Origin of the sequence: Aeribacillus sp. FSL M8-0235 (genome assembly GCF_038000355.1) — a bacterium.
Taxonomy (GTDB): Bacteria; Bacillota; Bacilli; order Bacillales; family Aeribacillaceae; genus Aeribacillus; species Aeribacillus composti.
This window is the reverse complement of record NZ_JBBOBW010000001.1, coordinates 3,556,426-3,614,096: the sequence shown is the minus strand read 5'-3', so window position 1 is coordinate 3,614,096 and position 57,671 is coordinate 3,556,426. Positions and strand designations below refer to the sequence as shown.

Sequence of the window (57,671 nt, the reverse complement as noted above, 5' to 3'; positions counted from 1 at the left end):
AATGCGGACGGTGTACAAATATGTGTCCGGCGACTGGTACTGGAAAAATGCTTTCGCCGATGGATTTAATCATAAAGCTTCGGGATCATTTAACAAATAAAGGGGCTGCCATCACTTCCAAGTCCCCTTGGGTGCCTGCCTTTGCATTTCAAAATACGATGGGAAATCAGCTGGCCCTTCAGTCGCTGCAAAAGGGAACAGGTGAAGCGGCGGCGGCTCTTGACTACAATCCAAGCCTCATCGGAGAGGTCATTTCAGAGGAAGAAATATGGGCATGTACGACGTGCCGGAATTGTGAAGACCAATGTCCAGTAATGAACGAACATGTCGATAAAATCATTGACCTGCGCCGCTACCTTGTATTAACAGAAGGAAAAATGAATCCGGATGCGCAGCGGGCGATGCAAAACATTGAGCGGCAAGGAAATCCGTGGGGCCTAAACCGCAAAGATAAGGAAAATTGGCGCAAATCACGAGAAGATGTCTACGTGCCAACGGTGAAGGAATTGAAAAAGCAAGGCGAGGAGTTTGAATATTTATTCTGGGTCGGTTCCATGGGATCATTTGATAATCGCAGCCAAAAAATCGCTTTATCGTTTGCTAAACTTTTGAACGAAGCAGGTGTGAAATTTGCTATATTAGGAAATAAAGAGAAAAATTCAGGTGACACACCGAGGCGCCTCGGCAATGAGTTTTTATTTCAAGAGCTTGCTGCAAGCAACATAGCCGAATTTGAAAAATATAATGTGAAGAAAATTGTTACAATCGACCCGCATGCTTACAACATATTTAAAAATGAATATCCGGATTTCGGTTTTGAAGCCGAAGTATACCATCATACAGAACTTTTAGCAAAACTGTTGAAAGAAAAGAAGCTCGTTCCGAAATATGAAGTGAATGAAACGATTACTTTCCACGATTCTTGTTATCTTGGAAGATACAACGAAATTTATGATCCACCCCGTGAAATTTTGGCATCCATTCCAGGTGTAAAAGTTGTTGAAATGGAACGGAATCGGGAAACGGGCATGTGCTGTGGAGCCGGCGGCGGTCTTATGTGGATGGAGGAAGACACGGGAGTGCGCATCAATGTTGCGCGCACCGAACAAGCATTAGCTGTCAATCCAAGCGTGATCAGCTCCGGATGTCCATATTGTCTAACAATGCTGACAGATGGAACGAAAGCAAAAGAGGTTGAAAATAAAGTGAAAACGTACGATGTAGCGGAGCTGCTGGAAAAAGCTGTTTTTGGCGAATCGAAGGAGCAAGAGCTCATTTCATAAAGATATGATTAGATAGAAAGCAATTTTAAAAGGCGCCACAAGGGCGCCTTAAGATTTTAAAAAATAGAAAGATAGACAATGGAATTTGACGAAAAAATTTAAAATCAAGACACAATACGGTAGCATAAAGTTGTAAAATTTGTTTATAATGAATGGTATGCAAACGTATCATATGGTACATCACTGAAAGGGCGGCATTCATCATTCGGAATTATATCATGCTTTATTCTATTTTCGTTGCCCTTTCATTTAATAAAGATAGATGAAAGACGAGAAAGGGAGTGCCTGACCTTGAGCTTAACGCAATACTCGCAGGAGCAGCTGAAAGAAATGTCGATGGTGGATATCGCTTACCTTATTCTTTCCGAAAAAAGGCAAGCTATACCGTTTGAGGAATTAATGAAAGAAGTTAGCAGTTTATTAGGGCTTTCGGAGGAAGAAGCGACCGAACGCATTGCACAGTTTTATACGGATTTAAATATAGATGGAAAATTTATTTGCATTGGGGAAAATAGCTGGGGCATTAAGAGCTGGTATCCGCTCGATCAAATTGAAGAAGAAACCCAGCCGACGGTTAAAACGAAGAAGAAAAAAGCGAAGATTGCATACGATGAAGAAGATCTTGACGATTATGAAGACTTGGTTGAAGACGATCTTGACTATGACGATCTTGACGATTATGTGGATGAAGAAGAGCTTGATCTTGATGAAGAAGACGATGATTTTGAGGACGAAGAAGATGATGAAAGCTTTGATGATGAACTAATTGACGATGATTACGATGTAGAAGATGACGAGTTGGATGCTGATTTCGATCTCGATGAGGAAGAATTGGACGAACAATAATGTCCTAAATTTAAGGGTTGACTTTCATAGTTTTCCTCGCTAATATTTTAATTGGGCTTTAAAAGTACGGAAAACAAATTACAATATGAAAGCTCCCTTTCCGAAAAGGAAGGGAGCTTTCATATTTTTTTGTTGATGCCTTCTGACGATTTATTTTGTGCAAATTAACAAAAGGATAGATTGCAACTGGAGGGAATTTTTGCATGACCAAGTATATTTTTGTAACCGGTGGCGTTGTTTCATCTTTAGGGAAAGGAATTACTGCCGCATCTCTTGGCAGACTTCTAAAAAACCGCGGGTTGAATGTGACGATTCAAAAATTCGATCCATATATCAATGTTGATCCGGGAACAATGAGTCCGTATCAGCACGGCGAAGTGTTCGTGACGGATGACGGCGCTGAGACTGACCTCGATTTAGGCCATTACGAGCGCTTTATTGATATTAATTTAAATAAGTACAGCAATGTCACAACAGGAAAAATTTATTCGGCCGTCATTAAAAAAGAACGGAGAGGCGATTATTTAGGCGGAACCGTTCAAGTCATCCCCCATATTACGAATGAAATTAAAGACCGCGTTTTTCGCGCTGGCAGAGAAACAAATGCTGATGTCGTTATTACCGAAATCGGCGGTACGGTCGGAGATATTGAATCATTGCCGTTTTTGGAAGCAATCCGCCAAATGAAAAATGAAGCAGGCCGCAAAAACGTCATGTACATTCATTGTACTCTTGTGCCATATATTAAAGCAGCAGGAGAAATGAAAACAAAGCCGACACAGCATAGTGTGAAAGAATTGCGCTCATTGGGAATACAGCCAAATGTGATTGTAGTGCGCACAGAAATGCCGATTTCCCAAGAGATGAAAGATAAAATTGCTTTGTTCTGCGACATTGAACCGAAAGCTGTCATTGAATGCCGTGATGCCGATATTCTTTACAGCGTCCCTTTAGCATTGCAAGAACAAAACCTTGATCAAATTGTTTGCGATTATTTGGATCTTCAATGCGGACAAGCTGATATGACGGAATGGATCGAGCTTGTCAATAAAGTCCGCAATTTATCAAAAACAGTTAAAATCGCCTTAGTCGGCAAATATGTCGAGCTTCAGGACGCCTATATTTCCGTTGTGGAAGCTTTGAAGCATGCCGGATATTATTATGATGCCGATGTGGAAATTGATTGGATCAATGCGGAGCATGTTACGAAAGAGAATGTAGCAGACTTGCTTCAGGGAGCTGAAGGTATATTAGTTCCTGGCGGATTTGGAGACAGGGGAGTGGAAGGGAAAATAATCGCGACTCAATACGCCCGCGAACAAAAAATTCCTTTCCTTGGCATCTGTCTTGGCATGCAGGTAGCTTCGATCGAGTTTGCCCGCAACGTTCTAGGATTAAAAGGTGCGAATTCATCTGAAATTGATCCAAACACTCCATATCCGATTATTGACTTGCTTCCGGAGCAAAAAGAAGTAGAGGATTTAGGAGGAACGCTCCGTCTTGGTTTATATCCTTGCAAATTGAAAGAAGGAACAAAGGCTTATGAAGCCTACAACGATGAAGTAATTTATGAACGTCATCGCCATCGGTACGAATTTAACAATGAGTTCCGTCAGCAAATGGAAGAGGCCGGATTTGTATTCTCCGGAACAAGTCCAGATGGACGGTTAGTAGAAATCATTGAATTACAAGACCACCCTTGGTTTGTTGCGTCCCAATTCCATCCGGAGTTTACATCACGGCCAACTAGACCGCAGCCCCTTTTCCGGGAGTTCATTCACGCTTCTCTAAACAAGAAAAATCAATAAGAAATGAAAGAAAAGGTTGTCTGAACGATTGGTTAGACAGCCTTTTTTTTGCTCGTAATACAAATTTTTTTATTACGACAATAGCAAAAAATCGCCTCTTTCACTGTTTTCCAAAAGCAGCGGCTTTGTTTTTCATTTTGAAGAAAGAATCGATCGGGAAATCGACGCTGTTCTAAATTTAAAAAACATCCCTATAAACGGCGTCGCATTTTACATAAAATTTTATTAGAGTATCGAAAAAAAACTTATACGCGATTTTTCATAAAAACGCATTGTAAATCATGAAACAGGTCATCAGCCTCTCTGCACTACAAAATGTATTGATAAAGGTCTAAAGTCTGTACAAGAGAGGACTAAATTTGAAATCAATAGGTTTCTATGCTAATTCATATAAAAAGAAATTGGCGATTTGCCAATTTCTTCGCATTTCTTGCATGTAAAGTTTATTCTTCATGTTCCTCCAATATTTCTTTCACAGTCAAAAATAAGCAGTAGTAAACATATAATGAAGTCATGAGCACAGGGAAGCCGATTCGTTCATTATGTTCAGTGGGAATAATGGGTTTTGTTAATTTGGAATCTACATGTATATCGACAAATTGCTGTAAGCTTTTTTCGCCGTTAACAGCTGCGGAAACCCCAACGGTTGGAATCCCTTTTTCGGCCAATTGCTGCGCAGTATCAATCGCATCAAGATCAGTCGAAAACGGAGTGAAAAGGAGAACGCGGTCTGCTGCGGTTACGTTATCCACATCAGGCAAAGGCTTGCATGCCGGAAAGGATTCTCCTTTTTCAACTTGGGCATAAATTCCTTCAAGAATTCCCCATCCTTTTACATAAATGGCGCCTTCTCCGATTGCAGCTTGCGCCAGAAGACGTGCGGCATCTTCTATTTGGCTGTTTTCTTTCTCTTGAATTCTTTGGAAAAACCCTGTTAATTGTGTCGTAAAAATTTTTAACATTCAATCATCAGCCACCTTTATACAAAGTTCTCTGCTTATATAATAAGAAAAAGCGGCGAAGAATCAAAATATGAATAATTTGTGAACCGGTTGGCAGGAAATTGTAATTTAATCGAGAATACATAACTAAATAAAATTTTAAAAAGTATTGCATTTGTTTAAGTTAAGAGGTGTAAAAATGGATGGAAAAATTTTAATTGTCGACGATCAATACGGAATTCGGATTTTGCTGAATGAAGTGTTCAATAAAGAGGGTTATCAAACTTTTCAAGCTGCTAACGGTTTTCAGGCATTAGAAATAGCCGAAAACCATTCCCCTGATCTCGTTTTATTAGACATGAAAATTCCTGGGATGGACGGGATTGAAATTTTAAAAAGGCTAAAAAAGGTTAACCCTGATATACGAGTCATTATCATGACCGCGTATGGAGAATTGGATATGATTCAGGAAGCGAAAGATTTAGGGGCATTAACACACTTCGCCAAGCCGTTTGACATTGACGAGCTGCGGGATACAGTGAGAAAATATTTGCCTTCCCGAGCGAAATAAAGTGTATAATCCATGAATTTATCGGGATAAAGTTGCCGAAATCCTCATAAGTTGGTATTCTATTTAGTAAGAAAAGATGATTGGCATCATACATACATTTTTCTTGCTCAGGTCATGCTAGATTTGAGCTTTTCGCTAATCGCAACATAGGCTACTTAATTTAAGGAGGATTTTTCGATGCCCTTAGTTTCAATGACTGAAATGTTAAATCGTGCAAAAGAAAACGGCTATGCTGTAGGACAGTTTAATTTAAACAATCTCGAGTTCACACAAGCAATTCTGCAAGCAGCAGAAGAAGAAAAATCACCGGTTATTTTAGGCGTTTCTGAAGGCGCTGGTCGCTATATGGGCGGTTTTAAAACGGTTGTGAACATGGTAAAAGGTTTGATGGAAGATTATAAAATTACCGTTCCAGTTGCCATCCATTTAGATCACGGCTCAAGCTTTGAATCATGTGCAAAAGCTATTCATGCCGGCTTTACTTCTGTTATGATCGATGCCTCTCATCATCCTTTTGAAGAGAATGTCGCTTTAACTTCCAAAGTAGTGGAGCTTGCTCATCTACATGGTGTTTCTGTTGAAGCGGAATTAGGTGTTGTCGGCGGACAGGAAGATGACGTAGTAGGAGAAGGAATTATTTACGCTGATCCAAATGAATGTGAAGAGCTTGTAAAACGGACAGGTATTGATTGCCTAGCTCCTGCATTGGGATCTGTTCACGGTCCGTATAAAGGAGAGCCGAACCTAGGCTTTAAAGAAATGGAGGAAATCAGCAACCGGACTGGCGTTCCATTGGTACTGCACGGGGGAACAGGAATTCCGACAAAGGATATTCAAAGAGCAATTTCTTTAGGAACTGCGAAAATTAACGTTAATACAGAAAACCAAATAGCATCTGCTAAACGCGTACGCGAAGTTTTGGCAGAAAATCCGGATATGTATGATCCGCGCAAATATTTAGGTCCTGCCCGGGAAGCCATTAAAGAAACAGTTAAAGGCAAAATGCGCGAATTCGGTTCATCCGGAAAAGCAGAATAAATAGATAAGGTTTCATATTTCTTTATGCAATTAACGGCCGCCTTTCTTTTATGAAGTATGGCGGTTTCGTTTCTTGTTTTTGCGAAAGCGATCACATAAGGGAGGTACTAGGCATGTTATTTTTTATTGATACAGCAAATATCGAAGAAATTAAGGAAGCTCAATCACTAGGCGTTTTGTCAGGAGTAACAACTAACCCTAGCTTGGTTGCAAAAGAAAAAGGCGTAACGTTTGAAGAAAGATTGAAAGAAATTACATCCATTGTTTCCGGATCTGTCAGCGCGGAAGTCATCTCAACTAAAGCGGAAGAAATGATTAAGGAAGGTCAAGAATTAGCTAAAATTGCACCAAATATTACGATAAAAGTTCCTATGACCCCTGATGGTCTAAAAGCAGTCAAAAAATTCTCAGAATTAGGAATTCATACAAACGTGACGCTTATTTTTAACGCCAATCAAGCGCTACTAGCTGCAAGAGCAGGTGCTACATATGTTTCTCCTTTTTTAGGTCGGTTAGATGACATCGGTCATAATGGATTGAATCTCATTTCGGAAATCTCCCAAATATTTGATATTCATGGCATTGATACGAAAATTATTGCTGCTTCCATCCGTCATCCGCAGCATGTAACTGAGGCAGCATTGCGCGGAGCTCATATTGCCACGATTCCTTATAAAGTGTTGATGCAGCTGTTCAAACATCCGCTGACTGATCAAGGTATTGAGAAATTTTTAGCAGACTGGAACAATCGATAAATGATAAAACGGGGGATTTCCCCCGTTTGAAAAATCTTTTGCCGCAGAATCCGGTCGTTTGAACTTGCTGTAACGCCTGAAGGAGTAGAATCTGCTCGTTTTTCTGATGAACGTTTTGTCATGCCCTATCTATTTGTGTACAATAAAATTGCCGCCTTTTCGTATGTATTTTTCAACAAATGGTAATCAATGTGTAAAGAGGGCTTTTCATCATGACAGTTTGTTAAAGAAAATCTGGATCCCGTTTTCTTTAGCAAACTGTTAGGTCACAAGAAGGGAGACTGCTATGGAAAAGTTAAAAGTTGCAGGCGGGCAGAAGTTGAAAGGTACGGTGAAGGTAAGCGGCGCCAAAAATAGCGCAGTAGCATTGATTCCAGCAACAATTTTAGCAAGCTCATCCGTTACGATTGAAGGGCTTCCAGATATATCTGATGTACATATTTTGGGCGATTTATTGGAGGAAATAGGGGGCAAAGTTTCGTTTCACCAAAACGATATTACAGTCGATCCGACAAGCATGCTTTCAATGCCGCTTCCAAACGGAAAAGTGAAAAAGCTGAGAGCCTCTTATTATTTAATGGGAGCGATGCTTGGCCGGTTTAAAAAAGCGGTGATCGGGCTTCCCGGCGGCTGTCATTTAGGTCCGAGACCAATCGACCAGCACATAAAAGGGTTTGAAGCTTTAGGTGCTTCTGTAACAAATGAGCATGGTGCCATTTATTTGCGTGCGGATGAGCTTAGAGGAGCTCGGATTTTTCTTGATGTTGTAAGCGTGGGTGCCACCATAAACATCATGCTTGCAGCGGTCTTGGCAAAAGGGCGGACAATTATTGAAAATGCTGCAAAAGAACCCGAAATTATTGATGTTGCAACTTTATTATCCAGTATGGGTGCAAAAATAAAAGGGGCCGGAACGGACGTCATCCGGATCGATGGGGTTGAAAAGCTGCATGGCTGCCGCCATTCGATTATTCCGGATCGAATTGAAGCAGGAACGTATATGATTATCGGTGCTGGCATTGCAGAAGAGCTCATCGTTGACAATGTCATACCTCTTCATCTCGAATCCCTTATTGCGAAGCTTCGGGAAATGGGGGTCCATGTAGAAACGAGCGATGATCAAGTTTATATCGCCCGTCGAAATAAAGAATTAAATCCTGTCGATATAAAAACTCTCGTGTACCCGGGATTTCCAACCGATTTGCAGCAGCCTATGACAACGCTTTTGACACAGGCGAACGGAACAAGCATGGTGACAGATACCATTTACTCTTCAAGATTCAAGCATATTGATGAATTAAGAAGGATGGGTGCTCAAATCAAAGTGGAGGGTCGGTCTGCGATCATAACAGGTCCGTCAACTCTTCAAGGTGCAAAAGTAAAAGCGAGCGATCTTCGGGCAGGGGCATCGCTTGTAGCAGCGGGTTTAATGGCCGATGGAATAACAGAGGTAACCGGCATCGACCATATTGATCGCGGATACAGCCATTTAGAAGAAAAACTTGCCGGGATTGGCGCCAAAATATGGAGGGAGAAATTAACTGACCAAGAAATTCAGCAATTGCAAAATTCATAAGAATCACCAATTTTGCATGAAATGACATCAAAGGGGGAGGAACACAAAATGGAAAGAAGTTTATCAATGGAACTTGTACGTGTGACAGAAGCAGCTGCCCTTGCGTCTGCACGTTGGATGGGCCGCGGCAAAAAAGATGAGGCGGATGATGCCGCGACCTCAGCAATGCGAACCGTTCTAGATACGATCCCGATGAAAGGAACAGTCGTGATTGGAGAAGGAGAAATGGACGAGGCTCCGATGCTGTATATTGGGGAGAAGCTTGGCAACGGCTACGGTCCGCGTGTTGATGTCGCCGTAGATCCATTGGAAGGAACCAATATTGTGGCGTCAGGCGGCTGGAACGCACTTGCAGTTATAGCGGTAGCCGACCATGGGAACATGCTCCATGCGCCAGATATGTATATGGACAAAATTGCAGTAGGGCCTGAAGCTGTCGGGTGCATAGATATTGATGCTCCGATCATCGACAATTTAAAAGCTGTTGCAAGGGCGAAAAATAAAGATATCGAAGATGTTGTAGCAACTGTTTTAAATCGAAAAAGACATGAGCATATTATTCAAACCCTTCGAGAAGCGGGTGTTCGCATTAAACTGATCAATGACGGCGATGTCGCTGCGGCAATTAATACCGCCTTTGACCATACGGGCGTTGATATTTTGTTCGGATCTGGAGGGGCTCCTGAAGGAGTGTTGGCAGCAGTTGCTTTAAAATGTTTAGGAGGAGAAATACAAGGAAAGCTGCTGCCGCAAAATGACCAAGAGCTGGAACGATGTAAAAAAATGGGGATTGATGTCAACAAAACTCTTCGAATGGAAGACTTAGTAAAAGGCGATGATGCGATTTTTGCTGCAACAGGTGTAACGGATGGCGAGCTGTTAAAAGGTGTGCAATTCAAAAGCTCTATTGCAACGACTCATTCTGTTGTGATGCGTGCGAAATCCGGAACAGTTCGCTTTATCGATGGCCGCCATTCTTTGAATAAAAAACCGAATTTAGTTATTCGATCTTAGTGAGAGGAGACGAATAGATCTCCTCTGCTTTTTAAAAATATACCCTTCAAAATACTTTCCGCTGTTTTTTAGCTTGAAATGTATTGCGAAAAGTAAAAAAATAAGGTAAAAATAAAGAGGTTGTTATAAAAAGATTTCTGCTTTTAAGCTTCCTACCTTCCTGCCTCCTTCTCAATCCATTTGCCCTTACGTTTTCAAACAACAAATTTTAATGGATGGAAGAACGAAACGTGAAACATTTTGAATATGGTAAGAAAAGCGTGGTGTAAGTATGAGCGAGATTTCCATTTCAACTCTTGAAAATATGAAATTAAAAGAGTTGTATGAACTAGCACGGCAATTTAAAATTTCATATTACAGCAAATTAACAAAAAAGGAATTAATTTTTGCAATATTAAAAGCAAATGCGGAGAAAGAAGATTTGCTATTTATGGAAGGCGTCTTAGAAATCATTCCTTCTGAAGGATTTGGTTTTCTTCGTCCAATTAACTATTCTCCCAGCGCAGAGGATATTTATATTTCAGCCTCGCAAATCCGCCGTTTTGATTTAAGAAACGGCGATAAAGTATCTGGAAAAGTCCGCCCGCCAAAAGAAAATGAACGATATTACGGATTGCTGCACGTTGAAGCGGTAAATGGCGACGACCCCGAATCTGCGAAAGAACGCGTCCATTTCCCGGGCCTTACTCCTCTTTATCCAAATAGACAAATGAAATTGGAAACCGAACCTAAAAATTTATCAACAAGAATTATGGATTTAATTACACCAGTCGGCTTTGGGCAGCGCGGTTTAATTGTGGCACCCCCTAAGGCAGGAAAAACAATGCTTTTAAAAGAAATTGCCAATGCCATTACGACGAACCATCCTGAGGCTGAACTTATTGTGCTGCTTATTGATGAACGTCCTGAAGAGGTAACCGATATTGAACGTTCTGTAAAAGGGGATGTCGTAAGCTCAACTTTCGATGAGGTGCCGGAGAATCATATTAAAGTCGCTGAACTCGTTCTTGAACGAGCGATGCGTCTTGTGGAGCATAAACGGGATGTCATTATTTTAATGGACAGCATAACCCGGCTGGCCCGCGCATATAACTTAGTAATTCCGCCAAGCGGCCGGACGCTGTCAGGAGGGATTGACCCTGCCGCATTTCACCGTCCGAAGCGGTTTTTTGGGGCGGCGCGGAACATTGAGGAAGGCGGCAGCTTGACGATATTGGCAACTGCGCTTGTAGATACGGGATCGCGAATGGATGATGTCATTTACGAAGAATTTAAAGGAACGGGAAATATGGAGCTTCATCTTGATCGTTCATTAGCGGAAAGGAGAATATTCCCTGCCATTGATATTCGCCGTTCCGGTACACGAAAAGAAGAATTGTTAATTCCGAAAGAGCATTTAGAAATGTTATGGGCGATTCGAAAATCTATGTCGGATCAGATGGATTTTGCTGAACGCTTCTTAAAGAAAATGCGCCAAACGAAATCAAATGAGGAATTTTTTGAAATGCTAAAAGAAGAATGGAAAACAACTGGCATAAAAAGTTTCTAACTATGTTGCATTTCTTGTAAACCCTTGTTATAATTTTTTCATGTGTGTTTAAGAATGTTGAAGCGTGAAATAATTGCACGTTTCCGAATAGATAAACTCTGTTTCGAAATGATTCAGGGCGTAAAGGAGTTGAAAACTATGAAACCGGGAATTCATCCAAATTATAAAAGAGTACTCGTAAAATGTGCATGCGGAAACGAATTTGAAAGCGGTTCTGTTAAAGATGAGGTGCGCGTTGAAATTTGTTCTGAATGCCATCCGTTCTATACAGGCCGTCAAAAATTTGCAACTGCAGCCGGACGTGTAGACAAATTTAACAAAAAATACGGTCTTAAATAATTATGTAAAACAGGCAGTCTTTTCATTCTGCCTGTTTTTTCACTTATTTGACATGTTTTTATAAAACGGGGAGAGATTTTTAAATATGGCGCAATTGTTTTTTAAATACGGGGCGATGAACAGCGGCAAATCCATCGAAATTTTAAAGGTTGCTCATAACTATCAGGAACAAAACAAATCGGTGCTGATTTTCACGTCTGCCATTGATACTCGTGATGAAGTTGGATATGTATCAAGCAGAATTGGCTTCAGACGAAAAGCGATACCGATCTACGATGATACGAATATTTTCCAAATTGTGAAGGAGTATCAGCCTAAGCCGTACTGTGTGCTAGTGGATGAGGCACAATTTTTAAAGAAAAAGCATGTACTTGAGCTTGCGGATATTGTTGACAAATTGAATATTCCCGCAATGGCGTTTGGATTGAAAAACGATTTTCAAAATGAGCTTTTCGAAGGAAGCAAATATTTGCTGCTTTTTGCGGATAAAATTGAGGAAATGAAAACGATTTGCTGGTTCTGCGAAAGGAAAGCAACAATGAATTTACGGATTGACGACAACGGCAAACCAGTATATTCGGGCGAGCAAATCCAAATCGGAGGAAATGACAAGTACTATCCTGTCTGCCGAAAGTGCCACGCGAATCCGCCGTTATGAATCATTGCTTATTTGCATTAGATGGGAAGAAACGTTGTCGGCAAGGTGTGATGAAGAGAATCTTACGATAAGGAAATATTTTCATTTAAAAGAGCTGATCCTTTTGGGCACCTTAAGAACAGGAGGTGCTTTTTATGCGAATATTGATACCATTCATTTTGGCGGCAATATATTTACTGTCAGGGTGTGGAACGGCGGATAAAATATCAGATAATCGCTCATTAAATCTCGATCATAATGGATCCAACCTGATGACGAGGGACGTTAAGCCTGAAAATACAGGAGATGTGGTCGACCAGCAAACACAAAATCCAAACATAAATATTGCGAACAGCCCCTTGACGATCAGGGAGGCAAAAGAACAAATCGTCCGTACACTGGAAACTGAAAAAGGTTTAGAGCTCGATTCTTTTTGGACAAATGGGGACGATGCTTGGGCGGTTATTTATACATCACAAAAATTGACGGAACAACAACGCGAAAACCGGCAAAAGGAGCTGTATGACAAGTTGCAGCGCGCACTGCCCCGATACAACTTGCATGTTCAGTTAATCAATAAAAAATAAAACTCGTTCACCGATTGAGCGAGTTTTATAAAGAACTTATAAATCGAAAATTGATTTCGTGTATCGAGTGTGTGTCATGAAGATGGGCTTATAAACCGAAAATGGAGCTGAGCAGCGTTTTATATACTGCCTTCTTTTTTCGGGGTTTATCAATCGAAGACATTTGAAGTTCAGGCATACTTTTTTTGCTTTCAAGCTCTTTTATTTTTCTTTCGAGCGTCTCGATCCTTCCTGTCAGCTCTTCAATTTCCTTTCTTTGCACTAAAAGCTGATATGACACGACATCGTCAGCTTTTGAATAGATCATTTGCTCCAGATCCGCTATTTTTTTCAACAATTCGTTCGAAACCGTTCCACCAGCATTTTTAGCCGATTCTTTTCTTTTCGCTTTTACTATTACTTGTTGCATTGGAACTCCTTGTTTTATTTGATTGTGAACTTCTTTGAGCAAGGTGATATCCTCGTCAGAAAACATATAATGTCCAAGTTCGTTCCGTTCCATTGGAAGATTAAGCTGTTTGATCCAGCGCTGAACTGTTTTCGGAGAAACACCGATTTTTTTGGCAGCATCGGTTGTATTCATCGAACCTCCCCTTTCAAACGATCATAATATACATATTCAGCTTTTTATAGGAGAACCCTTCCTGTTTGACAAAACAAGCGGTCATCCGGCAAAAGTTCTAGAATATCGACAGAGGAGCCGGCAATTATCCGAACGTTTGAAACTGCGAGAGCTTCAAAAAATATATTCTGTTCCATTCGGCCGCTGATTCTATTTCATGGCAGAATCATTCGTCCGCATACATCTGGTTTTGTCTGTCAGCCGACTTGATTTTGTCCTGCACTCTAGATCAAAAACGAAAAATTTTAAAAGGTTGCTAGTTTGGTACAAATGATGGCAGCATATTGGATTGATTAATCGCTTTTTAACAAAACCTTGATGTGATTATAAAAGCCGTCCGAACCTGTAAAATCGACTTTGCAGCATCGCATATCGAAAAAAGCTTTTTTGCTTCCCAATTGTTAAAAACGGTTGTTTTTGACTGGTACAGTTTCCTATACTATAATTTAGAAAGTTACAAACGGTGCACCACATAGGAGTTTCCCTATGAGTGGGCTATGATTAAAAATAGAGGTGAAATTCCGTGTTAGAACGTTTGCAAGCGGTTGAAGACCGATATGAAAAATTGAATGAGCTTTTAATGGATCCGGAGGTTGTCAACGATCCGAAAAAGCTGCGCGAATATTCGAAAGAACAATCTGATCTTCAAGAAACGGTTGAAGTTTACCGTGAATATAAAAAGGTAAGAGAGCAGCTAGAAGATGCAAAAAGCATGCTTGAAGAAAAGCTTGATCCAGAAATGCGGGCAATGGTAAAAGAGGAACTGGCAGAGCTTGAAGCGCGGGAAAGCGAGCTGATTGAGCAATTAAAAATTTTATTGCTTCCAAAAGATCCAAACGATGAAAAGAACGTTATCATGGAGATCCGCGGTGCAGCAGGCGGAGAGGAAGCAGCGCTTTTTGCTGCAGACCTTTACCGCATGTATACTAGGTATGCGGAAGATAAAGGCTGGAAAATAGAAGTGATGGAAGCAAACACGACCGGGACTGGCGGCTATAAAGAGATCATTTTTATGATTACAGGAAAAGGAGCCTATTCCAAATTAAAATTTGAAAACGGTGCCCATCGCGTGCAGCGGGTACCGGAGACGGAATCTGGAGGCAGAATTCATACGTCAACTGCAACAGTCGCCTGTTTGCCGGAAGCGGAAGAGGTAGAAGTAGAAATTAACGAGAAAGATATCCGTGTTGATACATTCGCATCAAGCGGTCCTGGAGGACAAAGCGTTAACACTACGATGTCAGCTGTACGTTTAACACACATTCCAACCGGAATTGTCGTATCCTGCCAGGATGAAAAATCGCAAATAAAAAATAAAGAGAAAGCCATGAAGGTTTTGCGTGCCCGCATTTTAGATAAATACCGCCAAGAAGCGCAAGCGGAATACGATCAAAACCGAAAGCTTGCTGTTGGAACCGGTGATCGATCGGAACGCATTCGTACGTACAACTTCCCGCAAAACAGAGTTACAGACCATCGTATCGGTCTCACATTACAAAAGCTTGATCTCATCCTAGAAGGAAAATTGGATGAAATTATCGATGCCCTCATTTTAGAAGATCAAGCGAAAAAACTGCAATCCCAAGGGGAGTAAACCATGCCGAAAGTTTTCGAAGCCCTCAAATGGGCTTCTTCTTTTTTAAAACAAGCGGGAAGAGATGAGAATGCGGGAGAATTGCTGCTTTTGCATCATATGAAGAAAAGTCGGGCGAGCTTGCTTGCCGATTTAAGAATGGATATTGACAAACAAGTATGGGAAATCTTTCAGCAGGACGTGCAAAAACATGCTCAAGGGATGCCTGTGCAATATATTATCGGCTGCGAACAATTTTACGGCCGCCCTTTTAAGGTGAACGAGCATGTATTGATTCCGAGACCGGAAACGGAAGAGCTAGTTCAAGGCGTGCTGCTCCACTCTGAACGTTTATTTTCTGAAAGGGAGCAAATCGATGTTGTAGATATTGGCACGGGGAGCGGTGCTATTGCCGTCACATTGGCTCTTGAAGATAAAAAAATGCGCGTGTCTGCCACCGATATTTCCGAAAAAGCGCTTGCAGTGGCAAAAGAAAATAGCGAAAAGCTTTGTGCTAATGTGCATTTTTATCAAGGCGATTTGCTGAACCCTATTATAAATGCAAAGCAAAAAGCGGATGTTGTTGTGTCCAATCCGCCGTATATTCCGGATGAAGAAATCATGGAGCTGTCAACGGTTGTAAAGGACTGGGAGCCGACATTAGCGCTTTCAGGAGGAGCGGACGGCCTTTTGTATTATCGAAAAATTGTGGAGCAGCTTCCAGATGTGATCCGCTACCCTGGATTAATCGCATTTGAAATCGGGCACGGACAAGGAAAAGATGTGAAAAGCATGCTAGAGAATAGGTTTCCAAAAGCAGAGGTACAAATTGAATACGATATGAATGGAAAAGAACGGAAAGTATTTGCTGTCCTTTCGTTATAATAAGCTTTTCGAGCCATTCCCTCCTTTTCTAGCAAACTTTAAATCTGAACCAATTTTATGTTTAAGATCTCTCTCTTCTGTCGATAATGACGTACTGAAGGGAGAGGAAAAACGATGAAAAAGAAATTATCTGTTATATATATTTTTTTAATGCTGTTTGGCAGCCTATTAACAGCTTATGAAATGCCGACAGACGCAAAACAAAATGAGACGGTGATCATTCCTGACGAAGCCATTCGTCTGCGAATTTTAGCAAATAGCGATTCTCCGGAAGATCAAGCTTTAAAACGGAATGTTCGGAATGCGGTCAATGAAGCAATTAATCAATGGGTTCAGGATCTAACTTCGATTGAAGAGGCGCGTAAAATCATTCGAGCAAAAATACCAGAAATTAAGGATATCGTCCAAAGCGTTTTAAAACAGGAAAACAGCAGCCAATCCTTTACAGTGGAGTTTAAAAAAATTCAATTTCCGACAAAGCTTTATGGAAATTTCCTTTATCCGGCTGGAAACTATGAAGCCATATTGATCACTCTTGGAGAAGGAAAAGGAGCCAACTGGTGGTGTGTGTTGTTTCCGCCGCTTTGCTTTGTCGACTTTTCAAGCGGTGAAGCTATTCAACAGGATGAAGAAAAGGATAAAGTAAAAGAAGAAAAGAAATTAGAGAAAACAAAAAACTTATTCGCTCCTGAAGAACATGATGAGGAAGTAGAAGTGAAATTTTTCTTAGTAGAATGGTTTACAAATCTGTTTTCATAGGTCTAATTCAGCTTTTGCCTCATACATTGATTACTAGATTTGTCCGAATAAAAGGGGTGAAAGCGTGTATTATTCATTGCGGTTTGCGGAAAGGGAAGACTTAAAAACCATTCAACAATTTGCAGATCAAGCGGGCGTTTCCACGGAAGGCTTCGACAACAGCCATTTTATTATTATGGAGACTGGTCATGGTGAAATAGCGGGATGTCTAGGAATGGAAGTCATCAATCAGGATGGCCTCCTCCGCTCTTGCGTTGTGTCCAGCAATTTGAATCAAGGACATATCATTTCCCTATTAAAATCAGCAGACTTATTAATGGAAAAGTTTCGTTTGAAAAATATATATTTTGCAGTCAACAAAAATTCTGCAGCAGAGTTATTAGAAATATTCGGTTTCAGGAGGATTCAAGCGGATGAATTGCCTTCCCACATGCTTGCGTCAAATCTGATGAATCAGTTGGTATCCGTTCCAAATGTAGAGTTTATGGTAAAATAACGCTATGGATACGTATAAATTATACACAATATCCACAAAATTTATCCACTGCAATCAACAGCTTTATCCACAGTTTGTGGATAAAGCTTGTTCTTGAAAAATAATTGAACAGTTTCACTATTGCTTAGAAAGATTCATAACACTCGTTCATGTATTAGCAAAGGAGTAAACGAAATGAAAACGAAGCATTGGATTGTGGATAATTTAGAGCATGTTACAAAAAATTCTCCACAAATTGTTCAGGCAGCCGAACTATTGAAAAAAAATGAATTGGTTGCCTTTCCAACAGAAACAGTCTATGGACTAGGAGCAAACGCGAAAAGCGATGAAGCAGTAGCAAAAATTTATAGCGCGAAAGGAAGACCGAGCGATAATCCGTTAATTATCCACATTGCTAAAAAAGAACAGTTAACAGAGATTGTGGATAGCTATCCCGATTGGATTGATCCATTAATTGACCGTTTTTGGCCAGGCCCTCTCACCCTTGTTTTGCCAAAAAAAGAAGGTCTGTCGAATCTTGCCACAGCAGGATTATCAACAGTAGCAGTGCGCATGCCGGATCACCCTGCAGCATTAGCATTAATCGAAGCAGCAAATCTGCCGATTGCAGCTCCGAGCGCCAATCTTTCCGGAAAGCCAAGTCCAACTTCTGCTAAACATGTCATGGATGATCTCGAAGGGCGAATCCCGGGAATTGTCGATGCAGGCCCTACTGGACTTGGCGTAGAATCAACAGTACTTGACTGCACCGAGGATATTCCAGTGATCCTGCGTCCAGGTAGTGTTACAAAGCAGCAATTAGAAGAAGTCATCGGTACGGTGCGCATAGATGCTGCGCTGCTGAATCAGGAGGAATTGCCGAAAGCGCCGGGCATGAAATATACACATTATGCACCTGATGCTCCTTTAACGATTGTTGATGGAAGCAAAGAATTTATTGAACAATTAATACAAAAAGAGAAAGAAAAAGAAAAAAAAGTCGGGATGTTGACAACAGAAGAAAATAGTCGTTTTTACAGCGCGGATAAAATTGTTGTCTGCGGAAAAAGAAGCGATTTGCGAACAGTTGCCAGCGCACTGTATGATTCGCTCAGAAAGTTTAATGAAGAACAGCTGGATGTATTATTCAGCGAAGCGTTTCCTGCGGAAGGAGTTGGACAAGCTATTATGAATCGCTTGTTAAAAGCTGCATCCCACCGGATCATAAAAGAACGGTAAACTTTTAATGCCTTGAACAAAAATCGGCGCTCAGGCCGGTTTTTTTGAGTCCAGACTTTCTGATCCTTTGTTTAACAGGCGGAATTGACAGATCAAAAGCAAATATAAAAATGGTAAAGGCTCATCTGCCATCGCACGCATAGGCAGAAACAGATCGCGCAGTTAAATAAACAGAGATCAATGAACCGGGCGCCATTCTTTGTCATAATGTCCCTCTGACGTGCATATCGTTCAATATGCGTGTCCGGGGGAGGTTATCTATATGGCTGCAGAAATAGTAACTTTATTTTTAATGGCATTTGCATTAGGGATGGATGCCTTTTCAGTTAGCCTTGGGATGGGCTTAGTTCGTTTGCGATGGAAGCAAATTTTTGACATCGGTATATATATTGGGATTTTTCATATGATCATGCCGCTTATCGGAATTGTCTTGGGGAAAGTACTATCGGAAAAGTTTGGTTTAGTTGCCATGTATATTGGAGGATGTCTGCTCACTCTTTTAGGAATTCAAATGATTTATTCGTCTTTTAAACGCGATGAATCGCCTTTCATTGCACCGGTCGGCATCGGCCTGTTCCTTTTTGCGCTGAGCGTCAGTTTAGACAGTTTTTCGGTAGGATTAAGTCTAGGTATCTACGGAGCGGAGGTTTTGTTAACCGTCGTAATGTTTGGTTTTATGAGCATGGTGCTCACTTGGAGCGGGTTATTGATCGGCAAACGGGTTCAAGATTGGTTCGGCACATATAGTGAAGCTTTTGGCGGCAGCATTTTGCTTGTATTTGGCTTGAAATTATTATTTTCAATGTAGAAAGCTGTATTGTCTAAACCAATCATTTGAGCACAGTCATTGGACCTGCTTTTTTTGTTAATTTTTTGGTTAAATATGCCTATTATGCAAAAAAATTGTGACTTTTTGTCGATACCTGAATCCGTGACAAAACATCTTTACAATGGTCGCAAACCGTTGATACGATAAGGGAAAACGACGTTGACGATTCTTCATCAAGTAGGTGATGTGATGAAAGATTTCCCGATTCGGTTTGTATTGACAGATGAAGCGATTACCCCAAGTGCTGGGCTTGCTCTCGTTGGCTACTTACTCCATCGAACGAAACTGGATAAACGGGTAAACGCACTTCGGCTTCCAACGGTTCGTCGAGAAGTGCACATTTCCCATAGCGATGTCATTCGCTCGATGATTGGCTTGCTTGCCACAGGAAAAACGGATTTCGATCATATCGAAGCGTATCGTCAGGACGATATCTTTTCGGCATCGATGGGGATTCAGCACGTGCCTTCCTCTCCAACCTTGCGACAACGACTCGATCAGCTCGCTTGTCTTCCGATGACCGAAACGATTCTTTGGGAGGAGTCCATACGTCTGTTGATTCAACGACATGCCACTTTGTCCCCTTGTTGGACCAAAGGAAAGACGACATGGCTTCCCCTTGATATAGATGGTTCCCCATTTGACAACTCCGATACGAAAAAAGAAGGAGTCAGTCGAACGTATAAAGGATTTGACGGTTTTACACCGTTGTTTGCGTATGCAGGGAAGGAAGGGTATCTCGTTCATGCCGAGTTGCGTCCAGGGAAACAACATGTGCAAGACAACATGCCCTCGTTTTTAGTCACCGCTATCCGTCGAGCTCGTCAACTGACTTCATCTCGTCTGCTTGTTCGCATGGATGCAGGAAACGATGCAGAAGCGAATGTGCACGTATGCCTAAAGGAAGACGTGGACTTTGTCATCAAGCGAAACTTACGCCGAGAATCGAAAGCGCTTTGGTTCCAGATCGCTTCGCAAAAGGGCAAACGTGTCGATGATGGACAAAGCGAAGGAGTACAAACCTATGAGCTATGCCTTCCACAGAAGGCAGCGATCGATGGAAACACGTATACGTACGTTCAAGTCACCCAAGTGACGGAACGGACGATGGAACGCAATGGACAGCTGATGCTCGTTCCTGATTATGAAGTGGAAAGCTATTGGGTGCGGCTCAAAGGATACGAGCATGTTCGAATGAGCGATGTGCTCGCGTTGTATCATGACCATGCGACATGCGAACAGTTTCATAGCGAACTGAAGAGCGACTTAGATTTAGAGCGGCTTCCATCTGGGAAGATGAAAACGAATGCGCTCGTGTTGGTCATGGGAGCCTTCGTTTACAATCTTCTTCGTCTGATTGGACAAGATCTATTAAGCGATCCGAGACATCCGTTGCACCACAAAGTGAAACGCCGCCGCATCAAGACGATTATTCAGACGGTGATCACGATGGCAGGGCGACTCGTCCGTCGATCACGACAGATCTGGATGAAACTGACGCGAAGGAGTGGCTATAGCGAGCCCCTACTGAACGTCTATCAGAAATGGAGAGAGGTAAGATAACGAACGAATGTTCGGGAACTGATGTCCAACGTCACTCCCTGGGCTTTTTTGTCTATTTTTTTGGTTCGTATACCTAAAAAAGAGATTTGTTCCATTTTCGGAAATAGAGATGACATAGGTCATAAGCATAAAAGGGGTTTTATGGATTATCAATCCATCAAAATTACAACAAAATCAAAGTCGATTTCAATTCATCACGGATTCAGGTCGATAATAAAAATAAAAAAAAATTCCTCATGGTTTCCATTCTTTCGAACTTTTTGATTATAATGAAGGTAACATCAAAAGGGAGAGATAGAAGGGAGAAAACCTTGTGACAAATATTTTATTCGTTTGCACCGGAAATACATGTCGAAGCCCGATGGCGGAGGCTATTTTTAAGCATTTGCAAAAAAACGGCGGATTTAACGTTCGTTCAGCAGGCGTGTTTGCATTGGATGGGCAGAAAATTTCAGAAAATGCAAAAAAAGTGCTGGAGGAAAAGGGAATACATGTTGAGCACAGTGCTTCAAAACTTACGGAAGAACATATCGATTGGGCAACATATGTATTTACGATGACTAAAGATCATAAAAACATATTATGCCAATTTTTTCCTAAAGCAGCCGAAAAAACATTTACGGTAAGCGAGTTCGTTGTTGGAAAAGATGGGGAGATACGTGATATTACCGATCCGTTTGGCAGTTCCGTGGAAAAGTACAGAAAAACAAGGGAAGAGCTGGAGCAATTGCTTCAAAAGCTTATTTCAAAATTAGAAACAAATTAGCAGGCAGGTGGACTCTGTGAAAAACAAGAATCGATACAAATTCAGCATCCGTTTAAAAATCGTCATCTTTATTACGATTGTTGCTCTTATTACATATTCAACAAGCGGATTTTTCATTTATGTTGTATACGAGTATGTGAAACAATATATTGACCGAACATCTTTTACCATTTTGACGCTGACTCTTGGAATCATATGGTCAGGGATTTTAACAGCTATTGCAGCTGGATTTCTTATTTCTCCGCTAAAGCGGCTTGAAAAGGCTGCTCTTATAGCGGCCGATGGCGATATTTCCGTAAATGTTCCTGACATCAAATCAGATGATGAAATTCGGTCCTTAAGCAGAGCCTTTAATGAAATGCTTTCCAATTTAAGACATATGGTGAAAAACATTGAAATAAATTTTGAGCAAACAAATGAGCAGGTGAAACAAATACATGCTGCAACAGAACAGGCAACAAGACAAGCTGAAAGCATTTCATATACGATTAAGGAAATTTCAACAGGAGCCGACCAATCGGCGGCTGCTATTCAGGAAACAGCAGAAGCGGTGGAAGATACGGTAGAGCTTGCTAGTCAGGTAAAAGAAAAAGCAAAAGTATCCGAAAAAATGGCTAATGAAATGGTTCAATCACTTGACCAAAGCAAAAAGATATTTCAATCTTTAATTAAAGGGATTCAATCGTTGGCCGAAAAAAACGAGCAATCTATTTTGGCGGTACAGCGTCTTGAAGAAAATGCCAAAAAGGTGGAGACTATTGTATCCCTTGTCGGCGATATTGCCGATCAAACAAACCTGCTGGCGCTGAACGCGTCAATTGAAGCGGCAAGAGCAGGTGAACACGGCAGAGGGTTTGCTGTCGTTGCGGAAGAAGTTCGAAAGCTTGCTGACCAAAGCGCCAAAGCTGTTCAAGGAATTTCCGAGCTGATCTCTAACATTCAAAAAGAAGTAAGCAATGTTGTTGAACAGATTGGAGATCAAGTGAAAACAGCTCGACAAGAAGCGCAAAGAGGGAAAGAAACAGAGAAAATTCTTGTCGAGATGTCGAAATCGATTTTGCATGTTGCCGAAGCGGTTAAGGTGATCAGCGAGCTGATGGACGAACAGCAAAAAAGCATTCAACAAACAGGAGCGCAATCCGAAGAAGTGGCAGCGATTGCCGAAGAGACATCTGCTGGTGCACAGGAAGTGGCCTCATCTGTACAAGAACAAGCTGATAATATTTCTAACATTAATCAATTAACGAGAGAGCTTGAAGCAAGCGCTCAGCAGCTAAAGAAAGTAATCGATCGATTTACTTATGAAAAATAAAAAGGAGGAGCATCTAGTGAAAGTCATAATTGCCTCAGATCACGGAGGGGTCAACATACGTGAAGAAATCAAAAAATTGCTTGACGAGATGAATATCGAATACGAAGATATTGGCTGCGACTGTGGGACATCAGTTGATTATCCTGATTACGCATTGCCGGCAGCTGAACGAGTCGCGAAAGGCGAATTTGACCGCGGTATTTTAATTTGCGGAACAGGGATCGGAATGTCAATAGCGGCCAATAAAGTAAAAGGTATTCGCTGCGCCCTTGTACATGATGTGTTTAGCGCAAAAGCAACCCGGGAGCATAACGACAGCAACATGCTTGCAATGGGTGAACGTGTCATCGGGCCGGGACTTGCCCGCGAAATTGTGAAAACGTGGCTAACAACTGAATATGTGGGAGGCAGGCATGCGAATAGAATAGAAAAAATTTCAAAATATGAAGAAACCCATTTATAAGGTGATGATCGAATGCCGGAATTGCAAGAATACCGGGAACAGCTTTTAACAGTGCTGGCCGATTTTAAAGAAAAAGCACCAATTCAAAAAGGGCAGCTGATTGTCATAGGGTGCTCAACGAGCGAAGTAATCGGAGAAAAAATCGGCACTGCCGGAAATACGGATGTTGCCGAAATGATATTTTCTGCATTATCGGAATTTCAAAAAGAAACAGGTGTAGAGCTCGCTTTTCAATGCTGCGAGCATTTGAATCGCGCTCTTGTCGTTGAACGGGAAACAGCAGAAAAGCGCAATTACGAAATCGTTTCTGTCATCCCAATCCCGAAAGCAGGCGGTTCCATGGCAGCGTTTGCTTATGAGCATATGAGGGATCCGGTTGTTGTTGAATTTATTAAGGCAGATGCAGGCATTGACATCGGAGATACACTTATTGGCATGCATTTAAAGCATGTTGCTGTCCCTGTTAGAAGTTCGGTCAAGCAAGTCGGACAAGCCCATGTAAACTTAGCTTTTAGCCGGCCGAAGCTTATCGGCGGTGCGCGGGCAGTTTATACAAAATAAACATTCGAATATTAGCAGTGCGAACTTACGTCATGGTTTGTGCTGCTATTTTTTATAAAAGAAGTGGAGCGGAACGAAAAAAAACATGCACATCATTTCTTTGAAGTATCGGGGCCCCTCCATCTTTAGAAATTGTAAGCAAAAGTCGTATCAAACTTTGATGCGATTTTGTTTAGTGAAAATACAGGTTGCCGATCATTTCCTGCTTGACGACTCTGTGCATTGAGCTAGGTATAGAAGCTCCGTTGGTCGAGTTGTACAAGACATGATTCATTTTACAAACTGATAGTTTAAGTATACAGGCAGAATCGAGGTTTTAAGAAATTCCGAATTAAAAACTATTCATGCCAAAAAAAAGTTTGGGAAGAATACGCTTACATAAAAGAAAAGGGTTGCCAAAGGATGATCAATACGGTTATTCTGATTAATAAGTAGATCGGCATGACGATTTTGTCGCTCGCCTGTGCCGTTCAATCGATGAAAGACTAGAGGGGGAACATTTCATGAAATATATTCAACAACAGGATCCTGAAGTATATGAAGCGATACAGAACGAATTAAAGCGCCAGCGTACGAAAATCGAATTGATTGCGTCAGAAAATTTTGTCAGTGAAGCGGTAATGGAGGCCCAAGGTTCTGTATTAACAAATAAATATGCAGAAGGTTATCCGGGACGTCGCTACTATGGAGGATGCGAATATGTTGACGTTGCGGAAGATTTAGCTCGCGAACGGGCGAAAAAAATTTTTGGAGCTGAGCATGCAAACGTTCAGCCGCATTCCGGTTCTCAAGCCAATATGGCTGTTTACTATGCTGTCTTAAATCATGGGGACACTGTTCTCGGAATGAATTTGTCTCACGGCGGCCATTTAACGCATGGAAGTCCGGTAAACTTCAGCGGAATGCAATTTAATTTTGTTGAATACGGTGTTGATCCTAACACTCATCTTATCGATTATGATGATGTTCGAGCTAAAGCTCTTGAGCATAAACCGAAAATCATTGTTGCTGGTGCCAGCGCTTATCCTCGTGAAATTGATTTTAAAAAGTTTCGGGAAATCGCTGATGAAGTGGGAGCTTACTTAATGGTTGACATGGCTCATATTGCCGGCCTTGTTGCTGCAGGTCTTCATCAAAATCCTGTGCCGTACTCCCATTTTGTAACAACTACGACGCATAAAACACTTCGCGGTCCAAGAGGCGGAATGATTTTATGCAAAGAAGAATTTGCAAAACAAATTGATAAAATCATTTTCCCAGGCATTCAAGGCGGTCCGTTAATGCATGTTATTGCAGCAAAAGCGGTAGCATTGGGAGAAGTTTTACAAGAAGAATTTAAAACATATGCGCAAAACATTATCAACAATGCGAAGCGGCTGGCAGAAAAATTAAAAGAAGAAGGACTGACTTTAGTATCTGGAGGAACAGATAACCATTTGATTTTAGTTGATGTCCGCAACCTGCAATTAACAGGAAAAGTTGCTGAACATGTTTTGGACGAAATCGGCATTACTGTGAATAAAAACGCGATTCCATTCGATCCTGAATCACCTTTTGTTACAAGCGGAATCCGTATTGGAACGGCAGCTGTCACAAGCCGCGGTTTTGGTTTGGAAGAAATGGATGAAATCGGATCGATTATTGCATTTGCATTGAAATTCCATCAAGACGAAGTTAAATTGGAAGAAGCGAGAAAACGGGTGCAAGCTTTAACAGAAAAATTCCCGCTCTACCCAAATTATTGAGGAAATATTGAGTGTTCGAAGCCACATGCTTCGGACGCTCTTTTTTTTATTTTAATTTTCTGCCTCTTAAAACTATTTAAAATGGATTTCATCGTTTGGAATGTTGTCGAAAAAGGTTGGTGAAAATGTTGAAACTCAAAAATTTTTTCTGTAAAATCTATTGAGGCAAAAGAAAAGGAGATGTGAAACTTGGGCAAAGTGTTTGTATTTGATCACCCGTTAATTCAGCATAAGCTATCCTATATTCGCGATAAAAAAACCGGAACAAAAGAATTTCGAGAGCTTGTGGATGAGATTGCTACATTAATGGCGTTTGAGATAACACGAGATCTTCCGCTGGAGGAAGTGGAAGTAGAAACCCCGGTAGGAGTAGCGAAAACAAAAATCTTGTCAGGAAAAAAACTTGGGGTTATTCCCATTTTGCGTGCGGGGCTAGGAATGGTTGACGGCATTTTGAAACTGATTCCTGCCGCAAAAGTCGGCCATATCGGGTTATATCGGGATCCGAAAACATTAAAGCCTGTAGAATACTATGTAAAACTTCCTTCTGATGTGGAAGAGCGGGATTTCATCGTTGTTGACCCAATGCTGGCTACCGGCGGTTCAGCAGTTGAAGCAATAGAGTGTCTAAAAAAACGCGGTGCAAAAAATATCCGTTTCATGTGTCTAGTAGCTGCTCCTGAAGGGGTAAAAGCAATGGAAGAAGCTCATCCAGATGTCGATATTTACATTGCCGCACTTGATGAGAAATTAAACGACCATGGCTATATCGTACCAGGTTTAGGAGATGCAGGAGACCGTTTATTTGGTACAAAATAACAGGAGAGGGCGAAGTGAAGTGCCCTCTCTTTCTTTTTTGTATAGTATGAAAAATTCATTAATATAAGGAGCTGTCCAGAAAGTCAAATCCCCATTTGAAAACACAAAATCATAAACATCGATATATCAACGTTTCTGAAACATTAATAGGCGTCAATAAGCCGTAAAAACGACTTATTAAACAGCTCCATCAATTTCTCACTTTTCCCTTAAAACGACTTTTTTCATGCAATAAACTGATGTTCATAGCGAACAATAAGTGCTGAGGTGATAGAAATGGGAAACCCTTCAGTGCGAATTTGTTTGCTTTTTGTCTTCATTTTCCACGTTTTTGATATAACTGCTTTTGCAAAGACCTTCCCCGAACATCCACAAATCCCTGAAGAGAATGCTGATGAACAAGTCACAATGATCATTGTTTTGTCAGATCAGAACCTTTCAAAAATAAAAGAGTTGATTCAAAAAAAATATCCGGAAATAAACATTTGCTGGGAATATAAAAAAACGTTTACCGGATTTTCCGTAAAAGGGAAAAAAAGAGACCTAGATCAGCTAGTAAAAGAGCCTTACATTGAACATGCAGAGCCTGTAACGACTTTTCAAGCAACGGTTGAAGAAAGTGTTCCTTTTATAGGCGGCATCGATGCACGCGGCTATTTTGACGCGAAGGATGAAAGATTGACGGGAAAAGGAGTGAAAGTAGCTGTTATAGATACGGGGATCGACTACAACCACCGAGATTTACAAAAAAATTATCAAGGCGGATTTGATTTTGTAGATCAAGACAAAGACCCAATGGAAACAGTCGCGAAAGACAATTCGAGGACAATTCACGGCACTCACGTAGCAGGAATTATAGCCGCAAATGGAAAATTGAAAGGGGTTGCTCCGGATGCCTCCATCATTGCCTATAGAGCGCTTGGCCCTCATGGATACGGGACGACAGACCAAGTTATTGCAGCGATTGAAAAATCGATTGAGGATCAGGTAGATATCGTAAATCTTTCCCTTGGCAATGATGTGAACGGCCCGGATTATCCGACAAGCCTGGCGTTAAACCGAGCCGTTGAAGAGGGGATAACTGCAGTTGTATCAAGCGGAAACTCTGGACCTAACATTTGGACCGTCGGTTCGCCTGGCACTGCAAGCAAAGCAATTTCCGTCGGCGCATCGACACCGCCGCTTGACGTAAAGTATTTAACCCTTTCAGGATTTCAAAAGAAAATACCAGCTGAATCTTTGTTCAATTCTGCCCCTTGGACAACAATTAGAGGACGGATAGAATATGCAGGCTTAGGGGAGAAAAAAGACTTTAAACCTTCTGTTAAAGGAAAAATAGCCTTGGTGAAGCGCGGGGAGATCACGTTTGCCGAAAAAGCGAAAAATGCAAAATCAGCCGGAGCCCAAGCGTTGATTATTTGCAACAACATGAAAGGGAGATTTACCGGCAATTTAGAAGAAAAATTGGACTTTCCTGTTGTCTCCATCTCAAAGGAAGATGGCGAATGGCTGCTGAAACAATTGAATGAAAAATCGTTCATCAAAACAACCATTCAGATAGAAAAAGATCGCCTCGCACCCTTTTCATCAAAAGGACCGGTAACAGTCACATGGGAAGTGAAGCCCGATCTTGTCGCGCCTGGTGTAGCAATTGACAGCACAATACCTAAAGGGTATATGGCTCTTCAAGGAACAAGCATGGCTGCTCCGCATATAGCAGGCGCAGCGGCACTGATCAAACAAAAGCATCCAGATTGGTTACCGGAACAAATAAAAGCAGCTATGATGAATACTGCTAAACCGCTTTATAATCAAAATGGAAGGCTGTACAAGGTGTTTGAGCAGGGGGCGGGAAGAATCGATATTTTATCAGCTGTTCAGACAAGAGCTCTCATTTATCCGGCATCTCTATCATTCGGTCAATTTCACAAAAATATCGGCAGGAAAAAGAAAGAGATCACGTTAACTCTTGAAAATCTCTCCGATCAAGAAAAAACGTTTGTTTTTTCGAAACCGCATTATCAAAAAGGGGTTCAATGGCAGCTCCCTCTTTCCGTAAAGGTTCCTGCTAACGGGAAAAGAGAAGTATCCGTCTCGATTGATGTTGCACCGAAATCATTGAGGGAAGGATTGTATGACGGGACTCTTCTTGTGACGGGCGGCAGCCAGACAATCCGCCTTCCATATTTATTCGTTGTTGGCGAACAGAGTTATCCAAAAATCATGGGATTTGAATTTGGTCTTGCCGATCAAGGGAATATGTACCATTATGAACTTTATTTGCCGCAAGGGGCGGATGAATTCGGGATTGCCTTGTATGATCCGGATACTTTAACATTCAAAGGGTTTTTAGACTGGCAAAGAAATATCCCGGGAGGTTTGTTGAAAAGAGATATTTCCGGGCAATTTAAGGACATTCCAAACGGCGTTTACAAAGCGCTCATTTTTGCAAAAAAAGACGGGGAAGAAAGCAGCTATGAAACGACAATCATTTTAGATAAAAAAATATTAAAAAGTCAATAGAAACAGCAAAAATATTTGTGAACAAATTGTGATATTATTAACAAATAGCTCAACTTTTGAAGTGAAACAGATTGACATTGAATGGTGCCTATTGTATGCTAAACGGGGTGGGATGATAAGGTTTTCAACAGCCTTTTGATATAATAAAAAATAAGGTAATTTTATATTGTGAGGACATACCCAATGCGGCAAAAAGAGCACCATCCGCTCCGAGCATACGCTTTAATGACCGCCATTCTTTCCTATTTGGCAGGATCAGTGCTCGTTGGCATTTTTGCAGGAAGATGGCTTGATCGACAGTTGCATACAGAACCCGTTTTTTTGATCATTGGTCTTCTAATTGGACTGGCTGCGGGAATAGTTGCGATGCTGAGATTAGTCCAACATTTTTTTCAGGAGAATGAACGGTAACTATGGATCGTATTGAAAAATTGTTTGTGCGCAGCAAAAAATATTTGCTGTTTTTGCTTGCCATCTATGTGTTAGCATGGGGGTTTACTCCTTATCAAGATATTTTCCTCGGTCTTGCCCTTGGTACAAGCTTTAGCCTCTATAATTTATGGATACTAGTGCGTAAATCAAAGCAAATACAGCAAGCAATTGAAGAAGGCCGTACAGCACGTTCGCTTGGAACGGTTTCAAGGATGGCAGCCGCAGGATTGGCGGTATTAATCGCACTCAAATTCCCTGAACATTTCCATTTAATTAGCGTGGTTATTGGTTTAATGACAATATATATTGTCATTATGATAGATTCTATTCTATACATTTGCGGACAAGCTTGGGAAGAGAGGTGAATTTTGTTGGGTCACGAAGCGCCGATAGTAAAATTATTAGGGCTTGAATTTAATTTGTCCAATATTTTGATGATACTTGTTTCTAGCGCAATTGTATTTATCATCGCCGTATTGTCGACCCGCTCTTTGGCAATGAAGCCAACGGGCATGCAAAACTTTTTGGAATGGGTCATGGATTTTGTGAAAAACATTATTAACAGCACGATGGACTGGCAGACAGGCGGCCGATTCCTTACATTAGGAATGACGCTCATCATGTACATTTTTGTTTCCAATATGCTTGGTCTACCATTCGCTATCGTTGTTGACCATGAACTTTGGTGGAAATCGCCTACGGCTGATCCTACTATAACGCTGACACTGGCCATTTTAGTCGTCGGTTTATCGCATTATTACGGGATTAAATTAAAGGGCTTTTCCGCCTATGGAAGCGACTTTTTCAAGCCACTGCCGTTTTTGTTCCCGCTTAAAATTATTGAAGAGTTTGCAAACACGTTGACGCTTGGTCTTCGTCTTTACGGTAACATCTATGCTGGGGAAATTTTGCTAGGTCTGCTTGTCAGCTTGGCTACTAGCGGAGCATTTGGCTTCCTCGGGGCAATTATTCCGATGATGGCGTGGCAGGCATTCAGTATTTTTGTAGGTGCAATCCAAGCTTTTATCTTTACAATGTTGACAATGGTTTATATGGCGCATAAAGTTAGCCATGACCATTAAAAATAAATGACTTCATCATTATGTTTGTGTAAAAAATTATCTTTAAACAAATAAAGGAGGACTTTATTCATGAATTTATTAGCAGCTGCAATTGCAATTGGTTTAGCGGCACTTGGTGCTGGTATTGGTAACGGACTTATCGTATCTCGTACAGTAGAAGGTATTGCACGTCAACCTGAGGCGCGCGGTATGCTTCAAACAACTATGTTTATCGGGGTTGCGTTGGTTGAGGCGATTCCGATTATCGCGGTTGTTATTGCATTTATGGCTTTTGGTGCATAATTCAAAAATTTCAAAAGAGCCTTGCCCAGATTGGTGTTGGAAAAAGGCTTTTTAGAAGTGCATGCAATCAATTTGCGTGAAGTCCGAATCGAAAGGACAGCAAGTGAAAAAGAGGAAATGGCGAAGTTTTTTAAGCATCTTCGCCATTCCTTTATGTTGTGAATGGTAAAAGAGTCCCAATATAGCCGGTAGTTGGAGAATGGAAGTTTTGAAGGGAGTGAAACGAAGCCGTGTTAACAGTTGAATTTGCCCTCGGAGCTGGAGGCTTCGCAGCAGGAGATATGCTCGTTCAGCTCGTTGTATTTTTAGTTTTGTTAGCATTGCTCAAAAAATATGCTTTTGGTCCGCTTATGGGCATTATGAAACAGAGGGAAGAATTTATTGCAAATGAAATAAACGCTGCGGAAGAAAAGCATGCGGAAGCCAAAAAGCTTGCCGAAGAGCAGCGTGAGCTATTAAAGCAAGCCCGCATCGAAGCACAGGAGCTTGTTGAAAATGCGAAAAAACTCGGCGAACAGCAAAAAGAAGATATCATCCAAGCGGCTCGTGCGGAGGCAGAAAGACTGAAAGAAGCAGCCAAGAAAGAAATCGAACACGAAAAAGAGCAAGCCGTTGCTGAATTGCGTAATCAAGTGGCATCATTATCCGTTCTTATTGCTTCTAAAGTGATTGAAAAAGAATTGAATGAGGCTGAGCAAGAGAAGCTGATCAATGATTATATTAAAGAGGTAGGAGAACAGTTATGATTGGCGGAGTGGCAAAGCGCTATGCGTCAGCTCTTTTTCAAATTGCAAAGGAAAAAAATCAAGTGAAGCAGTTTGAAGAAGAATTGCGGATTGTAAAGCAGGTGTTTATTGAAAATCAAAAATTGCTGCAAATTTTAGAGCATCCGAAGGTGTTGCTCGAAAATAAAAAATCATTGGTCAATGAAGCGTTTTCTTCATTGAGTGCTGAAATTATCAATACTCTTCTTCTGCTTATCGATCGCCATCGCATCCGCTTAGTTCCTGAACTTGTAGATAACTTTGTGGAGCTTGCAAATGAAGAACAGCAAACAGCAGAAGCAACGGTTTACTCCGTCCGTCCGTTGAAGGATGAAGAAAAGCAGGCTCTTTCAGAAGTATTTGCGCAAAAGGTCGGAAAAAAATCGCTTAAGATCACAAACATCATTGATCAGAACTTAATTGGCGGACTGAAACTTCAAATCGGCAATCGTATTTTTGACGGTAGCATCAAGAGTAAGCTCGAACGCATCGGGCGGAATTTAGCGAAAAGTTCGTAGATAGGGGTGAAACTCATGAGCATCAAAGCTGAAGAAATTAGTGCACTGATAAAAAAGCAAATTGAAAACTATCAGTCTGAAATAGAAGTTAGCGATGTCGGCACAGTTATTCAAGTAGGTGACGGGATCGCACGTGCTCATGGCCTCGACAATGTCATGGCCGGTGAGCTTGTCGAATTTTCAAACGGCGTTATGGGATTAGCCCAAAACCTTGAAGAAAATAACGTCGGTATTGTTATTTTAGGCCCTTTTAAAGACATTCGTGAAGGCGATGAAGTGAGAAGAACAGGACGGATTATGGAAGTTCCTGTTGGAGAAGAGCTGATCGGCCGCGTTGTAAATCCGCTTGGACAACCAGTGGACGGGTTAGGCCCGATTGAAACAACAAAAACACGTCCGATTGAAAGCCCTGCCCCAGGCGTCATGGACCGGAAATCTGTTCATGAACCGCTGCAAACGGGTATTAAAGCGATCGACGCTCTTATCCCAATTGGCCGCGGACAACGCGAGCTCATCATCGGTGACCGTCAAACAGGTAAAACACAAATTGCGATCGACACAATCATTAACCAAAAAGAAGAAAACATGATTTGTATTTATGTTGCGATCGGACAAAAAGAATCAACAGTTCGAAATGTTGTTGAAACACTCCGTAAACACGGTGCATTAGATTATACGATCGTTGTAACGGCATCTGCGTCTCAGCCGGCTCCATTGCTGTATTTGGCTCCATACGCTGGTGTATCTATGGGCGAATATTTTATGTACCAAGGAAAACACGTCCTTATCGTATATGATGATCTTTCAAAGCAAGCTGCCGCTTACCGTGAGCTTTCTCTATTACTACGCCGTCCACCTGGACGTGAAGCGTTCCCTGGGGATGTCTTTTACTTGCACTCCCGTCTATTGGAACGTGCAGCAAAACTTAGCGATGCAAAAGGCGGCGGATCTTTGACGGCATTACCATTTGTTGAAACGCAGGCTGGCGACATCTCAGCTTACATTCCTACGAACGTAATTTCCATTACAGACGGACAAATTTTCTTGCAATCTGACCTATTCTTCTCAGGTGTGCGCCCTGCGGTAAACGCCGGATTGTCCGTTTCCCGCGTCGGCGGTGCAGCGCAAATCAAAGCGATGAAAAAAGTTTCGGGTACGCTTCGGTTAGACCTTGCGGCATACAGAGAGCTTGAAGCATTCGCTCAATTCGGTTCAGATCTAGATAAAGCAACTCAGGCGAAGTTAAACCGCGGTATGCGTACAGTTGAAGTATTGAAGCAAGGCATCAACAAGCCGATCCCAGTTGAAAAACAAGTCATGATCCTTTACACCTTAACAAAAGGATTTTTAGATGATATTCCTGTTGAGGATATTCGCCGCTTTGAAGAAGAATTTTATGCTTATTTAGATCAAAATGAAAAAGAGCTTCTTGAAGAAATCCGTTCGACAGGAAATCTGCCTGAAGACGAGAAAATGGAAAAAGCCATCAAAGGATTCAAAAAAACTTTTGCAGTTTCTGAATAAAGAACGATAAGGCTGTGAAAATACGGGGATTCTTTTCACAGCCGTTTTCAAAACATGATCGGCTATTTTTCAAAAAGGTGGTGAGAACCTTTGGCATCGTTGCGCGATATTAAAACACGCATCAATTCGACGAAGAAGACAAGCCAAATTACAAAGGCGATGGAGATGGTTTCAGCTTCGAAGCTGAATCGGGCGGAAACCAGCGCCAAGTCATTTGTGCCTTACATGGAGAAAATTCAAGAAGTTGTGGCAAACATCGCCCTTGGGAGTACGGACGTAAGCCACCCGATGCTTGAAAAGCGTCCGGTCAAAAAGACAGGATACGTTGTCATTACATCAGATCGCGGGCTTGCCGGTGCGTTTAACAGCAACGTGCTGCGCGCCGTTTATCAAACGATTCAAGAACGGCATCGTTCGACGGATGAATACGCCGTGATTGCCATCGGAAAGGTCGGCCGCGATTTTTTCAAAAAACGCGGTATGCCTGTCGTTGAAGAAATTGTCGGATTAGGCGATGATATAAGCTTTTCGGATATTAAAGAAATTGCTTCCAATACAGTCAAGCTGTTCGAGGATGGAAAAGTAGATGAAATTTATATGTTCTACAACCATTATGTCAGCGCCATCCAGCAGGAAGTAACGGAGAAAAAGCTGCTGCCGCTTTCGGACATCGCTGCGAATAAAAAAATGACGTCTTATGAATTCGAACCGTCTCAGGAAGACATTTTGGCAGTGCTTTTGCCGCAATATGCTGAAAGTTTAATTTACGGCGCCTTGCTTGACAGCAAAGCAAGCGAACATGCTGCGAGAATGACGGCAATGAAGAATGCAACAGACAACGCAAAAGAACTGATCAATACGCTGACTCTTTCCTACAACAGAGCTCGTCAGGCAGCGATTACGCAAGAAATTACAGAAATTGTTGGCGGGGCATCAGCGCTTGAATAGATCACTGAAACAGTACGTTAGGAGGGAAACAGGAACATGAAAGGACGCGTAGTTCAAGTAATGGGTCCGGTAGTGGACGTAAAGTTTGAAAGCGGACATTTGCCGGAAATTTATAACGCCCTAAAAATTTCACATAAAGCGCGCAATGAAAACGAGGTAGACATTGATTTAACGTTGGAAGTAGCGCTTCATTTAGGGGATGACACCGTTCGGACAATCGCTATGGCTTCAACGGACGGCGTAACGCGCGGAATGGAAGTCGAAGACTTAGGCGCTCCAATCTCCGTGCCAGTTGGAGATGTCACATTAGGACGGGTATTCAATGTGTTAGGGGAACATATTGACCTTGGAGACCCGATTCCAGCGGAAGCGCGCCGGGATCCAATTCATAAGCCTGCTCCGAAATTTGAACAGCTGTCAACACAAGTTGAAATTTTGGAAACAGGAATCAAAGTTGTTGACTTGCTTGCTCCATATATTAAAGGTGGAAAAATCGGCTTGTTCGGCGGTGCAGGAGTTGGAAAAACGGTTTTAATCCAAGAGCTGATCAATAACATTGCACAAGAGCACGGCGGTATTTCCGTATTTGCTGGAGTTGGGGAGCGTACTCGTGAAGGAAACGACCTATACTTTGAAATGAAAGACTCCGGCGTTATCAGCAAAACAGCAATGGTGTTCGGACAAATGAACGAGCCGCCTGGAGCGCGTATGCGCGTTGCATTAACAGGTTTGACAATGGCTGAATATTTCCGTGATGAACAAGGGCAAGACGTTCTCTTCTTCATCGACAACATCTTCCGCTTTACACAAGCTGGTTCCGAAGTATCTGCGTTGCTTGGACGTATGCCTTCTGCTGTTGGATACCAACCGACGCTTGCGACAGAAATGGGACAATTGCAGGAGCGGATTACATCAACAAACGTAGGTTCTGTTACATCGATTCAGGCGATTTACGTGCCTGCTGACGACTATACAGACCCTGCTCCGGCTACAACATTCGCACACTTAGATGCGACAACAAACCTTGACCGTAAGCTGTCAGAGATGGGTATTTATCCAGCGGTGGATCCACTTGCTTCAACGTCACGTGCATTGGCTCCGGAAATCGTCGGTGAAGAGCATTACAACGTTGCCCGCCAAGTTCAGGCAACATTGCAAAGATATAGAGAGTTGCAAGATATTATTGCAATCCTTGGTATGGACGAGCTTTCAGATGAAGATAAGCTTGTTGTACATCGTGCTAGAAGAATCCAATTCTTCTTATCACAAAACTTCCACGTTGCTGAGCAGTTTACAGGGCAGCCTGGTTCATATGTGCCTGTAAAAGAGACTGTACGTGGATTTAAAGAAATTCTTGAAGGTAAGTACGACCACATTCCTGAAGATGCGTTCCGCTTAGTGGGCACAATTGAAGATGTCCTTGAAAGAGCGAAGCAAATGGGCGTTGAAGTATAATATTTTGGGACCCTAGGAGGAACTGAATATGAAGACCGTACAAGTCAGTGTCGTCACTCCCGATGGCCCAGTTTATGATGCGGATATAGAATTGGTCAGCGCCAAAGCTCAAAGCGGCGAGCTTGGAATTTTGCCTGGTCATATTCCAATGGTTGCGCCGCTTGCAATTGGCGCAGTTCGGCTGAAAAAAGGAAATAATACAGAACTCGTGGCTGTCAGCGGAGGTTTTTTGGAAGTTCGCCCTGATAAAGTCACGATCTTGGCACAAGCAGCTGAAAGAGCTGAAGATATCGATGTTGCCCGCGCGGAAGCTGCAAAGAAACGTGCTGAGGAACGCTTGCAGCGCAAAGGCCAAGGGCAGGAAGACATAGATTTTAAACGCGCTGAACTGGCGCTGCAACGTGCTATCAATCGTATTAACGTGGCGAAAAAGAAATTTTAATTTCTCATTTAAGACGTCCCGGCATTTCCGTTCGGGCCGTCTTTTTTGAAAAAACTAGGAAGATCATGATGATGGCTATTTTGCAATGTTGGCACTAGCCTGGGTGGAAAAGATCGGCATCTTACTTTTATTGACAGCAAAAAATGGACAACATGTAATCGCATCATTCAACTCTAAAACTGCAAATCCAAAATAACGAATTAACCTCCTATCTACATTCCACATCAATGAATGCTTCATTTACAAGAAATAACAACATGAAAAAAACTGCCTAACCATTGTTTTTCACAAAATCAAATAAAAAGTGTGCATGAACAGGAAAGATTTTTATATAATAAAGTGGGTTTGTGAAACAGGAAAGGAAGATTTCGGAAGGAGGAGTAATGTGACGGGGCTAGGCCAGCAGGCGCTTATTAGCATCATAGTAAATTTAGTGTTTATTTTTCTTACTTGGCGGGCTTTACAAGCTCTTCAAATTGAAAAAATCATTCGCAAAGGAAGAGTTGTCGAGACAAGGCTTTTGCTCATTTTATTGACCATCGCCATTGCGTCATCAGTGAGCAATTTTTTCTTGAACTATTTTTTTTGGTCGCAGCAGCTGCAATATCTTTTTTAAACATGTCGAGGGACAATGAATACATAAAGGCTGTTGTCTAATCTTGACGACTTTTTCCACGTATGCCAAAACCCTTTCCGGCAACACTTTTAATAAGGAAAGGGTGATGGCGGTGAAAAATTTATATTTTGTCTTTATTTTCATATTTTTATTCGGTTTTCTTTTGTCAGTTTGGCACACAGAACGAACGAATGCTGAAAGACACGATATTCATGTAGAGGAAATCGTGGAGCAATTTCATCAACAAAACATAGATGTGGCAGAATGGTCAATTTTTGCAAAATTTTCTTTTTCTCAAAAAAGCAAAAAAGTGAAACGAATCTACACACAGTTTCGTCAATTTAATTGGTCTTACTTGGAAAGCGGTAATTTTGAAAAGTGGACCGGCACTTATTACAACAGCGATAAGCAGATCACTGAAACATTGCAAATTATTAAACCTCATGCAAAAGCAAGCCCGAAAATTCAAGTTATATATGAAGCAACAGGGAAACGTTGGAATGGCCGTGCATGGATGAAGCTGGAGCGCTATTTTAACCGTCACATTTTCGACAAAATTCCAGGAAATCCTACATTTTTCACTTGTGTCAAAGGCTATACAGATGATAAGATGAAAGGTGTTTTGTTTTTTGAGGCAAATAACCTTTTAAAAAGGTTTCATGCAAAACCGGTGGAAAGCTTAAACGAGCAACGCTTCGTTTCCATATCCGGTTTTACAAACGATTGGGATCATTCTATTAAAACGAAAAATGGAAAGATGAACATTCAAATTTCGCTCAGAAGTGCAGGAATGGGCGAAAGAACTACTGTAACAGTAGGAACACCTATTATTACAACTGAATATTAATATAGAGAAAATGGGACGCGGAGGGGAATACCTTGGAAAAAATCATCGTCCGCGGCGGTCGAAAGTTAAACGGTACAGTAAAGATCGAAGGAGCCAAAAATGCCGTTTTACCTGTCATCGCTGCATCTTTATTAGCTAGTGAAGGAAAGAGTGAAATTTGTGATGTTCCTAAGCTCTCCGATGTTTACACGATAAACGAAGTTCTCCGCTATCTCGGAGCAGAGGTTCGTTTTGATGGTAATCAAGTAGTTGTCGATGCATGCGGAGAGCTTTTAACGGAAGCGTCATTTGAATATGTTAGAAAAATGCGTGCATCTGTGCTTGTTATGGGACCTCTTCTTGCCCGCAAAGGCCGTGCACGTGTTGCTTTGCCGGGAGGATGTGCCATCGGATCCCGTCCGATTGATCAGCACTTGAAAGGCTTCGAAGCGATGGGTGCAACGATAAAAGTCGGCAACGGCTTTATTGATGCAGAAGTGAATGGCAGACTTCGCGGAGCCAAAATTTATTTGGATTTCCCAAGTGTCGGCGCAACAGAAAACATTATGATGGCAGCCGCACTTGCAGAAGGAACAACTGTAATCGAAAACTGTGCAAAGGAGCCTGAAATTGTCGACCTTGCGAATTTTATAAACAAAATGGGCGGAAATGTCCGTGGCGCAGGCACTGGTACTATCAGAATTGAAGGTGTAGATTCCTTGCACGGTGCAAAGCATTTAATTATTCCAGATCGTATTGAAGCAGGAACATTTATGGTTGCTGCTGCCATTACGAAAGGGAATGTCCTTGTAAAAGGAGCAGTTCCGGAGCATTTGACATCATTAATTGCGAAAATGGAAGAAATGGGCGTAACCATTATCGAGGAAGAAGAAGGCATTCGTGTCATTGGTCCGGAAACATTGAAGGCAGTGGATATTAAAACAATGCCTCATCCAGGTTTTCCTACTGACATGCAGTCTCAGATGATGGCCCTGCTGCTTCAGGCAAACGGAACTAGCGTAATTACCGAAACGGTATTTGAAAATCGCTTTATGCACGTAGAAGAATTTCGTCGTATGAACGGAGATATTAAAATCGAAGGCCGCTCTTGTATCATCAACGGTCCTGTAAAGCTTCAAGGTGCAGAAGTAACGGCAACCGATTTAAGAGCGGCAGCTGCATTAATTTTAGCTGGGCTTGCTGCAGAAGGGTATACACGGGTTACGGAGCTGAAGCATTTAGATCGCGGCTACGTCCGTTTTCATGAGAAGTTAAAAGAACTTGGCGCAGATATTGAACGCGTCAATGATGAAGCTGACATCCCGGCAATTGCACAACAAGCCGTTGCAACGAATTTAAATGCATAATTTCACAAAAGAAGCTAGCCTCTTTTAGGAGATGCTAGCTTCTTTTTCGTATTACCCGCTTATTTTTTTCATATTTTTTCGTTTTATACTTAAAACTCCCCCTGCAAACAGCATCTCCCATTTCAGTCATAAAAGGTTGTCCTTCCCCATAAACTTTACTGAAGTCAGCGATAAAAGAAATGGGGGCTGTAATATGAAACGAGTGAAACCGTTCTTTCTTTTTTTTGCAGCAATATTTTTCATTATTTTGATGGTGCCAAGTTTGCTGGTAGCCCCGTTTGCCGAAAAGACGAAAGCTACGCTTGGCGAGGAACTAGCCGAGAAGAAAACAACGGATGTGCTACAAAAGGAATCAAAAGTTTCTGTACCAATTTATCGTTCTCAAGAAAAAAAAATTGATGAAGTTCCGCTTGAAGAATATGTGGTTGGTGTTGTCGCCGCCGAGATGCCCGCAGAATTTGAAAAAGAAGCGTTAAAGGCTCAAGCTTTAGCTGCTAGAACGTACATCGTGAAAGAGCTGTTTACGGGCCAAAATGTCGGCTCTCCCGAAGGAGCTGTAGTCACGGATACTGAGCTCCATCAAGTTTATAAAAATGAAGAAGAATTAAGGAGAATTTGGAAAAAAGATTTTGATTGGAAAATAAAAAAGATTAAAGAAGCTGTTGCCGAAACAAGAGGCCAAATTTTAACGTATGACGACAAGCCGATTGATGCTTCTTTTTTTTCAACGAGCAATGGATATACGGAAAATTCGGAGGCCATTTGGCCGAACGCCCTTCCTTATTTAAAAAGCGTGGAAAGCCCTTGGGATGAGAAATCGGAAAAATTTCTCGCCAGGGAGGTATTCACCGTTCAAGAGTTTGAACAAAAATTAGGGATTAAAATAGGGAAAGGCAATTCAATTGGAAAAATTATCGAAAGGACGCCAGGACACAGGGTCGCTCTAGTCGAAATTAACGGGAAAAAGTTTACTGGAAGAGAAATAAGAGAAAAGCTAGGTCTAAGGTCAACGGATTTTTCGTGGACATTGAAAGGCGACCAAATTATTGTTACGACAAAAGGATACGGACACGGAGTCGGCATGAGTCAGTACGGTGCAAATTTTATGGCGCAGGAAGGGAAAAATTATAAAGAGATTGTCTCACATTACTACCAGGGAATTGAAATTTCGCAAGCCAACCCGTTTTTATCAAAATATATGGCGAAAAAATAAAAAAGATCGGTGCGTTTTGTGAGAAAATCGTTAATCTCCCTATTAGCCGGTTTTCTCACACTCATTTTGTTTTTCTTTAGGAAAACCGCTGATAGTGCCATTAAGCTGCCAACTTCATTTCGAACTAAATGAAATATTGATCGACTCGATAAATTCTTTTTTAGATCCCAGCCTTAAAAGCGCTGGGATCTTTTTAATGCTGCTAATTTGCAAAAAAACGTTTTCAGCTTCGATTCGTCTTTTTGGAAATAAAAGATTTTGACGATATAGTAAGATACGAAAACACCGATTGCATCCTTAATAAGGTCAATGATTGTCGCAGATCTTGAGGGAACGAAATATTGATGAATTTCATCACACAGCCCGTAAAAAACAGCGATCACCGCTGAGACGACACTTAATTTTTCTGTAAGCTTTTCATGAACAGCGAAAGCGAAAATGAAAAGCCAATAAAGAATACCGAACTCAATGAGATGAAGAGACTCTTTCAATAAATGGTCGAACGAAAACGGCGTTTTGACGAATGTGTCAGCTGGATAGCTCGACAAGATCCAGATGACCGCCATATACAAAATCGGTAAAATACTGATTACATATACCGCAAGCTTCTTCATGACTCTAACTCCTTCAAGTAATTTTCAACAATATGCATAGAAAAAAAGAAATGGCAAAAAATAAAAGAAAAAATTTTATTTTGATGTATAGATTCTCTCAAACTTGTTCACAATGGTTGCTGAGGTGATGAACAATGAGAGAGGAAGAAAAGAAACGTACTTCTCAAGGCTCGAAGTTCCAACAGTTTTTCAGAAAAAAATGGGTTTTTCCTGCTATTTATTTAGTCAGTGCAGCCGTTATTTTAACAGCCGTTTTATGGTATCAAGCAATCCGCAACAATGATGCAAACGATTTATCAACGGACGATGGTGCAGACGTTTCCTATAATGAAGATCAATCGGTGGAAGTAAATCAATCCGTCGAAAACTTCAAAATGCCGGCCATCGATCCTGATGCTGTAAAAGTAGTAACGAACTTTTATGACTTTAATGCTTCAGAAAAAGAACAAGAAACGGCACTTGTCTTCCATAATAACACATACCATCCAAATCAAGGTATCGATATCGCATCAAATGATGGAAAAGCATTTGAAGTCATTGCATCTTTAAGCGGAACGGTTGCAAAAGCTGAAAAAGATTCCCTTTTAGGATATGTCGTAGAAATTGAACATGAAAACGGTGTAAAAACCATTTACCAATCGCTTGCCGATACGAAAGTACAGGTCGGCGACAAAGTTAAACAAGGAGAAATTATCGGACAAGCTGGGAAAAACCAATTCAATAAAGACGCTGGCGTCCATGTTCACTTTGAAATCCGCAAAGACGGTAAAGCCTACAATCCATTAAACTACATGGACGAGCCGTTAACAAGTTTAACTGAAAAATCTGTTGAAGAGCCTTCTGACGGGGCAGCACAAAAAGAAGATAATAAAGATGGAGAGGAAGCTACTTCAGACGAAACAGCCCCATCAGATGAAACTCAGCCTGATGAAGAACAATCTCAGTCAAAAGAAAATTCAGAACAAGAAAAATCTGATAATTCTACAACTAAACCTTAACCAATACAATCCTACTCAAACGAGTAGGTTTTTTTTTTGTCTAAATCATATCTGGTAAAAATTAAATGAGCATAGGCGCTGAAATTTTCATAAAGAACAGACCGAAAAATTTTTCATAAACGGTACAAGAAACAACGTACGGTAAGGTGCAAGCGAGAAAGCAGGCTTGCCGAAACATTTTTTAAAAACATAATGTGAAGCGATTATCGAAAATTCACTTTATTCCATATATAATAGAATCAATCTAAGCAGGAGAAAGGAAGAAGCACGTGGAAAATATTCGCTTTCGAGATGCAACGATACATGACTTGCCTAAAATCGTCTCGATCTACAATTCAACGATCCCAAGCCGGATGGTGACAGCTGATACTGAACCTATTTCAGTGGAAGACCGTATACAGTGGTTTCATGAGCACAATCCAAAAACGAGACCGTTGTGGATGATCGAGCAGGATGGAAGCGTAGCTGGCTGGCTCAGCTTTCAATCCTTTTATGGAAGGCCTGCTTATAACGGAACTGCGGAAATTAGCATTTACATTGATGAACAGTACCGGGGAAAACAAATCGGCGATTTTGCCTTGAAGACCGCTATAGAAAAGGCTCCAAGCCTCCAAATAAAAAATTTGCTTGGCTTTATTTTCAAGCACAACATCCCGAGCTTAAAGCTGTTTTACAAAAATGGCTTCCGCGATTGGGGGCACTTTCCCCGTGTAGCGGTACTGGACGGTGTTGAGCGAGATTTAGTGATAGTGGGGAAACGTGTAGCCGATTGAACGTATTAACAGTATCTCCGCTCGCAATATAGTATTTTAGTTTCTTTTTCATTCGCCAGTTGAGTAAAAAAGCGTCTTTTTAGCAAACTGCAATCCTTTTTTAGAACATGATTGTTCGGCTGTTTAAATTTGGCTGAATCTATAGACTGGTGTTGAATTTTCCTGCGGAAAATTGTTCATTGCATGATTATGGGCGATCCTGTTTTTCTGGCAGTTTGTGCAGCGAAAGAATTTCAATCAGATCTGCCATCTGCGAGTATGTATATTTTAATTGCGTACCAGAGTATTAAATAAATTTTTGCTTCCATTGAGTGATAGGGGCTTTTTTATGTCGATTTCTTTTTGATACGAACGTTTCGATTAACGATTTATGTGGACTGGAAAACTTGCTTAACAGCAGCAATCCACCAGTGCTGAAAAAAACATCCGCAGCAGCCGTTTTGGCCGGGTTGACAAGCTTTACACAGAAGCTGCAAAAGTAAGTGTTTTGCTGCGTAAAAGCACTTTTTCAAAAGGAGGGTGGAAACGGTGGAATTTTCGATTCAACCGCTTGGTGATACAGGAATCATCATTCAATTCGGCACGGAGATTTCCGAAGCAATTTATCAACAAATCCGCCAATATGTATATCGGCTGGAACAAAGCCGCATTGAAGGAATAGTCGAATGGGTTCCTGCTTACACCACCCTTGCTGTTTTTTATCGACCAAATATTATTTCGTACGATGAACTTTCTCAAAAGCTTTTAAAAATTGGAGAAAAGATAGAAAGCATGCCAGTGCCGGATCCAATAGTCATTGAAATTCCGACATTATATGGCAAGGAGGCAGGACCAGATATTCAGTTTGTTGCTGAAACGAATGGATTGTCGGAAGAAGAAGTAGTGAAGATTCATTCATCCTCCGATTATTTGATTTATATGATTGGGTTTGTTCCAGGTTTTCCATATTTAGGCGGAATGGACAAAAGAATTGCGGCGCCGAGGAAAAAGACACCCAGATCTAGAATTCCTGCCGGTTCAATCGGAATTGCCGGGGAGCAAACAGGGATTTATCCTTTGGAAACACCGGGAGGCTGGCAAATCATCGGGAGAACGCCTGTCAAATTGTATGATCCGCAGAAACAAGATCCAATATTGCTAAAAGCCGGTGATTACATCCGATTTGTCCCCATTACGGAAAGAGAATATGAAAAAATTGAACAGCAGGTGCTAAAGGGTTCATATAAAGTGGTCAAATATAAAAAGGAGGCGGCAGAAACATGATATCTGTTGACTTAAACAGCGATTTAGGGGAAAGCTTCGGCCATTTTAAAATTGGCAATGATGAAGAACTGCTTCGCTGTATTTCTTCAGCCAACATTGCTTGTGGATTTCATGCCGGCGACCATAATGTCATGATGCGGACGGTAGAGCTTGCGAAAAAGTTTGATGTGGCGATAGGCGCTCATCCAGGGTTGAACGATTTAGCCGGATTCGGACGAAGGGAATTGAAAGTATCCCCTGAGGAAGTCTACAATATGGTCGTTTATCAAATTGGAGCTTTGCAGGCTGTGGCGGCATCAAAAGGGATGAAGCTGAACCATGTGAAGCCCCACGGCGCTCTATACAATATGGCTGCAAAAGACGAGGCGTTAGCGGAGGCGATTGCTCAAGCAGTAAAAGATGTTGACGAGTCGCTTATCCTATATGGACTCTCAGGAGGCGTCCTTTGCCGTGCGGGGGAAAAGATCGGGCTTACGGTCGCGCATGAAGTCTTTGCCGACAGAACGTATCAGCCTGACGGAACATTAACTTCAAGATCAGAAAAAAATGCAATCATACACGATCCAGAGGAAGCGGTAGAAAGAGTTCTCCGTATGGTGAAGGAGGGAAAAGTAGCGGCAATAAACGGGCAAGACATCCCCATTCAAGCTGATACAATCTGCATCCATGGCGACGGTCCGAAGGCATTAGCATTTGCTGAAGCTTTAAAAAGCAGACTGGAAGAAGAAAATATTCGTATTGTCAATCCGGGAGCGAAAAATGATGAAAGAAATATTGTTAGTTGAAAAGCCTGGTTTGTTAACGACTGTTCAAGATTTAGGAAGAACGGGCTATCAGCAATACGGAGTTGTTGTTGCCGGCGCTATGGATTCGTTTTCCATGCAAATCGCAAATCTTTTAGTCGGCAACCGAAAAGATGAAGCGGTGCTGGAGGCAACAATCGCAGGTCCTTCCTTAAGGGCCGTCCGTGATATTGTGATTGCGATATGCGGAGGCGATCTAGCGGCAAAAATCAATGGGAAAGACGCTCCGTTATGGAAAAGCGTGCTGCTGAAAAAGGGAGATCAGCTTTCTTTTACCGGTTTGAAAAGCGGTGCAAGAGCTTATATCGCAATCGCAGGCGGAATTAATGTCCCTAAGGTCATGGGGAGCAAATCAACGTACTTAAAAGCGGGAATAGGAGGATTAAATGGAAGAGCCCTTCAAAAAGGGGATGTAATCATGGGTTCAGATGCTGTAAAAACAAGCACAATTGGCCGAATGTTATCCCCTTCCCTTATCCCGAAATATGAAAAGCACATGACCATTCGCATTGTCCCGGGTCCACATGAAGAGGCGTTTACAAAAGAAGGAATCGATACTTTTTTTTCTTCTGTATATGAAGTCACACCGCAATCGGACAGAATGGGCTATCGGCTGAAAGGGCCGAAAATTTCTCATAGAAAGCCTGCCGACATTTTGTCGGAAGCTGCTCCCCTTGGCGGAATTCAAATACCTGCTGACGGACAGCCGATCATTTTAATGGCTGATCGGCAAACAACGGGCGGATATACGAGAATCGGAACAGTTATTACAGTGGATTTGATGTACGTTGCTCAAGCAGTGCCAGGGGCAAAGATTCGCTTTCAGCCGGTTTCCGTTCAAGAGGCTCAAAAGCTTTATCTTGAGCAGATGCGCATCATGCGCCAAATTTCAGTCGGAGCTGGCATATATGATGAATAAACGAAAGTTGGAAAGTGAACATGTAGGATCATTGAACGAAATTTTATTAAATACGACCCTATAAGGTCTGAACAATTTCAGTAATCTGCGCTAATAAAAGCCTGAACAAGTCAAATATTTTAGGAACATAAAAAAGCAAGAGAGAACTTGTCCACATTGCCGAAGAGCTCATCAAAAATGTTTTTCTGTTTTGTCATAAGAATCAAACCATTCCCCATTTCTCGACATCTGTTCCAAAAAGGAGCAGATGTTTTCTTTTTTTCACTGGAATTATACATATTTCCCGGAAAATGATTGGCGCATATCGTCGAAAAACTAATCAATGAAAAGTGTCGAAACATGCCCTCGACTTTAAGTGGAAAATAAATTTTCATAAATCCCTTGTCCTTCTTGACTTTTCAAGAATATATCTTCACCCAAGCTAATAAAATGTTACAAACCTAACAAGAGAGTGTTTGAGGTGAGGGATCGTGGAGATAGATGATCAATACAGCAAAAATGGCAACTTTAGATTCTACATCATGTATATAGCTGTATACACTGTGCATGCGAATCTCATTTCACACTTCTCACATCCACATTAGGGAGGTCGAGTGGTGTGCACGATTACATCAAAGAACGCACAATCAAGATTGGAAAGTATATCGTGGAGACGAAAAAAACTGTTCGTGTAATCGCGAAAGAGTTTGGCGTTTCCAAGAGTACCGTCCATAAAGATTTAACGGAAAGGCTGCCGGAGATAAATCCTGATTTAGCAAACGAAGTAAAGAAAATACTAGATTATCATAAATCGATTCGCCATCTTCGTGGCGGAGAAGCAACAAAATTAAAATATAAAAAAGAAGAACAGCAAAAAGAACCGATAAAACGATGATGATTCTCGACGCCAACCGACAAAACTCTCCGAAAATCTTGTCTTTTTTTACAAAATCATACTTTTTATGCAATTATATGATACAATAAGAAATTAGGATATTAGTTGGAGAGATGATGATTGGCAAGGGAGGATCATAATAATATGTTTTCAAAAGATGTAGGAATCGACCTAGGAACAGCAAATGTGCTGATTCATGTAAAGGGCAGAGGCATTGTGTTAAATGAGCCTTCTGTTGTGGCACTTGACCGCAACAACGGAAAGGTGTTAGCGGTTGGCGAGGAAGCGAGACGTATGGTTGGCCGTACACCTGGCAATATTGTTGCCATACGCCCGCTGAAGGATGGTGTCATCGCAGATTTTGATATTACAGAAACAATGCTCAAACATTTTTTGAATAAGTTAAATGTCAAAGGCATTATATCAAAGCCGCGGATTTTAATTTGCTGCCCGACAAACATTACTTCAGTGGAGCGGAAAGCGATCCGAGAGGCAGCTGAAAAATGCGGCGGCAAGCAAGTCTTTTTAGAGGAAGAACCAAAAGTAGCTGCAATTGGCGCTGGGATGGAGATTTTCCAGCCGAGTGGAAACATGGTGGTGGATATTGGCGGCGGGACGACGGACATAGCTGTACTATCCATGGGTGATATCGTTACCGCCTCGTCCTTGAAAGTGGCTGGAGACAAATTTGATCTTGAAATTTTAAATTATATTAAACGGGAGTATAAGCTTCTGATCGGTGAACGAACTGCAGAAGATATTAAAGTGAAAGCGGCAACAGTATTTCCAGGTGCACGCGACGAAGAAATCGATATTCGGGGTCGTGATATGGTCACAGGACTGCCTCGGACGATCACTATTAGGTCGAAAGAAATCGAGCAAGCATTAAAAGAACCTGTCGAAGCCATTATTCAAGCAGCTAAAAATGTGTTGGAGCGCACACCTCCTGAGCTGTCTGCAGACATCATTGACCGCGGTGTTATTTTAACAGGCGGCGGAGCACTCCTGCATGGGCTTGATCTGCTCTTGTCTGAAGAGCTGAAGGTTCCGGTTACCATAGCGGATGATCCGCTGCACTGCGTTGCTGTCGGAACAGGAATCATGCTTGAAAACATGGACAAACTGCCAAAAAGAAAGTTTATATAACAAAATCGTAGCAATAAGTTTTTTAGAAATCGGCTTTTACGCCGATTTTTTTACTTGTGCGCCCGGCATGGGTGTAATCTATAGGGTGAAAGTCCCGAGCTGCGAAGGCAGAAGTAGCAGTTAGCTTAACGCAAGGGTGTCCGTGGTGACGCGGAATCTGAAGGAAGCGAGCGGCAAACTTTGGGTCTCTCGGAACACGAACTTCATATGAGGCTAGGTATCACTGGGTGAGTTTGCAAGACAAAACAAAGCCCTTTCTGCCGAAGGTGATACAGAGTAAATGAAGCAGATGGATGGAAGGAAAGATTACACTCTTACCCGGGGAGGTCTGGCTGGCACGCCAAGTAACCTTGGTAACCTATCTAGTGATAGATAGCTGAACAGTCAGAAGTCAGCAGAGGTCATAGTATTAGTTGGTCTAGAACAACTAAGAAGGACCGAACAATTAAGAGAGAATAGCCCTTGGCATTCAGTGAGTCATGATGAACACAGAAAACGTAGTACCTCACTTGAGGGAGGAAGCGGTGAATCCCGTGGGAGATCTCTTGGAGGGTGGAGTGACCACTGGCATAAAGAGAACAGCTATTCACGGAAGTTATAAAGACTTGCGTCAATTATCTTAATTGAACCGCCGTATACGGAACCGTACGTACGGTGGTGTGAGAGGACGGGAGTTAATCGCTCCCTCCTACTCGATTCAAATCTGAAAGACCAATCCTGCTTTTACATACCCATTCAGCTCCCAACATCCAAATGATATTTTTCTTTATGAACAGTTTGGAAAGGAGACGGAAGATAAAAGACCTATCAGAAAATTGTGATCTTTTACCTATAAGATAATAAAAAAATTGTAATGAGAATCATCGAAAAGTCCTTTATAATATAAAATTAGGAGAACATGTCGGATTTGTTGGATGGGGTGAAAAATCATGCTTCGAGGATTCTATACAGCTGCAGCAGGAATGCTCACACAGCAGCGCCATGCGGAAATGCTTTCGAACAATATTGCCAATGCTAACACGCCGGGATATAAATCTGACCGGGCTGCAATACGGGCTTTTCCGGAAATGCTTTTGTCAAGAATTGAAACAAAAAACGGTGTGACAAATATTTCGGAAGTTGGATCTGTCAATACAGGCGTTTATATGCAAGAATTGATTCCACTATTTACCCAAGGGGATATCCGTGCAACTGATTTGCCGACTGATGTAGCTTTAGTAGAAGAAGCAGTTCCAATTCATGAAGAAACGAATTTAAAAGGCACTCTCTTTTTTGCTGTTGAAACGGGAAATGGTGAAGTGAAATATACGAGAAACGGCCACTTTACGATTGATGAGCAAGGCCGCCTGACAATGGCAGGAAACCCTGTCCTGTCTGTAGCCGGAACGCCGATTATTATTGAAGGAAACGATTTTACTATTACGCCTGAAGGAGAAGTTCTGGAAAACGGACAATACACAGGTCAAACGATCGACATTCGGTTTGAAGATGATGTCCGCAATCTTGTCAATGAAGGGAACGGCTTGTTTCGAACGGCTGACGGAACAGAGCTGCCAAGTGCAATTGGAAACGGCAATGTGCAATATGTGCTGCGCCAAGGATATATTGAACGTTCCAACGTTGATGTTGCAAGGGCTTATACGGATATGCTGACAGCCTATCGTTCTTTTGAAGCAAATCAGAAGGTGCTGCAAGCATATGACAGAAGTATGGACAAAGCAGTCAATGAAATCGGCCGCATCGGCTGACAAAGAGGTGTTGTAAATGCTCCGCTCAATGATTACAGCGACTAATACGATGAATCAGTTACAGCAGCAATTGGATGCAATCGGTCATAACTTAGCGAATATCGATACAAACGGTTATAAAAAAACGAGCACAACCTTTCACGAATTGATGAGACAAGAGCTGAACAATCAGCCGGATCTTCAAAAAGAAACAGGCAGATTGACTGATTACGGCCTTCGTCTTGGCGTCGGCGCCAGACTGGATAAACAGCTTGTCTTTCATCAAGGCGCTATTAAAACGACAGGCAGAGAGCTAGATGTTGCGCTTTTACACAAGGATCAGTTTTTACAAGTGGAAGTAGACGGCGAGGTCCGGTATACAAGAGACGGTGCTCTTTATTTATCTCCTGCAAACGATGGTACGAACCGCCTTATGCTTGTGACGAAAGACGGCTACCGAGTGCTTGATGAAAATCAAAACCCGATTTACTTGGACGGAGATATTCGAGATATTGTCATTTCTGCAAACGGGACGCTTACAGCAGCGTCACGGAATGAAGGAGAACTGCCGCAAACGGTTAATCTTGGAGTTGTCAGAGTAGATCGTCCGAGCATGATGATTTCACTCGGCAATAATATATACGGCTTACAGCAATTAGGAAACGTGCCCATCACAGATGTGCTGACGAATTTGGAAGGGGATTTGCGGACGGAAATCGGCATGCGGCAAGGGGCTCTGGAAAGCTCAAATGTCGACCTGACTCAAGAAATTACAGACTTAATGATCGCACAACGCTCCTACCAACTAAATGCTCGGTCAATCACGATCGGCGATCAAATGCTTGGACTAATCAACACGGTGAGGTAATAGAGTGATTTCTGCAATTGTGTTGAACAGTTGAAAATCGGCAAAATGCAATTTAACAAGTTTTACCTCTAGCCTTAAACGAGTAGTTCACCGTGAATATAGAAATAGGTCTTTTTGATCTTTGACCTTAAAAGAAGCTGCTGTATCAGCTTTTTAAAACTTGTTATTTTTTTAAGGGAGTTTTTATGATGGCTGCTCAGGAAAAAGTTGATATTTTAACAAGGGAAGAACGGAAAAAAGCGAAAAAAGAGGACGGAGTCAAGAGAAAAACGCGCACACGAGTCCGGCTTATTCCAATTTGGCTTCGTCTCATTTTACTTGTTTTTGGAATGGTCATCAGCATGGCAATCGGTGCGATAATCGGATATGGAGTGTTGGGGGACGGACGTCCACTAGATGCACTTAAACCGTCTACATGGCAGCACATCATAGATCTTGTTGAAAAGGACGCGTAATTCTAATATACTTGATGAAAGGCTGGGGGAATTTTCCTTCTTGTTAAGACCTTCTGCAAGACTGGTTCTAAGAAACGAGCTGATGCATTGCTCAGATGCCGGAGATCGGGAGACGAAAAAATGGGGCATAAATCGTTTATTAGAGCCATAAAAAGCTGCGGAAACAGACTATCGTTTTAATCCTTAAGGAGGCATCTTCATGTTGGATATTCAGCAAATAAAAGAGATCATACCACATCGATATCCGTTTTTGCTAGTCGATCGAGTTGTTGAATTAGAGGAAGGCAAGCGGGCGGTCGGCATCAAAAATGTCACAATTAATGAACCGTTTTTTAACGGACATTATCCGGATTATCCGGTTATGCCAGGCGTTTTGATCGTTGAAGCACTGGCTCAAGTAGGCGGCGTTGCCATGATGAAAAAAGAAGAATATAAAGGGAAGCTCCCTCTTTTTGCTGGCATTGATAAATGCCGTTTTAAAAGACAAGTACGCCCCGGGGATCAACTAAAACTGGAAGTGGAAATGATCGCACAGCGGGGTCCGATCGGAAAAGCAAAAGGAATTGCAAAGGTTGATGACGAAATCGCTTGTGAAGCTGAATTAACATTTGCTGTGAAATAAACGGGTGCCTTCAAATGGCATCTGTTTTTTATTAAATAAGCACATTAGACTGCCGCTTTTTTCATAAGTTCAAGAAGTCTGTTGTATTGACCTCAATTTGAATGTACTTGCATCTTAAAAGATCTTCTTTCTGTATTCTCTCCCAAAATTTTCGATGTGCTCCAGTACGGTGTATTCATCTCTATATCTTCATTTTTTATTTCTTCTGATGTTGAAAATATGGCTTTCGTTTGTTTTTCCCCGATTATGAGCCCTTCTAAAGTGTTTTCTCTTACATTTGGATATGAAAATGTTGGATTGCAAAAGTTTATTTTCGAAATCGTTCTTTTACGAATATTTCTTCTTATCCTTTCTTCAATCTATGTCATCATATACTGAAGGTTGAAAAATTCAATCTGTGTTTTAGAAAAATTTGTTGAATGTGTTAAAAATACTTGGGCATGTTAAGAACGTATAACAATAAGAAAGGAGCAATCATATGAAAAAGAAATGGATGTACATGTTATTTAGCATGCTAATGGCGTTGATGGTGGTGACAGGGTGCAATACGAATGATGAGGTCCCTCCGGACAATAATAACGATACAGAAGAAAATACAGGTCCAACAGATGAAGACAATAACGGGAATACTTTAGATGAAGAATTGCCACCGGATGATGAAGAAGGTGCTGATAACAATCAAGATGATACTGCCGACGATAATAATGACGAAAACAACGAAGAACAAGAAAATCAATAATTGAAGAAGGCCGTCTGTGCCTTCTATTTTATTTTTAGGAGTTAAATGAGGTGTCTCATAACTGATTTAAGTTAAAATTGATTAGATGTGGAGCATCTGCGGTTTCATCTAGGCAAATCTGGTCCAAGGATTTTTGTTGGCTTTCTCATTAAATACGCATGACTATCCTTTTTCATGGAGGACTATTCAATTTTTTTTAAATCGGCATTTTACTTTCGGATCATTGATTTTATTGATTGCTTTACTAAATGCCTCCAGCAGCTCTTGTCCGGATAGACCTTTTGAAATTAGTTCTCTGAGGACCATTTCTGCTTCCTGTTTGGAAGTTCGGTTATTATAAATTCTGCCGTCAAATAGGACAGAAATATGATCCTTTAACATAGTGATCGAACGAATTTTTGCAATGATATGAGCGGGTCTGTTATTTTTTTTAGTAATCGTGGCTAAAAGCTTGAGTTCATCATTATTTTGCAAATGGTGTTCAAAATAAGGACGAAACTGTTTAGAAAGAAGCGCCTCAATTAACCACGAATTTTCGCCGTCCTCTTTATTAATGATCAGCCCATCAGCAAGAGGTAAATTTTCGATGCGGTTTTCCTGATCTTTCCTCTCAACTTTCAATTCGACAAGCTTAAAGGTTTTCATGGTTCAAGGCCCCCAACTAGAGTTTATGCTTTATTATAACATAAAATAAAAAAGGCTTGACAAAAGTCAGCCTTTACTCTATTTTCAACAGTTCATGAATCATCGTAGCAACATACTGGGATAATTGCTGTTGATTATGATTCGTTTTCGCTAATTTTTTAATCGCATCGTATAAATTGGGATGTTTTATTAAAAAGTCAATTACTTCCTCCAAATGTTTTTCTGACCGATATGGTTCAAGCACTTCTGCCAACATGCTCGGGGTACCGCCTTGACCAACTAGATGATCAATGCTGATTTCGAGTGCTTCACTAATCGAAACAAGCTGCTCCAGACTAGGCTGCTGCACTCCAGTTTCCAATTTGCTGATTACTGATCTTGTCATATTCAATTTTTCGGCCAGCTGTTTCTGAGTCCATCCTTTTTCTTTTCGGAAAAATTTCATATTCATTTGAAATTTTTGCTGTGCGTTCACGATTCCACCAACTTTTCCATACCATTAAAAAATATGGTAAAGGAAAAAGAAGGCATCGTCAGATCGTAATAAGATCAATAAAATAAACGTTCAGTATTAGAACGAAATTGAAAAATGAAGAAAATACAAGAGATAAGGAGAATTTTCGACATTTTATAGGAAAAATGAACTAAAATACATATATTACAAATATTTCGTAAATATAGATAATTTTGACATTAAGGATTATACTTTTTTAAAAAGGCCTAAGGGGGGATTTGATGACGAAATATAAACTCAAAAAAATTCATATTATCCGCGGTCATGAAAATAGAACTAGAAATAAGGAATTCATGATGTTGAGGATTGGCGATTTTTCCGAAAATGAGCTTAGCTATCATTATTTTCAAATCCCGAGCGATGCGGTAATTGATGTATATTTTCAAATGGAGGATAAATTGTCAATATTGCGGGTAATGTTTGGTATGCAAGAAAAGCAGTTTTATGTTCAATTGTTTACATACGACCACACAACTCTTCGCTATAAAGAAGAAATCATCGATGAGCAAATGAAATCTTCTCCAATCTTCTCAAAGCTCTTGCAGAACATACACATCTATGGGTCGAATCATTTTTCCTTCATTGCGACAAAAAATATGAAAAATCGCGAAAATTAATAAATCGTTGTTTATTTTCGAAAAATAGCTATAGGAAAATGAGAAAATCAACGTCGTTAAAGGCGGAAAAATCTAAAAATAGACATTTTTCTATTTTTTTAACTTCAGCTACAATAAGGGTGCACATTACGAGAAGGGAGGGATGATGTGATCAACCATGTGACGCTCGTCGGTCGATTAACGAAAGATCCTGAAATCCGCTATACAAGTGAAGGGGCTCCTGTTGCCAATATTACGCTGGCTGTGAGCCGCAACTTTCGCAATGCGGCAGGGGAAATCGACACAGATTTTGTTCATTGTACACTTTGGAGACGAACAGCTGAAAATACTGCAAATTACTGCCGGAAAGGATCGATCGTTGGCGTAATCGGAAGAATTCAAACGCGAAACTATGAAAACAGCGAGGGCAAAAAAGTGTACGTAACAGAAGTTGTTGCGGATTCCGTTCGATTTATGGGCACTCCGCCGCAAAGAATACGGGCAAGAGAGCTTTTCGATCCGGAATCCGCACCTGAACAGTCTGAGGCATAGTAAGTCTGACTTTAGAGGAAAAACAATCCTTTCGTCCTCAGCAAAATAAGGCATGTTTGATGTAAAGTAAGTTTGCTTTTGATTCCGCAGAAGAAACGTAAATCAATCTTATGAGAAGAAAGTCCACCTTTTGACACAAATCGAAAATGGACTTCCGTTAGCTAAGTCGTCCGCTTTTTTCCTTCCAGTGAAAAGAAAAAATCACAAGGCATCCCCTAAAAGCTCCCTCAACCTTTGGCCAGCCGTTTTTTTGAGGCTGGCTGTTTTGTTGAGAGGAAAGGAATTATCAGCTAATGAAAGGCAAGAGCCGTTTTTTAGAAATGACGTTTTGATACATTTTGTTCAAATTTTTTAGAGATGAAAATGATGCTTCATTTTATAAAAGCTTCAACCGCTCCATTCTTGGCTTCCTTTTAATGTATTTATGCTGTTTCGTCGAGACTGCTTCCAGCTTTCGGTCTTTGCCTCAGCCTCATTAAAATTGATAAGACTCCCAGATCTTTTTTTGTGGTGTATAGACTCCGCTGCTCACTCCCAAAAAGAGTGGTTAAAAGAGTTCTTATTTATTTGCAGCTTTTATTAATTCTTCATAAAGTTTTTCCCATTCCGGGGCATGTGCTTCCGTTTTAGAATCTTTTTTTGCCAAGAAGATTCCCTCCTTTTTTAACAGCTTAAGAATGGAATAATCCCTTTGCTTTCAAACTTTGACAAAAGAAGTCGCTAAAGTAGACACGGTCACTTTTTAAAAAGCTTTACATTTAAAAAAACCTTAACACTTTATCTCTTTTTTTATTCCTCAGTCGTTTTCGATCGATGCAGACACGCTTTATCGTCTTTCTTCATTTCTGAGTGCAATTAAGTCCTTCAATTCTTCTGTGGAAAGTTCGGTGATCCAGTTGTCGCTTTGGATCAGCTCTTCGTTTAATGCTTGTTTTTTCTCGATCATGTCGTCGATTTTCTCTTCAATTGTGCCGGTAGTAATCAGTTTATGCACGTGGACAAACCGCTTTTGGCCGATGCGGTAGGCGCGGTCGGTTGCCTGGTTTTCAACGGCCGGGTTCCACCAACGGTCAAAATGGATGACGTGGTTGGCGGCTGTCAAATTTAATCCTGTGCCTCCGGCTTTCAGCGACAAAATAAACAAGCGGCTGCCTCCATTTTGAAACGTCTCGACAAGTTTGTCCCTTTCTGTTTTGGATAAGCCTCCGTGCAAAAATAAAACGTCTATTTTAAATGTTTTTTCAAGCAAGTTTTTCAGCATTTTCCCCATTTGAATGTACTGGGTAAAAATTAAACAGCTTTCGTCTTGATTCAAAATAGCTTCAACTAATTCAAGCAGCTTATCGATTTTATGAGACCGGCCTTGAAGAGTAGAAACAGCCTCTTCCTTCAAATAAAGAGCGGGGTGATTGCAAATTTGTTTCAGCTTGCCCAGCATTTTTAAAATGAGTGCTTTCCGCTCGAAGCCGTCCGCTTTCATTACTTCCTCAAGTGTGTCTTTGACAAGCTGTTCATATAATGATGCCTGCTCGACGGTGAGCGGCACGTACTCCTTCTGTTCTTGTTTTTCCGGTAAATTCAGTGCGACATGCTCATCGCGTTTTGTTCTTCGAAGCAGAAACGGCCTGATCATGCTGCGCAGTTTTTGAATTTTGTCCGGTTTTTCCCCTTTTTCGATCGGAAGCACATATTGCTTCTGAAATTGGTGAAGGCTTCCTAAAAGACCTTTATTGATAAAATCAAAAATGGCCCAAAGCTCCGTCAAACGGTTTTCTATCGGCGTTCCTGTCAGCGCAATGCGCTGATGGCTGTTCAATTTCCGGATAGATCGCGATTGTTTCGTATGGGCGTTTTTAATATTTTGCGCTTCATCGATGCAGAGGCTGGACCAATGAACAGAAGAAAGTTCGTCAAAATCAACGTGGCTTAAGCCGTAAGATGTCAAAACAATATCGGAGCCCAAAACCTTTTTTTGAAATGCTTCGCCTTTTTTCCGGTTTTGGCCGTAATGTAAATAAACGTTTAATTGAGGCGCGAATTTTTCTATTTCCTTTTGCCAATTGCCGAGCACGGACGTCGGCACGATGATCAGTGCGGGCGTTTCCGGCTTCTCCCGTTCCTTCACATATTGAAAATAAGCAATCATCTGCACTGTTTTCCCGAGCCCCATATCGTCTGCCAAACACGCGCCAAAACCGAAGCGGCGTAAAAATAACAGCCAATCCAAGCCTTGTTTTTGATAAGGTCTGAGGGTGCCGGCGAAATGCTTCGGCATGCTTACGGAAGGGATTTCCGAAAGCTCCCCCAGCTGCTTCACCATTTTTTTCAATGTGCTGTTTAATTTGATTTCGATCCCAGCAAATGGGCGCTCTAGCTCGTCCCCCTCTTCGCGATTTCGCCCAAATTCCTGCTCTAAAATATCAAAAATGTGGAGGCCTTCTTTTTCTGCACGCTTCAGCATTTTTTTCATCTGCTCGATCATTGACGGATCAAGCATGATCCATTTTCCCCGTATGTTGACGAGCCGCCGTTTGTGCTCAACCAGCTGTTCAAATTCCTCTTCGGTCAGCTCCACGCCGTTTGTTGCGATCCGCCAATTAAAGTCGATGAGGGAATTCATCCCGACAAACGATCTTCCTTTCGGGACGGTATTCACATGCGCTTTCAATGCCAGGCTTGATTGCTTCACCGCCTGCCACCAGGATGGCAAAAGAATCTCGACGCCTGATTTGATGAATGTTTCGCTTGCTTCAAATAAAAAACGCCACGCCTCCTGTTCGCTTAATAGAGCTTCTCCATTTTCAAATGCAAGCCATGGGACGATTGCAGTAAGGCGCTGTTGTTCACGCTCAATTGTGTCCGTATATTTCCGCCATTTAGCCGGCAGCGAGCTTTTCCCTTTGTATAGAAGCAAAGAATCTTTGTCTGTTTGGTCTCGCAAAAACATTTCCAGCTTCCAAATGCCACCATCCTGTTCAGGTTCATTTAAACGGACGCCGATTTGAAACGGCCGATC

The 57,671-nt window shown here is 41.5% G+C and carries 60 protein-coding genes (2 of these 60 only partly in view); 54 read left to right on the top strand and 6 right to left on the bottom strand.

Annotated features, from left to right (window positions below; genetic code table 11):
- From NSQ71_RS17550 to NSQ71_RS17540, 3 genes are all read left to right on the top strand, one after another.
- Window positions 1-1,283 carry the 3' portion of a (Fe-S)-binding protein gene (locus NSQ71_RS17550; RefSeq protein ID WP_117016864.1) on the top strand. 835 nt of this gene lie to the left of the window's left edge, so only the last 1,283 of its 2,118 coding nucleotides appear in the window; its start codon lies beyond the left edge, outside the window; it ends in the stop codon at window positions 1,281-1,283.
- 291 nt (window positions 1,284-1,574) lie between these two features.
- Window positions 1,575-2,129: a DNA-directed RNA polymerase subunit delta gene (gene rpoE, locus NSQ71_RS17545; RefSeq protein ID WP_117016863.1), complete on the top strand. Its 555-nt coding sequence runs from the start codon at window positions 1,575-1,577 to the stop codon at window positions 2,127-2,129.
- Window positions 2,130-2,332: 203 nt separating this feature from the next.
- On the top strand, window positions 2,333-3,937 hold the full coding sequence (locus NSQ71_RS17540) for a CTP synthase (protein WP_063389043.1): 1,605 nt from the start codon (window positions 2,333-2,335) through the stop codon (window positions 3,935-3,937).
- Window positions 3,938-4,380: 443 nt separating this feature from the next.
- Here the strand turns inward: NSQ71_RS17540 and NSQ71_RS17535 are convergent, their stop codons facing one another.
- Window positions 4,381-4,899, bottom strand: a complete 519-nt coding sequence (locus NSQ71_RS17535) for a DUF2529 domain-containing protein (protein WP_063389042.1) — start codon at window positions 4,897-4,899, stop codon at window positions 4,381-4,383.
- Between the two features lie 178 nt (window positions 4,900-5,077).
- On the opposite strand from NSQ71_RS17535, the gene NSQ71_RS17530 reads away from it, so the two are divergent.
- The 9 genes from NSQ71_RS17530 (at window position 5,078) to NSQ71_RS17490 (ending at window position 12,944) form a co-directional block, all read left to right on the top strand.
- On the top strand, window positions 5,078-5,449 hold the full coding sequence (locus NSQ71_RS17530) for a response regulator (RefSeq protein WP_063389041.1): 372 nt from the start codon (window positions 5,078-5,080) through the stop codon (window positions 5,447-5,449).
- Window positions 5,450-5,626: 177 nt separating this feature from the next.
- Window positions 5,627-6,487: a class II fructose-bisphosphate aldolase gene (locus NSQ71_RS17525; RefSeq protein ID WP_063389040.1), complete on the top strand. Its 861-nt coding sequence runs from the start codon at window positions 5,627-5,629 to the stop codon at window positions 6,485-6,487.
- Window positions 6,488-6,600: 113 nt separating this feature from the next.
- Window positions 6,601-7,242, top strand: coding sequence for a fructose-6-phosphate aldolase (gene fsa, locus NSQ71_RS17520; protein ID WP_066251329.1), 642 nt, complete (start codon window positions 6,601-6,603; stop codon window positions 7,240-7,242).
- A gap of 286 nt (window positions 7,243-7,528) precedes the next feature.
- Window positions 7,529-8,818: a UDP-N-acetylglucosamine 1-carboxyvinyltransferase gene (locus tag NSQ71_RS17515; protein ID WP_340734336.1), complete on the top strand. Its 1,290-nt coding sequence runs from the start codon at window positions 7,529-7,531 to the stop codon at window positions 8,816-8,818.
- A gap of 48 nt (window positions 8,819-8,866) precedes the next feature.
- On the top strand, window positions 8,867-9,832 hold the full coding sequence (gene glpX / locus NSQ71_RS17510) for a class II fructose-bisphosphatase (RefSeq protein WP_094244720.1): 966 nt from the start codon (window positions 8,867-8,869) through the stop codon (window positions 9,830-9,832).
- A gap of 271 nt (window positions 9,833-10,103) precedes the next feature.
- A complete protein-coding gene (gene rho / locus NSQ71_RS17505) occupies window positions 10,104-11,381 on the top strand; it encodes a transcription termination factor Rho (RefSeq protein ID WP_063389036.1) in 1,278 nt (425 codons plus the stop codon).
- 138 nt (window positions 11,382-11,519) lie between these two features.
- Window positions 11,520-11,720: a 50S ribosomal protein L31 gene (gene rpmE, locus NSQ71_RS17500; protein WP_063389035.1), complete on the top strand. Its 201-nt coding sequence runs from the start codon at window positions 11,520-11,522 to the stop codon at window positions 11,718-11,720.
- 85 nt (window positions 11,721-11,805) lie between these two features.
- On the top strand, window positions 11,806-12,378 hold the full coding sequence (locus NSQ71_RS17495; protein ID WP_340734335.1) for a thymidine kinase: 573 nt from the start codon (window positions 11,806-11,808) through the stop codon (window positions 12,376-12,378).
- 134 nt (window positions 12,379-12,512) lie between these two features.
- Complete coding sequence (locus tag NSQ71_RS17490) at window positions 12,513-12,944, top strand: hypothetical protein (RefSeq protein WP_066251326.1); 432 nt, start codon at window positions 12,513-12,515, stop codon at window positions 12,942-12,944.
- Window positions 12,945-13,032: 88 nt separating this feature from the next.
- On the opposite strand, the gene NSQ71_RS17485 is transcribed toward NSQ71_RS17490, so the two are convergent.
- Entirely contained in the window at window positions 13,033-13,527 is a 495-nt protein-coding gene (locus tag NSQ71_RS17485) for a MerR family transcriptional regulator (RefSeq protein WP_327856152.1), read from the bottom strand.
- A gap of 562 nt (window positions 13,528-14,089) precedes the next feature.
- Here NSQ71_RS17485 and prfA point away from each other — a divergent pair.
- The 28 genes from prfA to spoIID all read left to right on the top strand — a co-directional run bounded on the left by prfA (window position 14,090) and on the right by spoIID (window position 40,547).
- On the top strand, window positions 14,090-15,160 hold the full coding sequence (prfA, locus tag NSQ71_RS17480; RefSeq protein ID WP_063389031.1) for a peptide chain release factor 1: 1,071 nt from the start codon (window positions 14,090-14,092) through the stop codon (window positions 15,158-15,160).
- 3 nt (window positions 15,161-15,163) lie between these two features.
- Window positions 15,164-16,024, top strand: coding sequence for a peptide chain release factor N(5)-glutamine methyltransferase (prmC, locus tag NSQ71_RS17475; RefSeq protein WP_340734333.1), 861 nt, complete (start codon window positions 15,164-15,166; stop codon window positions 16,022-16,024).
- Between the two features lie 114 nt (window positions 16,025-16,138).
- Window positions 16,139-16,783, top strand: a complete 645-nt coding sequence (gene spoIIR / locus NSQ71_RS17470) for a stage II sporulation protein R (protein ID WP_063389029.1) — start codon at window positions 16,139-16,141, stop codon at window positions 16,781-16,783.
- A 64-nt stretch (window positions 16,784-16,847) separates the two neighbouring features.
- Complete coding sequence (locus NSQ71_RS17465; RefSeq protein WP_340734331.1) at window positions 16,848-17,279, top strand: GNAT family N-acetyltransferase; 432 nt, start codon at window positions 16,848-16,850, stop codon at window positions 17,277-17,279.
- 174 nt (window positions 17,280-17,453) lie between these two features.
- Entirely contained in the window at window positions 17,454-18,497 is a 1,044-nt protein-coding gene (locus NSQ71_RS17460) for an L-threonylcarbamoyladenylate synthase (RefSeq protein ID WP_339198010.1), read from the top strand.
- Window positions 18,498-18,759: 262 nt separating this feature from the next.
- Window positions 18,760-19,305, top strand: a complete 546-nt coding sequence (locus tag NSQ71_RS17455; protein ID WP_063389026.1) for a manganese efflux pump MntP — start codon at window positions 18,760-18,762, stop codon at window positions 19,303-19,305.
- Window positions 19,306-19,515: 210 nt separating this feature from the next.
- Complete coding sequence (locus NSQ71_RS17450; RefSeq protein ID WP_339195758.1) at window positions 19,516-20,889, top strand: IS1380-like element ISGsp2 family transposase; 1,374 nt, start codon at window positions 19,516-19,518, stop codon at window positions 20,887-20,889.
- Between the two features lie 313 nt (window positions 20,890-21,202).
- Window positions 21,203-21,655, top strand: a complete 453-nt coding sequence (locus NSQ71_RS17445) for a low molecular weight protein arginine phosphatase (RefSeq protein ID WP_327848500.1) — start codon at window positions 21,203-21,205, stop codon at window positions 21,653-21,655.
- 16 nt (window positions 21,656-21,671) lie between these two features.
- Window positions 21,672-22,967, top strand: coding sequence for a methyl-accepting chemotaxis protein (locus NSQ71_RS17440; protein WP_066251307.1), 1,296 nt, complete (start codon window positions 21,672-21,674; stop codon window positions 22,965-22,967).
- Between the two features lie 16 nt (window positions 22,968-22,983).
- The gene (gene rpiB / locus NSQ71_RS17435; protein ID WP_063389024.1) at window positions 22,984-23,430 is read left to right on the top strand and encodes a ribose 5-phosphate isomerase B; all 447 of its coding nucleotides are present in this window, start codon (window positions 22,984-22,986) and stop codon (window positions 23,428-23,430) included.
- A 12-nt stretch (window positions 23,431-23,442) separates the two neighbouring features.
- The gene (locus tag NSQ71_RS17430) at window positions 23,443-23,991 is read left to right on the top strand and encodes a TIGR01440 family protein (RefSeq protein ID WP_063389023.1); all 549 of its coding nucleotides are present in this window, start codon (window positions 23,443-23,445) and stop codon (window positions 23,989-23,991) included.
- Between the two features lie 503 nt (window positions 23,992-24,494).
- Entirely contained in the window at window positions 24,495-25,736 is a 1,242-nt protein-coding gene (glyA, locus tag NSQ71_RS17425; protein ID WP_340734330.1) for a serine hydroxymethyltransferase, read from the top strand.
- A gap of 189 nt (window positions 25,737-25,925) precedes the next feature.
- Complete coding sequence (upp, locus tag NSQ71_RS17420) at window positions 25,926-26,555, top strand: uracil phosphoribosyltransferase (RefSeq protein ID WP_063389021.1); 630 nt, start codon at window positions 25,926-25,928, stop codon at window positions 26,553-26,555.
- 276 nt (window positions 26,556-26,831) lie between these two features.
- Window positions 26,832-29,078, top strand: coding sequence for a S8 family serine peptidase (locus NSQ71_RS17415; protein WP_340734329.1), 2,247 nt, complete (start codon window positions 26,832-26,834; stop codon window positions 29,076-29,078).
- A gap of 183 nt (window positions 29,079-29,261) precedes the next feature.
- The gene (locus tag NSQ71_RS17410; protein ID WP_340734328.1) at window positions 29,262-29,489 is read left to right on the top strand and encodes an AtpZ/AtpI family protein; all 228 of its coding nucleotides are present in this window, start codon (window positions 29,262-29,264) and stop codon (window positions 29,487-29,489) included.
- A 2-nt stretch (window positions 29,490-29,491) separates the two neighbouring features.
- Window positions 29,492-29,875: an ATP synthase subunit I gene (locus NSQ71_RS17405; RefSeq protein ID WP_063389019.1), complete on the top strand. Its 384-nt coding sequence runs from the start codon at window positions 29,492-29,494 to the stop codon at window positions 29,873-29,875.
- Between the two features lie 6 nt (window positions 29,876-29,881).
- Window positions 29,882-30,592 (top strand): F0F1 ATP synthase subunit A, encoded by a 711-nt coding sequence (atpB, locus tag NSQ71_RS17400; protein ID WP_066251301.1) that lies wholly within the window; start codon window positions 29,882-29,884, stop codon window positions 30,590-30,592.
- Window positions 30,593-30,661: 69 nt separating this feature from the next.
- Window positions 30,662-30,874: a F0F1 ATP synthase subunit C gene (gene atpE / locus NSQ71_RS17395; protein WP_063389017.1), complete on the top strand. Its 213-nt coding sequence runs from the start codon at window positions 30,662-30,664 to the stop codon at window positions 30,872-30,874.
- Window positions 30,875-31,155: 281 nt separating this feature from the next.
- Window positions 31,156-31,620, top strand: coding sequence for a F0F1 ATP synthase subunit B (gene atpF, locus NSQ71_RS17390; protein WP_082830384.1), 465 nt, complete (start codon window positions 31,156-31,158; stop codon window positions 31,618-31,620).
- Entirely contained in the window at window positions 31,617-32,156 is a 540-nt protein-coding gene (locus tag NSQ71_RS17385) for a F0F1 ATP synthase subunit delta (protein WP_063389015.1), read from the top strand. The genes atpF and NSQ71_RS17385 overlap by 4 nt, the downstream gene beginning before the upstream one ends.
- A gap of 15 nt (window positions 32,157-32,171) precedes the next feature.
- On the top strand, window positions 32,172-33,680 hold the full coding sequence (atpA, locus tag NSQ71_RS17380; RefSeq protein WP_063389014.1) for a F0F1 ATP synthase subunit alpha: 1,509 nt from the start codon (window positions 32,172-32,174) through the stop codon (window positions 33,678-33,680).
- Window positions 33,681-33,770: 90 nt separating this feature from the next.
- Complete coding sequence (gene atpG / locus NSQ71_RS17375) at window positions 33,771-34,628, top strand: ATP synthase F1 subunit gamma (RefSeq protein WP_066251293.1); 858 nt, start codon at window positions 33,771-33,773, stop codon at window positions 34,626-34,628.
- A gap of 36 nt (window positions 34,629-34,664) precedes the next feature.
- On the top strand, window positions 34,665-36,083 hold the full coding sequence (atpD, locus tag NSQ71_RS17370) for a F0F1 ATP synthase subunit beta (RefSeq protein WP_066251292.1): 1,419 nt from the start codon (window positions 34,665-34,667) through the stop codon (window positions 36,081-36,083).
- Between the two features lie 28 nt (window positions 36,084-36,111).
- Complete coding sequence (locus tag NSQ71_RS17365) at window positions 36,112-36,525, top strand: F0F1 ATP synthase subunit epsilon (RefSeq protein ID WP_340734327.1); 414 nt, start codon at window positions 36,112-36,114, stop codon at window positions 36,523-36,525.
- A gap of 385 nt (window positions 36,526-36,910) precedes the next feature.
- The gene (locus tag NSQ71_RS17360; RefSeq protein WP_063389010.1) at window positions 36,911-37,141 is read left to right on the top strand and encodes a DUF1146 family protein; all 231 of its coding nucleotides are present in this window, start codon (window positions 36,911-36,913) and stop codon (window positions 37,139-37,141) included.
- A 112-nt stretch (window positions 37,142-37,253) separates the two neighbouring features.
- Window positions 37,254-37,988 carry a YwmB family TATA-box binding protein gene (locus NSQ71_RS17355; RefSeq protein ID WP_327856145.1) on the top strand — a complete coding sequence of 245 codons (735 nt, stop codon included), beginning with the start codon at window positions 37,254-37,256 and terminating at the stop codon, window positions 37,986-37,988.
- A 32-nt stretch (window positions 37,989-38,020) separates the two neighbouring features.
- Entirely contained in the window at window positions 38,021-39,334 is a 1,314-nt protein-coding gene (gene murA / locus NSQ71_RS17350) for a UDP-N-acetylglucosamine 1-carboxyvinyltransferase (RefSeq protein ID WP_340734326.1), read from the top strand.
- A gap of 193 nt (window positions 39,335-39,527) precedes the next feature.
- Window positions 39,528-40,547, top strand: coding sequence for a stage II sporulation protein D (spoIID, locus tag NSQ71_RS17345; protein ID WP_063389007.1), 1,020 nt, complete (start codon window positions 39,528-39,530; stop codon window positions 40,545-40,547).
- A gap of 173 nt (window positions 40,548-40,720) precedes the next feature.
- Here the strand turns inward: spoIID and NSQ71_RS17340 are convergent, their stop codons facing one another.
- The gene (locus NSQ71_RS17340) at window positions 40,721-41,161 is read right to left on the bottom strand and encodes a VanZ family protein (RefSeq protein ID WP_340734325.1); all 441 of its coding nucleotides are present in this window, start codon (window positions 41,159-41,161) and stop codon (window positions 40,721-40,723) included.
- A 134-nt stretch (window positions 41,162-41,295) separates the two neighbouring features.
- Between NSQ71_RS17340 and NSQ71_RS17335 the strand changes: the two genes are divergently transcribed.
- The 12 genes from NSQ71_RS17335 (at window position 41,296) to NSQ71_RS17280 (ending at window position 52,348) form a co-directional block, all read left to right on the top strand.
- Complete coding sequence (locus tag NSQ71_RS17335; RefSeq protein WP_340734324.1) at window positions 41,296-42,159, top strand: M23 family metallopeptidase; 864 nt, start codon at window positions 41,296-41,298, stop codon at window positions 42,157-42,159.
- 269 nt (window positions 42,160-42,428) lie between these two features.
- On the top strand, window positions 42,429-42,932 hold the full coding sequence (locus tag NSQ71_RS17330) for a GNAT family N-acetyltransferase (protein WP_066248016.1): 504 nt from the start codon (window positions 42,429-42,431) through the stop codon (window positions 42,930-42,932).
- A 528-nt stretch (window positions 42,933-43,460) separates the two neighbouring features.
- Window positions 43,461-44,195, top strand: coding sequence for a 5-oxoprolinase subunit PxpB (gene pxpB, locus NSQ71_RS17325; protein ID WP_340734323.1), 735 nt, complete (start codon window positions 43,461-43,463; stop codon window positions 44,193-44,195).
- Window positions 44,192-44,980, top strand: a complete 789-nt coding sequence (locus tag NSQ71_RS17320; protein ID WP_339210638.1) for a LamB/YcsF family protein — start codon at window positions 44,192-44,194, stop codon at window positions 44,978-44,980. Before pxpB ends, NSQ71_RS17320 begins: the two co-directional genes overlap by 4 nt.
- Entirely contained in the window at window positions 44,958-45,917 is a 960-nt protein-coding gene (locus NSQ71_RS17315; RefSeq protein ID WP_339210636.1) for a 5-oxoprolinase subunit C family protein, read from the top strand. Before NSQ71_RS17320 ends, NSQ71_RS17315 begins: the two co-directional genes overlap by 23 nt.
- A 598-nt stretch (window positions 45,918-46,515) precedes the next feature.
- Window positions 46,516-46,791, top strand: a complete 276-nt coding sequence (gene spoIIID, locus NSQ71_RS17310; protein WP_063388999.1) for a sporulation transcriptional regulator SpoIIID — start codon at window positions 46,516-46,518, stop codon at window positions 46,789-46,791.
- 144 nt (window positions 46,792-46,935) lie between these two features.
- On the top strand, window positions 46,936-47,937 hold the full coding sequence (locus NSQ71_RS17305; RefSeq protein WP_063388998.1) for a rod shape-determining protein: 1,002 nt from the start codon (window positions 46,936-46,938) through the stop codon (window positions 47,935-47,937).
- A 929-nt stretch (window positions 47,938-48,866) separates the two neighbouring features.
- Complete coding sequence (locus NSQ71_RS17300; RefSeq protein ID WP_063388997.1) at window positions 48,867-49,685, top strand: flagellar hook-basal body protein; 819 nt, start codon at window positions 48,867-48,869, stop codon at window positions 49,683-49,685.
- Window positions 49,686-49,701: 16 nt separating this feature from the next.
- Window positions 49,702-50,532, top strand: a complete 831-nt coding sequence (locus NSQ71_RS17295; RefSeq protein ID WP_063388996.1) for a flagellar hook-basal body protein — start codon at window positions 49,702-49,704, stop codon at window positions 50,530-50,532.
- Between the two features lie 188 nt (window positions 50,533-50,720).
- Window positions 50,721-50,987 (top strand): DNA-directed RNA polymerase subunit beta, encoded by a 267-nt coding sequence (locus NSQ71_RS17290; protein WP_094244698.1) that lies wholly within the window; start codon window positions 50,721-50,723, stop codon window positions 50,985-50,987.
- A gap of 199 nt (window positions 50,988-51,186) precedes the next feature.
- Window positions 51,187-51,609, top strand: coding sequence for a 3-hydroxyacyl-ACP dehydratase FabZ (gene fabZ / locus NSQ71_RS17285; RefSeq protein ID WP_094244697.1), 423 nt, complete (start codon window positions 51,187-51,189; stop codon window positions 51,607-51,609).
- Window positions 51,610-52,087: 478 nt separating this feature from the next.
- Window positions 52,088-52,348 carry a hypothetical protein gene (locus NSQ71_RS17280; RefSeq protein WP_339193566.1) on the top strand — a complete coding sequence of 87 codons (261 nt, stop codon included), beginning with the start codon at window positions 52,088-52,090 and terminating at the stop codon, window positions 52,346-52,348.
- A 186-nt stretch (window positions 52,349-52,534) separates the two neighbouring features.
- Here NSQ71_RS17280 and NSQ71_RS17275 read toward each other — a convergent pair whose 3' ends face one another.
- Both NSQ71_RS17275 and NSQ71_RS17270 read right to left on the bottom strand, forming a co-directional pair.
- Window positions 52,535-52,993 carry a YwpF-like family protein gene (locus tag NSQ71_RS17275; RefSeq protein ID WP_311066646.1) on the bottom strand — a complete coding sequence of 153 codons (459 nt, stop codon included), beginning with the start codon at window positions 52,991-52,993 and terminating at the stop codon, window positions 52,535-52,537.
- Window positions 52,994-53,066: 73 nt separating this feature from the next.
- Window positions 53,067-53,468 carry a helix-turn-helix domain-containing protein gene (locus NSQ71_RS17270; RefSeq protein ID WP_066248034.1) on the bottom strand — a complete coding sequence of 134 codons (402 nt, stop codon included), beginning with the start codon at window positions 53,466-53,468 and terminating at the stop codon, window positions 53,067-53,069.
- A gap of 260 nt (window positions 53,469-53,728) precedes the next feature.
- Between NSQ71_RS17270 and NSQ71_RS17265 the strand changes: the two genes are divergently transcribed.
- Together NSQ71_RS17265 and NSQ71_RS17260 are read left to right on the top strand one after the other, a co-directional pair.
- Entirely contained in the window at window positions 53,729-54,124 is a 396-nt protein-coding gene (locus NSQ71_RS17265; RefSeq protein ID WP_117017298.1) for a hypothetical protein, read from the top strand.
- A gap of 147 nt (window positions 54,125-54,271) precedes the next feature.
- A complete protein-coding gene (locus NSQ71_RS17260; protein ID WP_311066645.1) occupies window positions 54,272-54,655 on the top strand; it encodes a single-stranded DNA-binding protein in 384 nt (127 codons plus the stop codon).
- Window positions 54,656-55,481: 826 nt separating this feature from the next.
- Here the strand turns inward: NSQ71_RS17260 and NSQ71_RS17255 are convergent.
- Window positions 55,482-57,671, bottom strand: the 3' portion of a protein-coding gene (locus NSQ71_RS17255; protein WP_340734322.1) for a DEAD/DEAH box helicase. Its footprint extends 558 nt past the window's final position; the window shows 2,190 of its 2,748 coding nt (coding positions 559-2,748); its start codon lies beyond the right edge, outside the window; the stop codon is at window positions 55,482-55,484.

Excerpts from the sequence above, each read along its gene's own strand:
- spoIIR (WP_063389029.1), top strand. The coding sequence starts at position 16,139 with ATGAAAAAGAAATTATCTGTTATATATATTTTTTTAATGCTGTTTGGC.
- atpA (WP_063389014.1), top strand. The coding sequence starts at position 32,172 with ATGAGCATCAAAGCTGAAGAAATTAGTGCACTGATAAAAAAGCAAATT.
- NSQ71_RS17535 (WP_063389042.1), bottom strand. The coding sequence starts at position 4,899 with ATGTTAAAAATTTTTACGACACAATTAACAGGGTTTTTCCAAAGAATT.
- rho (WP_063389036.1), top strand. The coding sequence starts at position 10,104 with ATGAGCGAGATTTCCATTTCAACTCTTGAAAATATGAAATTAAAAGAG.
- NSQ71_RS17290 (WP_094244698.1), top strand. The coding sequence starts at position 50,721 with ATGGCTGCTCAGGAAAAAGTTGATATTTTAACAAGGGAAGAACGGAAA.
- NSQ71_RS17495 (WP_340734335.1), top strand. The coding sequence starts at position 11,806 with ATGGCGCAATTGTTTTTTAAATACGGGGCGATGAACAGCGGCAAATCC.
- NSQ71_RS17410 (WP_340734328.1), top strand. The coding sequence starts at position 29,262 with ATGCGGCAAAAAGAGCACCATCCGCTCCGAGCATACGCTTTAATGACC.
- NSQ71_RS17265 (WP_117017298.1), top strand. The coding sequence starts at position 53,729 with ATGACGAAATATAAACTCAAAAAAATTCATATTATCCGCGGTCATGAA.
- NSQ71_RS17365 (WP_340734327.1), top strand. The coding sequence starts at position 36,112 with ATGAAGACCGTACAAGTCAGTGTCGTCACTCCCGATGGCCCAGTTTAT.
- NSQ71_RS17490 (WP_066251326.1), top strand. The coding sequence starts at position 12,513 with ATGCGAATATTGATACCATTCATTTTGGCGGCAATATATTTACTGTCA.
- rpmE (WP_063389035.1), top strand. The coding sequence starts at position 11,520 with ATGAAACCGGGAATTCATCCAAATTATAAAAGAGTACTCGTAAAATGT.
- NSQ71_RS17275 (WP_311066646.1), bottom strand. The coding sequence starts at position 52,993 with ATGAAAACCTTTAAGCTTGTCGAATTGAAAGTTGAGAGGAAAGATCAG.
- fabZ (WP_094244697.1), top strand. The coding sequence starts at position 51,187 with ATGTTGGATATTCAGCAAATAAAAGAGATCATACCACATCGATATCCG.
- NSQ71_RS17305 (WP_063388998.1), top strand. The coding sequence starts at position 46,936 with ATGTTTTCAAAAGATGTAGGAATCGACCTAGGAACAGCAAATGTGCTG.
- NSQ71_RS17405 (WP_063389019.1), top strand. The coding sequence starts at position 29,492 with ATGGATCGTATTGAAAAATTGTTTGTGCGCAGCAAAAAATATTTGCTG.
- glyA (WP_340734330.1), top strand. The coding sequence starts at position 24,495 with ATGAAATATATTCAACAACAGGATCCTGAAGTATATGAAGCGATACAG.
- NSQ71_RS17450 (WP_339195758.1), top strand. The coding sequence starts at position 19,516 with ATGAAAGATTTCCCGATTCGGTTTGTATTGACAGATGAAGCGATTACC.
- NSQ71_RS17460 (WP_339198010.1), top strand. The coding sequence starts at position 17,454 with ATGAAAACGAAGCATTGGATTGTGGATAATTTAGAGCATGTTACAAAA.
- prmC (WP_340734333.1), top strand. The coding sequence starts at position 15,164 with ATGCCGAAAGTTTTCGAAGCCCTCAAATGGGCTTCTTCTTTTTTAAAA.
- atpE (WP_063389017.1), top strand. The coding sequence starts at position 30,662 with ATGAATTTATTAGCAGCTGCAATTGCAATTGGTTTAGCGGCACTTGGT.
- atpD (WP_066251292.1), top strand. The coding sequence starts at position 34,665 with ATGAAAGGACGCGTAGTTCAAGTAATGGGTCCGGTAGTGGACGTAAAG.
- atpF (WP_082830384.1), top strand. The coding sequence starts at position 31,156 with ATGCTCGTTCAGCTCGTTGTATTTTTAGTTTTGTTAGCATTGCTCAAA.
- NSQ71_RS17525 (WP_063389040.1), top strand. The coding sequence starts at position 5,627 with ATGCCCTTAGTTTCAATGACTGAAATGTTAAATCGTGCAAAAGAAAAC.
- NSQ71_RS17385 (WP_063389015.1), top strand. The coding sequence starts at position 31,617 with ATGATTGGCGGAGTGGCAAAGCGCTATGCGTCAGCTCTTTTTCAAATT.
- NSQ71_RS17515 (WP_340734336.1), top strand. The coding sequence starts at position 7,529 with ATGGAAAAGTTAAAAGTTGCAGGCGGGCAGAAGTTGAAAGGTACGGTG.
- NSQ71_RS17340 (WP_340734325.1), bottom strand. The coding sequence starts at position 41,161 with ATGAAGAAGCTTGCGGTATATGTAATCAGTATTTTACCGATTTTGTAT.
- NSQ71_RS17415 (WP_340734329.1), top strand. The coding sequence starts at position 26,832 with ATGGGAAACCCTTCAGTGCGAATTTGTTTGCTTTTTGTCTTCATTTTC.
- NSQ71_RS17530 (WP_063389041.1), top strand. The coding sequence starts at position 5,078 with ATGGATGGAAAAATTTTAATTGTCGACGATCAATACGGAATTCGGATT.
- NSQ71_RS17280 (WP_339193566.1), top strand. The coding sequence starts at position 52,088 with ATGAAAAAGAAATGGATGTACATGTTATTTAGCATGCTAATGGCGTTG.
- NSQ71_RS17295 (WP_063388996.1), top strand. The coding sequence starts at position 49,702 with ATGCTCCGCTCAATGATTACAGCGACTAATACGATGAATCAGTTACAG.
- NSQ71_RS17430 (WP_063389023.1), top strand. The coding sequence starts at position 23,443 with ATGCCGGAATTGCAAGAATACCGGGAACAGCTTTTAACAGTGCTGGCC.
- NSQ71_RS17485 (WP_327856152.1), bottom strand. The coding sequence starts at position 13,527 with ATGAATACAACCGATGCTGCCAAAAAAATCGGTGTTTCTCCGAAAACA.
- fsa (WP_066251329.1), top strand. The coding sequence starts at position 6,601 with ATGTTATTTTTTATTGATACAGCAAATATCGAAGAAATTAAGGAAGCT.
- NSQ71_RS17540 (WP_063389043.1), top strand. The coding sequence starts at position 2,333 with ATGACCAAGTATATTTTTGTAACCGGTGGCGTTGTTTCATCTTTAGGG.
- spoIID (WP_063389007.1), top strand. The coding sequence starts at position 39,528 with ATGAAACGAGTGAAACCGTTCTTTCTTTTTTTTGCAGCAATATTTTTC.
- NSQ71_RS17455 (WP_063389026.1), top strand. The coding sequence starts at position 18,760 with ATGGCTGCAGAAATAGTAACTTTATTTTTAATGGCATTTGCATTAGGG.
- NSQ71_RS17315 (WP_339210636.1), top strand. The coding sequence starts at position 44,958 with ATGAAAGAAATATTGTTAGTTGAAAAGCCTGGTTTGTTAACGACTGTT.
- NSQ71_RS17320 (WP_339210638.1), top strand. The coding sequence starts at position 44,192 with ATGATATCTGTTGACTTAAACAGCGATTTAGGGGAAAGCTTCGGCCAT.
- NSQ71_RS17335 (WP_340734324.1), top strand. The coding sequence starts at position 41,296 with ATGAGAGAGGAAGAAAAGAAACGTACTTCTCAAGGCTCGAAGTTCCAA.
- NSQ71_RS17300 (WP_063388997.1), top strand. The coding sequence starts at position 48,867 with ATGCTTCGAGGATTCTATACAGCTGCAGCAGGAATGCTCACACAGCAG.
- glpX (WP_094244720.1), top strand. The coding sequence starts at position 8,867 with ATGGAAAGAAGTTTATCAATGGAACTTGTACGTGTGACAGAAGCAGCT.